Genomic DNA, 57,671 nt, shown 5'->3' with positions numbered 1-57,671 from the left:
GTAACGCGCCGCGTTGACCACCATATTCACCGCCGCACGCTTGATAGAGAGCGGATGCACATTGACCAGCACCTCACCTTCGAGCAAATCGGTTTCAATCTCACGCTCGTAGCCACTTTCTGCCGCAACCACTTCGCCGAGAATCGAGTTGAGATCGCACACTTCCGTCTGCATCTCCTGCCCGGTGCGCAGATAATCAATAAACTGCTCGATGATCGCGTTGCTCTCCTCGATATCTTTATTAATCGATTCTGCAAGGTACGCATCTTCACTGCTCATCATTTCCGTGGCGAGACGAATACGGGTCAGAGGCGTGCGCAAATCATGACTTACGCCGGCCATCAGCAGGGTTCTGTCGTCGGCCAACTGCTTGACGCCAGAGGCCATCTGATTAAACGCCCGCGTCACCGAACGCACTTCCGACGCGCCATATTCGCGCAGCGGCGGCGGAATAATCCCCTTTCCGACCTGCAACGCGGCGTGTTCCAACTCGACAAGGGGTCGATTCTGAATACGGATAAACAGCCACGCGCCGCCGATAGCCAGCAGCATAATCGCGAGCGTATAGCGGAATAGTGGCGAGAAATCGCCCTGATGAATTTCAGTCAGCGGCACGCGCACCCAGATGTCAGGCGACAACCAGGTTTTGAGCCAAACGACAGGAGTATTTTTATTTACTTCGACGCGAACGTCAGTCGGACCGCCAAGTTGCTGAGCCATTTGCTGGCTCAGAAACTCGTAGTGCTGCGCCCAGCGTAACCCACTCTCTTCGGCAGCAGAGTTTGTATACAGCGAAATGCCCAGCTCTCGGTAAATCTCGCGGCGAAACGCCGGCGGCACTTCCAGCAGCGTGCCATCTTCGAGCTGCAGCTTGTCGGTCATCAGCATACGGACTTCGTAGGCCAACACCTTATTGAACTGCTGCAAACTCGGCAAAATGGCAAAATTCAGCACTACCAGATACGTCGTCACCAGGCTGACAAACAGCAGGGTGACGATTAACAGCAAAGTACGGGCAAAGGAGCTACGCGGTGAGAAGCGTATTTTCCTCATGCCTTACTGCCGTCCGGCACAAATACGTAGCCCAGGCCCCAAACGGTCTGGATATAACGCGGATGCGCCGGATCTTCTTCTACCATGCGGCGAAGACGCGAAATCTGCACGTCGATGGAACGTTCCATCGCGCTGTACTCACGGCCACGGGCCAGATTCATCAGCTTGTCACGGGACAGCGGCTCACGCGGATGGCTCACCAGCGCTTTTAATACCGCAAACTCGCCGCTGGTCAATGGCATAGGCTCGTCTTCACGGAACATTTCGCGCGTCCCGAGATTCAGTTTGAATTTACCAAACGAAATCACGGCTTCTTCTTGCGAAGGCGCACCCGGCAGCTCGTTCGCCTGACGACGCAGCACGGCGCGGATACGGGCCAGCAGCTCACGCGGGTTGAACGGCTTGGGAATGTAGTCATCGGCGCCAATTTCGAGGCCAACAATACGGTCAACTTCTTCACCCTTGGCGGTCACCATAATGATCGGCATAGGGTTGCTTTGGCTACGCAGGCGGCGGCAGATAGACAAACCGTCTTCGCCCGGCAGCATCAGGTCGAGCACCATCAAATGAAAGGATTCACGCGTTAATAAACGATCCATTTGTTCAGCATTGGCAACGCTTCGTACCTGGAAGCCCTGCTCGGTCAGATAGCGTTCTAAAAGTGCGCGCAGGCGCATATCGTCATCAACTACCAGAATCTTGTGATTCTCTTGCATTTTATTACTCCCAAAGGCGCTAATACCCGAAGCCTGTATTGTAAAAAAGCTACGGCTAACGGACAGCTTTTAATGGTATATATTCTAGTCGAAATTGTAACAATGCTTATGCTTTGCCCAATTTATCAATAATTTTTAGCTAATTCACGCGATCTTACAGCAAAAGCTACGCCCTTTTTGGGTCTGTTCATATCTTTATGCTTTTTACATTTTTTTGGGAGATGTTTTCCAGAATCCGAAAAGCCTCCAAATCGGCTATTCCTTGAGGATGTGGGCTGAGTTATTCTCCCCCTCAAGCACTACTTTAGAGATAAAACGAACAAACTGATGAAAACTAGGCTGATAACGCGCGAAGGCTACCTGAAACTTAAACAGGAACTCGATTTTCTCTGGCGGGAAGAACGCCCCGAGGTCACCAAAAAAGTGACGTGGGCGGCAAGCCTCGGCGATCGCAGTGAAAACGCCGATTATCAATATAATAAAAAGCGTCTGCGCGAGATTGACCGTCGGGTCCGCTATCTCACTAAATGCATGGAAGAGCTGCGCATTGTCGATTACTCGCCCCAGCAGAACGGCAAGGTGTTTTTCGGCGCGCAGGTAGAGATTGAAAACGAAGAGGGCCAAACGCTGAGCTTTCGCATTGTGGGCTATGACGAAATTTTTGGCCGTAAGGATTACATCTCCATTGATTCGCCGATGGCGCGCGCCTTATTAAAGAAAGAAGTCGGTGACAGCGCTATCGTCAACACGCCGGTCGGTGACGCCGTGTGGTACATCAACGAGATTTTCTATCCTGCTGCCGAATAACTAGCCTGCCGCCGAGTAGCTTCCATCAATCTCAAAACGCCAGTCTCGGCATGCAGATGACTGGCATTTTCAGCGCTCAAAACGTATAACTGTCCCCCTGTTTTCATCTAAAAATTCTCTATAACTATGAATGATCAACTGAGCCGCATCATCGCAACAGAATTGCAGGTTCGTCCGGAGCAGGTTGCATCGGTCGTCCGCTTACTGGATGAAGGGAATACCGTGCCGTTTATCGCGCGGTATCGTAAGGAAGTCACCGGCGGGTTGGATGATACCCAACTGCGTCAGTTGGACACTCGTCTTGGTTATCTGCGTGAACTCGAAGATCGCCGCCAGACTATCCTCAAATCCATTGAGGAACAGGGCAAGCTGAGCGATGACTTGGCCAAGGCCATTACCGGCACGTTAAGCAAGACTGAACTGGAAGACCTTTATCTTCCCTTCAAACCCAAGCGCCGCACGCGCGGGCAAATCGCGATTGAAGCGGGCCTCGAGCCGCTGGCCGACCTGCTGTGGCAAGACGCGTCGCAGGTTCCCGAGCAGGCCGCTGCCGCTTTCGTCGATGCTGAAAAAGGCATTAATGACATCAAAGGCGCACTCGACGGCGCACGTTATATTCTGATGGAACGTTTTGCCGAAGACGCGACGCTGCTGGCGAAAGTGCGCGACTATCTGTGGAAAAACGCGCACCTGACTTCGCGTATGGTCGAAGGCAAAGAGCAGGATGGCGCGAAATTCCGCGACTATTTCGATCATCACGAACCGATTTCGCAGGTGCCTTCGCACCGCGCGCTGGCGATGTTCCGTGGCCGTAACGAAGGCGTCTTGCAGCTGGCACTGAATGCCGATCCGCAAACCGACGAGCCGCCGCGCGAGAGCTACGCCGAGCAGATTATCATCGACCATCTGGGCCTTAAGCTTAACAACGCGCCTGCCGACGTTTGGCGTCGCGCCGTGGTTAACTGGACCTGGCGCATCAAAGTGCTGATGCACCTCGAAATCGAGCTGATGAGCACCGTGCGCGAACGCGCCGAAGAAGAAGCGATCAACGTATTTGCGCGCAACATGCACGACCTGCTAATGGCCGCACCGGCCGGTATGCGCGCCACAATGGGCCTCGATCCGGGCCTGCGTACCGGCGTAAAAGTTGCCGTGGTGGATAACACCGGCAAGCTGGTCGGCATCGACACCGTTTATCCGCACACCGGACAGGCGGCGAAAGCGGCGCAACAGGTCGCTGCGCTGTGCATCAAGCACAACGTCGAGCTGGTGGCTATCGGCAACGGCACGGCATCACGCGAGACCGAACGCTTCTTTATCGAGCTGCAAAAACAGTTCCCGCAGGTTACCGCGCAGAAAGTGATTGTCAGCGAAGCGGGCGCGTCCGTCTATTCAGCCTCCGAGCTGGCGGCGCTGGAATTCCCTGACCTCGATGTCTCGATTCGTGGCGCGGTCTCTATCGCCCGTCGCTTGCAGGATCCTTTGGCCGAGCTGGTAAAAATCGACCCGAAATCTATCGGTGTCGGCCAGTATCAGCACGACGTCAGCCAAAGCCAGCTGGCGAAAAAGCTCGACGCCGTAGTCGAAGACTGTGTGAACGCCGTGGGTGTCGATTTGAATACCGCGTCGGTGCCGTTGCTGACGCGCGTGGCCGGTTTGACCCGCATGATGGCGCAGAACATCGTTAACTGGCGCGACGAAAACGGCCAGTTCCGCAATCGCGAACAGCTGCTGAAAGTGAGCCGTCTCGGCCCGAAAGCCTTTGAGCAGTGTGCGGGCTTCCTGCGCATCAATCACGGCGATAACCCGCTCGACGCTTCAACAGTTCACCCGGAAACCTATCCGGTGGTGCAGCGCATTCTGGCCGCGACCGAGCTGGCGTTGAAAGAGCTGATGGGCGATTCCAACGTGCTGCGCGGCTTAAAAGTCAGCGAGTTTGCCGACGAACGCTTTGGCGTGCCGACCGTCACCGACATTATTAAAGCGCTGGAAAAACCGGGCCACGATCCGCGTCCGGAATTCAAAACCGCGACCTTTGCGGAAGGCGTTGAAACCATGAACGACCTGACGGCAGGCATGGTGCTCGAAGGCACGGTCACCAATGTCACCAACTTTGGGGCGTTCGTGGATATCGGCGTGCATCAGGACGGTCTCGTGCATATCTCTTCACTCGCCAACAAGTTTGTCGAAGATCCACACACCGTGGTGAAGACCGGCGATATCGTGAAGGTCAAAGTGATGGAAGTTGACCTTCAGCGTAAACGTATCGCGCTGACCATGCGTCTCGACGAGCAGCCGGGCGAAGGTCCTGCGCGCCGCAACAATGGCGGTAGTGGCTCAACGAGCAGCAACTCGGCCGCACCGACAGCGGGCAAAGGTCGCGAAGCACCAAAGCGCAACGCACCTCCGGCTTCGGGTCGCGGTAATAGCAGCGCAGGAAACAACGCGATGGCCGACGCCCTCGCCGCCGCCTTCGGTAAAAAGAAATAAATCCACCAAGAACTATCCATACCGCCCTTAAACAGGCGGTATTTTTTTCCTTAAAAACCTGATTTTTTCCTGATTACGCCTGCGAATCTGTGCCAGATCAATAAATCTCCTCTCATGCAGCCTAGGATAGTCACCCATCGAAACTATCCAAAAAACACAAACCGAACGCGATGACTTGCCGGGAATGATTATTATTAGTCTTATTATTCAATGGATTAATTAAACTTCTTTTAACATCAAGTTAGCCGTTCGCCATGAGCGAGGGGATCATCATGCAGTTTCTAACTCGGCGTTGTTATAAAATCATCGGCTTCTCCAGCAATATCAGCCCGTCTTACCGGCAAAAACTGCTGTCACTCGGCATGCTTCCCGGCGCGGTTTTCAACGTACTGCGCGTCGCACCGCTGGGCGATCCTCTGCAAATCGAAACCCGTCGTACTCATCTCGTGTTGCGTAAAAAAGATCTGCAACTGCTGAACGTCGAGCTGCAAGCCGTGCAAACATCATGAGTACGTTAGCCATTAAAAACGTACTAAAGCCCATCACGCTTGGACTTATCGGCAATCCCAATTCCGGAAAAACGACCCTCTTCAATCAGTTAACGGGCGCACAGCAACGCGTCGGCAACTGGGCGGGTGTGACGGTCGAGCGCAAAGAAGGCGCTTTTGTGACCCCGCATCATCAGGTGCGGCTGGTCGATCTGCCCGGGACTTATTCACTCACTACGGTTTCCAGCCAGACCTCGCTCGACGAGCAAATTGCCTGCGGCTACATTCTTGGGGGCGAGGCCGATCTACTGATTAACGTCATCGACGCCTCCAACCTCGAGCGCAATCTTTATCTGACTCTGCAACTACTGGAGCTAGGCGTGCCCTGCATCGTGGCGCTTAACATGCTCGACATCGCCGCCTCGCAGCGCATTACTGTCGATATTGCCGAGCTTGGCAGGCGTCTTGGTTGCCCGGTGATTGCGCTGGTCGCCTCGCGGGCGAAAGGTCTTGAAGCACTGAAAGCCGCCATCGACAGCCTTCCCGAGCCGGTTCCGCTGCAACGAATTAACTATCCACCCGCGCTGATGCACGCGATGGTCCAGCTCGCCGAAGCCATGCCGTTCACGCTTACCAAATCACGCCGCGATTGGTTGGCGATTCAGATGCTTGAAGGCGATATTTTTAGCGCCACCTATGCCGGAAAGGCCAACGATTTGCTGGCAGAAGTCCGCGAAAAGTTGCTCGCCGACGCGCTTATCGACCCGCCGCTGGCGATTGCCAACGCGCGTTACGTCGCCATTACCGCGCTGTGCGACGAGGTCAGCAATTCGCAACACGGCTCGCCACACGGGCTGACGCAACGGCTGGACAGCATCATTCTCAATCGCTTTCTCGGCGTGCCGATTTTCCTGCTGGTGATGTATCTCATGTTCGTGCTGGCGATAAACGTTGGTGGCGCGCTAAAGCCGCTGTTTGAAATCGGCTCGACAACGATTTTTGTCGAGGGTATTCAATGGATTGGCGCTCTGCTTCATTTTCCGGTCTGGCTTACGCTATTTTTGGCGCAGGGCGTGGGCGGCGGAATAGGCACGGTGATGCCATTAATTCCGCAAATCGGCATGATGTATCTGTTTCTCTCCTTTCTCGAAGACTCCGGATACATGGCGCGCGCCGCTTTTGTGATGGACCGTCTGATGCAAACGCTGGGGCTGCCCGGAAAATCCTTTGTGCCGCTGATTGTCGGCTTTGGCTGTAACGTGCCGTCGATTATGGGCGCGCGAACGCTCGATGCGCCGCGTGAAAGGCTCATTACCGTGATGATGGCGCCCTTTATGTCCTGCGGCGCGCGGCTGGCGATTTTTGCCGTATTTTCTGCCGCGTTTTTCGGCCAGCACGGCGCGAGCCTGGTTTTTTCTCTTTATTTACTCGGAATTGTGGTGGCGGTGCTGACCGGATTAGTGATGAAACACACCGTCATGCGCGGTGAGGCTTCACCCTTTATTATGGAGCTGCCGGTTTATCACCTTCCCCAGTGCAAAACGCTGCTGCTGCAAACCTGGCAGCGGCTGAAAGGTTTTATTCTGCGGGCGGGCCGCGTAATAGTGATCGCCTGCGTATTTATTGGCGCGCTGAATAGCTTTACGTTTCAAGGTAATGTCGCAGATAACATCAACGATTCGGCGCTCGCCAGCGTCAGTAAAATCCTCACGCCTCTGCTTACGCCGATGGGCGTGCATGCCGATAACTGGCAGGCCACGGTCGGGCTGGTCACGGGCGCGATGGCAAAAGAGGTGGTCATCGGAACATTAAATACGCTTTATACCGCCGAACAGATGAAGGCTGAACCTTTTAACGCCGAAAACTATCATCCGCTGCGTGCCCTGCGCGACGCGGTAGTTGAAACGCGCGACAGCCTGCTCGACACCTTTAGCCTCCGTGTGCTGGCTAATCCTATCGAAGCCAGCAAGGGCAACGGCGACATGGCGGTCAGCGCACTCGGCGTAATGAGTGCAAAATTTGGCACCGCCGTTTCGGCCTACAGCTACCTGATTTTTGTGCTGCTTTATGTGCCGTGCGTCTCCGTAATGGGCGCGATCGCCCGCGAAACCAGCCGTCGCTGGATGGCGTTTTCGATTATTTGGGGTCTCAACGTCGCGTATTCATTGGCGACGCTGTTTTATCAAATCGCCACGCTGGCCCATCATCCGCAGCAAAGTCTGTCGATTATTTCGGCGGTTATCGGCGTTAACGCGCTGATCTTTATCGGCCTTCGCTGTTCTCGTCGTCGCGTGGATTCCATGCAGATTCAGCCTGCGCCGCCAAGCGGATGTAAAGGATGTGGCGTGACCAAGAAATGCGGCATGCAGTAAAGATTTTCAGCAGGACTAAACAAAAAGGGTAACCCGGCAGGTTACCCTTAACGTAAAGCAGCAAAATGTATCAACACGTCAGACGATTATTTGAAGGCTTCTGCCGTCGCGCTGATTTTGTTGTCATTGTTGGCTTCGATCACCACGTAATACTTCCCGCCCTTCTCTTCCACCAGCTTGTTGATGGCGCGTTTGGCATCCATCGGCGCGGTTTGCTCGTTGGAAATAGAGACAGTGCCCAGGCTGGTATAGTTGTTTTTCTGCGCTTCTTCACGACTAATTTCTTTAGCCGCCATCGCACCCGCAGAGAAAGTACTCAACAACACAGCCGCAACAACCAGTTTTTTGTAGTTCATGACATTACCTCTTTTATGGGTGATTTTTGTTAAAGCAGTCAAGATAGCTAACGTCGGATCGTCTGCGTCGGTAGTGAACGTCCTGCTCAAATACCGCAATTTTTTCCAGAGACGCAAACCCTCAACCGAGCCTGATAAGGCGGCTAATCGGTCTTCTGACGTTATCTCATTGAGTATTAATCACTCTTGGGAATTATCCATTAAAGAGGTCGGAACCCGCTACTTAACCTGAGATCTGTGAAGTAGCGCATTCTTTTAACTGCACCTTCATGCTCTTACATCAAATTTTGTTCGCGCAGAAAATCATTTATCAGCGTGCAAAACGCATCAGGATGAGAGATGAAAGGCGCGTGCGACGCTTTTGGAATGATAGCTGAGCGCGATTGCGGCCACCGTTCGTCGAGCAGCGGCGCGATTTTACGCGGCACCAAACCGTCGAGCGCGCCGTAAATGCGCAGAAACGGCAGCGTCAGGCTTTGCATCTGCGCGGTAATATCCTGATGATTAAGGATATCCAGCCCGCTGCTTAATACCTCAACCGGCGGAATTGGCAAATCCAGCACCATCGATTTCAACATCCGCGCGTCTTGACGGGCGCTTTCGCTGCCCAGCGTTTGCAGCGCCAGAAAACGCTCGACGGTGCGTTGAAAATCTTCACTCAGCTGATGCTGGAACCCTTGCAACACGTCAGGACGAATCCCCGGCCAGCTGTCGTGCGCGGCAAAACACGGCGACGAAGCCACGGTAATCAGCGCGTCAACGCGATCCGGCGCACTTAGCGCGGCCTGACTGGCAACCAATCCGCCAAGCGACCAGCCGATCCACACGGCGCTTTGCGGCGCCTGCGCCAAGACGGCGTCGGTCATCTGCTGCAAAGAGAGCGCGCCAAAATCCTGACTGCGGCCATAACCGGGCAGGTCTATCAGGTGCAGGCGAAAATGCGGCGTCCATCGCTCGACAATGTAACGCCACACCTCGGCGTTCAGTCCCCATCCGTGAAGCAGCACAATATCGCGCGAGCCTTCACCTAAAGTCTGCCAGTAGAGGCGGTTCATCGTGTAGTGTCCCTTTTAGTGATTTTTTCTGTATATAAAGGAGCTGCGCTTTGTTGTCACAATCCGCGTATCAACGGCCCGCATTATGTTAACCATAGCGAGCCGCTGCTGGCTATGTCAGCAGGCGTTAAATATTGCTCGTCATGGATTATGCAGCCTGTGTGTGAGCCATCTTGCGCCGATTCCGCCCTGCTGCCCGCGCTGCGGCTTGCCCAGCGATTCGACCCGATTACCCTGCGGACGCTGTCTCCATCAACCGCCGCCCTGGCAGGCGCTGGTGTTTGCCGGCACGTATCAGCCGCCGCTCAGCGATTTACTGCTGCGCCTCAAATTCTCTTCCTCACCCGACCTTGCCGAGCCTTTGGCGCGCTTGCTGCTGCTGCGCTGGCAGCAACGTTATCGCGAGGGAAGCATCGTCAAACCGCAAATTGTGCTTTCGGTGCCGCTGCATCTAAAACGTTATCGCCTGCGCGGCTACAATCAGGCCGAACTGCTGGCGCGTCCGCTGGCGCGCTGGCTTGGCTGCCACTATCTTCCTTTTGCACTGGAAAAAACCCGCGCTACGCCGCCGCAGCAACAGCTTTCGGAATCGTTTAGGAAACGCAATCTGCGCCACGCCTTTCGCTGCACTCAGACGTTGAAAGGTAAACATATTGCGCTGATCGACGACGTGGTCACCACCGGCAGCACAATTAGCGAAGTCAGTAAGATGCTGATTAAAAAGGATATTGCCTCGTTACAGATTTGGTGTATTTGCCGCACCTTGTAGTCAGTCTGTTAAAGGGCGTATTATGAACAACTGGAGAAGTCAACTATTGAGCCAATGCCATGATCATTATTACCGATGCTGCCCAAGAGCACTTTGCTAAACTTTTGGCAAATCAGGAAGCAGGCACCCAGATCCGCGTATTTGTGATTAACCCAGGTACGCCGACTGCGGAATGCGGTGTTTCATATTGCCCACCGGATGCTGTGGAATCCACAGACACCGAGCTGAAATTCGAGAAGCTTTCGGCGTTTATCGATGAGCTGAGCGCGCCTTATCTGCACGAAGCAGAGATAGACTTCGTGACCGATCAACTCGGTTCACAGCTGACGCTGAAAGCGCCAAACGCCAAAATGCGTAAAGTCTCTGACGATGCGCCATTGATGGAACGCGTTGAATATCTGTTGCAGGCGCAGATTAACCCGCAGCTTGCCAGCCACGGCGGCCGCGTGTCACTGATGGAAATCACCGACGACGGACTGGCTATTTTGCAGTTCGGCGGCGGTTGTAACGGTTGTTCAATGATTGATGTCACCTTGAAAGACGGCATCGAGAAAGAGCTGCTGGCCGCGTTCCCTGAATTAACAGGCGTGCGTGACCTGACCGAGCACCAGCGCGGCGAACACTCGTTCTATTAATTTTTACGCTGCGTTAATCTGTTTGTTAGATTAATCATCGCCTTAGCCACTGCGCCGTCCCGTCGGCACAGTGGCTTTGTTATCTATTTACCTTCTGTTTTCGCGTTATTCCCCGCCTGCGAGTTACGCTCTGCCTGCAAGTTATTCTCTGCCTTCAAGTTATCCGCTACCCTCGGGCTGCACGCCTTTCTGCGTTTATCCAAATCCGCCAGCAAAGTATCAATCCTTTTATCGGCAAACATCGTTTCGAGCGTTTCACTCAGCTTGCGTCGCCAATTAGGGTATTCCGTATCGGTGCCCGGCACGTTGACCGGCGTATTCATGTCCAGCCAATCTTCCGGCTGAAGCCCCAATAAGGCGCTGGCGCTGTCGGCGAGATAACGTTGCAGTCCAAGATTAAGCGTCGGATTCATTGCCAAGTTGTCGGCCTGCTTGGGAAAATCTTTTGGCACGCAGTGATGACGATGCAGCGCGTCGAGCAGCGCCTGACGGGTTTTCGCCCGATCGTCTTCCAGATTAGCCAGCACTTTCGCGTCGGGATAAATCCCCAGCGTCTCGCCGAGCCGGAGGTCGTCACCTTGCCAATAGCCGCGCAGCGTCGGTAAATCGTGCGTTGTGATGGTGGCCATCGCCTGCTCGACGTAGTCCTGAGGCGCAACAAAAAGCCGCTTTTTATCGTGCTCGAAATAGAGCACCTTGTAAGAATAAACGCCGCTGTCTTGCAGGCTGGCGACAATCTCTTTCGGCACGATCCCTAAATCTTCGCCAATTACCATGCACTGATGACGATGACTTTCCAGCGCCAGCACGGCGAGCAGGTCATCCAGCGGATAGCTCACGTACGCGCCCTTGTCGGCTTTCTGCGATTTTGGGATCCACCACAGGCGCAGCAAACTCATGACGTGATCGATACGCAGCGCGCCGCAGCTGCTCATATTTGCGCGCAGCATGTCGATAAACGGCTGATAAGCCTTGGCTTTCATGACGTTCGGGTCCATCGGCGGCAGGCCCCAGTTTTGCCCCTGCGGCCCGAGCTTGTCCGGCGGAGCGCCAACGGTCGCGCCGAGGCAATAGAGCCCGCGATTACACCAGGTTTCTGCGCCGCCTTCCGCCACGCCCACCGCTAAATCGCGATACAAACCAATGGGCATATCGAGCGCGAGGCTGGCCTGATAACACTCGGCAAACTGCTCGTGCGCCAACCATTGCAACCATAAATAAAAATCGACTTCAGAGGCGTACTGCTCGCAAAACTCTGCAACTTCATGGCTTTGCGGATCCTGATACGCCTCCGGCCACGCGGGCCAGCCCCACTGATCGGGCGCGGATCGGCTGAAATAGACGTGTAGCGCGTCGAAAATGGCCTGCTGTTTCAAGCTTTCGCCGCCCAGCAAGGCAAAGCTGCGGAAATCGCGTTTACGCTGGCTGGCGGGCGGCACCTGTCGAAAGGTTTGCCACGCCAGCTCGAGCGCGGTCAGCTTAAGCGCCATTACCTGCTCGTAACTGACATAATCCAGCCCGCGCGCCGCTTCAAGCGCCTGTTTTGTCTCAGGTAAATTCCACCAGCGCTGCGCCTCGTCGCTTTGCTGAAACTCTTCCACGGCGTTAACGTCAATGTAAGTCACATTTAACCAACGACGCGACGACGGGCTGTAAGGGCTGGCGCTTTGCGGATTGGCCGGATACAACGCGTGGATCGGATTAAGCCCGACAAACGCCCCGCCGCGTTCGCCGAGCTCCTTAACCATCTGTTTTAAATCACCAAAATCGCCTACGCCCCAATTGCTTTCGGATCGCAGCGTGTAAAGCTGCACGCAGGCGCCCCACAGCTTTTGATTATCTAACAACGCATCAGGCTCGTAACAGCGCGCCGGAGCGATAATGACCCGACAGCCCCAGCTTTTTTGCTGCCATGACAACGTTAGATGGTGATAACCCAAAGCCAACTCTTTGCCGAGCAGCAAAGGCTGGCCAAACAGCCCTTTGCCTTCCAGAATATCGCCGTTTTCCAGCGCCAGCTGCCAGTCGAAATCACCTTCACCGCGCGGATTCAAGGTTAGCGGTTTGCCCGCAATAAACACTTTTACCGGCGGCAGCGGCCCTGGGTCCGGCTCGTCGTCGGCGCGGCCCATCGCTTCCAGCAGCGCCTGCTGGGTTTCGGGTGAAACCTGTTGCTCTTCGTCTTCCATATTAATGAAGCGGCTTGAAATTCCGGCCCGCTTTGCTGCCTGTTCGAGTTGCTCGCCCTGCATGCCTGCTCCTTAACGCGTCGCCTGCCAAATGCGTTGTTGATAATCACGAATCGAACGGTCAGAACTGAACATGCCGACGCGTGCGGTATTAAGCAATGTACGACGGGTCCATTCGTCGCGATCGCGATAAAGCGTGTCGATTTCCTGCTGCGCGGCGCAATATTCGGCGAAATCGGCGAACACTAGATAAGGATCGCCGCCGTCCAGCAGGCTGTTGAGCAGCGGCGCAAAGGCGGTTTTATCGCCGTTACTGTAAAATCCGCTGCTCAGCTCGTCGATCACGGCCTTGAGCTTTTTATCCTTTTTCAGCCACGCTTTCGGCTTGTAGCCTTTCTTTTGCAACGCTTTTACCTGATCCACGGTATTGCCGAAAATAAAGATGTTCTCTTCGCCGACCTGCTCGGCAATTTCAACGTTCGCGCCGTCGAGCGTGCCCACGGTCAGCGCGCCGTTAAGCGCCAGCTTCATGTTGCCCGTGCCCGACGCCTCTTTACCGGCCATGGAAATCTGCTCTGAAACGTCCGCCGCCGGGATCATCATTTCAGCGACGGAGATGCGATAATCAGGAATGAACACCACTTTTAGACGATCGCCCACCACGGGATCATTGTTGATCTTCTCCGCTACCTGATTGATCGCATAGATAATATTTTTCGCCAAATAGTAGCCCGGCGCGGCTTTTGCCCCGAACAGGAACACGCGCGGCACGATATCCAGCTTTGGGTTGGCGCGGATCTGCTGATAAAGATAAACGATGTGCAGCAGATTAAGATGCTGGCGTTTGTACTCGTGCAGGCGTTTGATCATCACGTCGAAAATAGCGTTGGGATTCAGCGTGATGCCTAATTCTTGATGCACGTATTCGGCCAGCCGCGATTTATTTCTGTGTTTAATGTGCCGATAGCGGGTGCACAATTCCTTGTCATCAATTTTTGCCTCGAGCCCTTTCAGCGCATCGAGATCGGTAACCCATTCGGTTTGCAGCGTTTCATCGATCAGGGTAGAAAGCTCGGGATTACACTGTTTCAGCCAGCGCCTTGGCGTAATGCCGTTGGTCACGTTGTGGAATTTTTCCGGCCACAGCGCGTAATATTCGGGGAACAAGTCTTTGATAACCAAGTCAGAATGCAACGCTGCTACGCCATTAACCGCAAAACCCGCCACCACGCAGAGGTTCGCCATTCTGACCTGCTGGTCATAATGCACCGCCAGCTTGGCCCACACGGCTTCATCGCCGGGCCAGCGCTTATCCACCAACTTTTTGAAGTTGGCATTAATCTGTTTGATGATGGCAAAATGGCGCGGCAACAGGCTGCGCACCAGCTTTTCGTCCCAGGCTTCGAGCGCTTCGGGCATCAGCGTGTGGTTGGTGTAGGCGAAAGTGCGGCTGGTGATGTGCCACGCGTCGTCCCAGCTGAGCTGGTGTTCATCGAGTAAAATACGCAGCATTTCGGGAATGCCGATGGTCGGATGCGTGTCGTTAAGCTGGATAACTTCGTAATCGGGCAGCTCGCGAATATGGCGGCCCAAAAAATGGTGACGACGTAAAATATCGGCAATCGAGCAGGCGCACTGGAAATATTGCTGCATCAGGCGCAGGCGCTTGCCGGCTTCATGATTATCGTTCGGATAGAGCACCTTAGTCAGCTTGGCGGCATCAATGCCCTGCTGTTCGGCCTGCAAAAATTTGCCGTCGTTGAATTTCTCGAGATCAAACGGGTGAACGTGGGTCGCCTCCCACAGTCGTAGCGGCTGGGAAACGCCGTTACGATAGCCGATGACCGGCAAATCCCACGCCTCGCCGCGCAGCGAAAATTCTGCTTTCCAATAGCTTTTGCCATCGTCATCTTTAACGATTTTCCCGCCAATGCCGACATTAACCGCCAGCGCGCTGTTGTGGCGAAACCACGGATAGTGCGCGCGATGCCAGTCATCCGGCGCTTCGTGCTGCTTGCCGTTGACAAAACTCTGGCGAAATAGCCCGTATTGATAGTTCAGCCCGTAGCCAATCGCGGGTTGGCCGACTGAGGCCATCGAATCGAGATAGCAGGCCGCAAGCCGCCCTAAACCGCCGTTACCGAGCGCCGGATCGATCTCTTCTTCGAGCAAATCGGCGAGGTTGAGGTCAAACTGTTGCAGCGTTTCGGCGACCTGATCGTACCAGCCTAAGTTAATCAGGTTATTGCCGGTCAGGCGCCCTACCAGAAACTCCATTGAAATATAGTTAACGTGTCTTTTCACTTTACCCCTGCCTTTACCGCTGTCGGGGCGCGGCGGCAGCTGTTCGGCAACGGCGGCACTGACGGCGTGCCACCACTGGTGTCGGGTCATATCCTCTGCTGCGGTGAGTCCAAATGCTTGCCACTGGCGGGTCAAAGCCGCCAAAAAACTGTCCTGTTTAAACGTCTGTTTTGGCATAGGGCTATCGCTTTCCTTAGAGTGAAAGTGATTCGAACGCCAAGCGTAACCGGGCGGTTCCAATCGAGTGAGATTGATTCATGGGTGGGAATGTCTCTCTGACACTTATCTTTAACACTTATATATATAAACCCAATATGGCAAAATTGCTCACCGGTTGAGCAGCTAAAAATCCCGCCCGCGCCTTGGTTTAAGCGAATTTAAATCATTAATTGGGTACACTGGCGAACGTGGCTATTAAGATAAATTCATTGAGATTAACTGACGCAGCGCGTCACGAAGAGGCAAAGCAGCATGGAACAGTTTGAAGCAATCAGCGTTGAGCAGGCCCACAATCGCCTGAAAGAAGGTCAGGGCGTGATGGTAGACATTCGCGATATTCAGAGCTTTAACAATGCCCATGCTCCCGGCGCTTTCCATTTAAGCAATGACAGCATCGGCACTTTTATGCAGCAAACGGCTTCAACCACGCCGGTCATGGTGATGTGCTATCACGGCATCAGCAGCCGCAATGCCGCGCAGTATTTGCTGACGCAGGGCTTTGAGGCGGTTTACAGCGTTGACGGCGGCTTTGAAGCCTGGTCGAAGAGTTTCCCGCAGGATGTGGAAGCCTGAAACCCAATCCTATGAATTTCCTGTAAAAATAGCAGAATATGGGATCCGCAGAACGTGCTTTTTGCAAAACATAAGAGCCGATAGAACACTATGATAAGAATTGTCAGCCTGTCCAATCCTCGCATTGCGCAGGCTTTTGTCGATTACATGGCTACGCTCGGGGTCACGCTACAGGTGAAACTCGAAGGACAGGAAGTCCAACTCTGGCTGGCAGATGAGTCGAAGCTGGACAAGGTCGAGCCCGAGCTGACCCTGTTTCTGAAAGATCCACTGCACGCGCGCTATCTGGCCGCGAGCTGGCACACCGGCAACACGCAGTCCACGCTGAAATACGAGCACTATTCCTACTGGCAGCGCATTCGCAGTCAGGCGGGGCCGCTGACCATGGCGGTGATGATTATCTGCATCGCGGTTTATCTGGTGCAGCAGATTTATGGCGACCAAACGGTCATGGGCTGGCTGGCGTGGCCGGCCGACAGCAGCCAGTTTATCGAGCTGTGGCGCTGGTTTACGCCGTCGTTCCTGCATTTTTCAATCCTGCACATTCTGTTTAACCTGATGTGGTGGTGGTATCTCGGCGGGCCGGTCGAAAAGCGTCTCGGCAGCGGCAAGCTGTTTACTATCGCGCTGATTTCCGCGCTGCTCAGCGGCTGGGGACAGTCTATTTTCAGCGGCATCTATTTTGGCGGCCTGTCGGGCGTGGTGTATGCGCTGATGGGTTACGTCTGGCTAACGGGCGAGCTGAAACCCGATCGCGGACTTTCGCTGCCGCGCGGTTTGATGGTTTTTGCCCTCGTTTGGCTGGTATTGGGCTACTTTAATGTGATGGGGCTCGCTATTGCCAACGCTGCGCATGTTTTCGGGCTGGTCGTCGGCCTTATCATGGCCTTTTGCGATACGCGCACGTCGCGCACGGAACGCCGTTAGGGGATTTGGGTGAAACAAACACAACGTCATGATGCCATTGTAGAATTAGTGCGTCAGCAGAGCTATGTCAGTACCGAAGAGTTGGTCGAGCATTTTGCCGTTAGTCCGCAGACGATTCGTCGCGACCTTAACGATCTGGCCGAGCAGAACAAGATTCATCGCCATCACGGCGGTGCTGCGCTGCCTTCCAGTTCGGTGAATGCTGCTTATAATGACCGCAAAATTATGTGGTCAGATCAAAAGGCGCGTATCGCCGCCCGCGTGGCCGAGCAAATTCCAGACGGCTCGACGCTGTTTATCGATATCGGCACCACGCCCGAAGCCGTGGCGCACGCGCTACTCAATCACCGCGACCTGCGAATTGTGACCAACAATCTCAACGTTGCGACGCTGCTTTCGCCTAAAGAAGATTTCCGTCTTTTATTGGCCGGCGGCGAAGTGCGCAGCCGCGACGGCGGAATTATGGGCGAAGCCACGCTCGACTTTATTTCGCAGTTCCGTCTGGATTACGGCATTTTGGGCATCAGCGGCATTGATATGGACGGCTCGCTGCTGGAGTTTGATTATCACGAAGCACGCATCAAACGCGCGATTATTGATAATTCGCGCAACGTGATGCTGGTTACCGACCATTCAAAATTTGGCCGTAACGCGATGGTTAACTTAGGAAATATGAGTCTGATCGACTACATGTTTACCGACCAGCAGCCGCCCGAAAGCGTCATGGCACTAATTCAGAAATACGAAGTCCAGCTCGAGCTCTGCTAGTTTTCTTAAGCCTCCTTCTTATACCTGCCTTGAAAAACCGGAAAACGAGCGCTGTTTTCCGGTTTCTTTTGTCTCTTTCTTCCCGCCTTTCCCTCCTCAAAACGCGCAATAACGAAAAATAGGTGCAAAAATTGCGCTTTAGCACCCTTCGTCTGCGTTAAATCTGGGTAAAAATGTTACCTCCATCACGCATGAATGTTTTTATTTGGTTAACTCTTGGCTTGTTTGTGGGTTTTCGATTACAATCATGAGCGAAAACGAACATTAAAGAGCTATTACGAACATCTGGAGGAAGATGACGTGGAAACCAAAGACTTGATCGTAATTGGTGGCGGTATTAACGGCACCGGTATCGCTGCCGATGCGGCTGGCCGTGGGCTGTCCGTTCTGCTGCTTGAAGCGCAAGACTTGGCCTGCGCGACCTCTTCGGCCAGTTCAAAACTGATCCACGGTGGCCTGCGCTATCTGGAACACTACGAATTCCGCCTGGTCAGTGAGGCGCTGGCTGAACGTGAAGTGCTGCTGAAACTGGCCCCGCACATTGCCTTCCCGATGCGTTTCCGCCTGCCGCACCAGTCACACCTGCGTCCGGCGTGGATGATCCGCACCGGCCTGTTCCTTTACGACCATTTGGGCAAGCGCACCAGCCTGCCAGCCAGTAAAAGCCTTAAGTTTGGCGAGAATTCGGCACTGAAACCTGAAATCAAGCGCGGTTTCGAATATTCCGACTGCTGGGTCGACGATGCGCGTTTAGTGGTACTTAACGCACAAGAAGTCGAAGAGCGCGGTGGCGAAGTGCGCACCCGAACTCGCGTAACGCGTGCATGGCGTGAAAACGGCTTGTGGACTGTCGAAGCGCAGGAAGTCGATACCGGCAAAATCTTTACCTTCCGCGCCAAAGGCCTGGTTAACGCCGCCGGTCCGTGGGTAAAAGATTTCTTCGATAACGGCCTGAAACTGAAATCACCGTACGGCATTCGCCTGATTAAAGGCAGCCACATTGTGGTGCCACGCGTTCACTCTGAGCCGCAATCTTATATTCTGCAAAACGAAGATAATCGTATCGTCTTCGTGATCCCGTGGATGGACGAGTTTTCCATTATCGGCACCACCGACGTGGAATATAAGGGCGACCCGAAAAACGTTAAAATTGATGACGCCGAAACTCAGTATCTGCTGAACATTTACAACAGCTACTTCAAGAAGCAGCTGACCAGCGAAGATATTGTCTGGACCTATTCCGGCGTGCGTCCGCTGTGTGATGACGAATCGGATTCCGCGCAGAAAATTACCCGCGATTACACGCTCGACGTGCATGACGATCAGGGCAAAGCGCCGCTGCTTTCAATTTTCGGCGGCAAGCTGACCACCTATCGCAAGCTGGCCGAGCACGCGCTTGAGAAGCTGTCGAAATACTATCCGAACGCGGGTCCGGCATGGACCAAAAACGGCGTGCTGCCGGGCGGTGATTTCAAAGGCGATCGCGATACTTACGCCGCCGATCTGTGCCGTCGTTACAGCTGGTTGCCAGAAGCTCAGGCCCGTCGCTATGCTCGCACTTACGGCAGTCACTCGGAGCTGATTTTGTCCGGTGCTACCAGCCTGCAATCGCTGGGCGAACATTTTGGCCACAACTTCTATGAAGCCGAGCTGCGTTATCTGGTTGAAAAAGAGTGGGTTGTCGAGCTGGATGATGCAATCTGGCGTCGTACCAAGCTGGGCATGTGGTTGACCAAGCCGGAGCAGGCGCGCGTAGCAGAATGGTTGAAAGAACACAGGCAGGAACGTAAAGGGCTCTCTTTGGCGTCTTAAGTTTCCATTTATGCGAGCCGCAGACAAATAAGCCGTTTCGGTAATCTAACCTCTCCCATCCGTGGGGGAGGTTTTTTTGCTTTCAATTAAAGCGCGATTTCATCTCTCTCAATTACAGCTTTATCGGCTTGATATTCCAGATTTTTTCCGCGTACTCACTGATGGTTCGGTCAGACGAGAAATACCCCATGCCGGCGATATTCAGCAATGCACGGCGCGCCCACTCTTCCGGCTGCTGATACAGCGCGTCGACCTTGTCCTGCGTGTCGACATAGCTGCGATAGTCCGCCAGCAGCTGATAGTGATCGCCGAGATTGACTAGGCTATCAAACAGATTACTGTAACGCTTTGGATCTTCAGGACTAAAAGTGCCGGTAGCAATCTGCGTTAGCGCTTTGTGCAACTCGGGATCGTTATCGTAATACTCGCGCGGGTTATAACCTTTCTTACGCAGCGCTTCGACTTCCGGCGTGGTGTTGCCGAAAATAAAGATATTCTCTTCGCCCACGTGCTCCAGCATCTCGACGTTTGCGCCGTCCAGCGTGCCGATAGTCAGCGCGCCGTTGAGTGCAAACTTCATGTTACTGGTGCCCGACGCTTCCGTTCCCGCCAGCGAAATCTGCTCGGAAAGATCGGCCGCCGGAATAATCAGCTGCGCCAGACTGACGCTGTAATTTGGAATAAACACCACTTTCAGCTTGTGCTGCATGCGCGGATCGTTGTTGATCACCGTCGCCACGTCGTTGATCAAGTGAATGATCTGCTTGGCGGCGTAGTAGGCTGAAGCGGCTTTACCGGCGAAAATCACCGTGCGCGGCACCACGTTGGCATCCGGATCGTCAATGATTCGGTTATAACGCGTGATCACGTGCAGCACGTTCATGAGCTGACGTTTATATTCGTGAATACGTTTGATCTGCACGTCGAACAAACTGTGCGGATCGAGCACGATATTCAGCTTTTCGGCGACGTACGCGGCCAGACGCTTTTTGTTTTCGTACTTGGCTTTTTGCAGCGCCTTCAGGAAGCTCGGATAATCCATGTCCTGCTTCAGCTCGGAAAGCTGGCTGAGATCGGTGCGCCACGTGTGGCCGATGGCGTCATCCAGCAAGGCGGCCAGCGGTTTGTTGGCCAGGCCGAGCCAGCGACGCGGCGTCACGCCGTTGGTCATGTTCAGGAAGCGATCCGGATAGATTTTGGCGAAATCGGCAAACAGCGATTGCACCATCAAATCAGAGTGCAGCGCCGACACGCCGTTAACTTTATGGCTGGCAATCACCGCCAGCCACGCCATCCGCACCTTGCGACCGTTTTGCTCATCGACAATCGACACGCGGGATTTCAGCGCGTCATCGCCCGGGAACGCCTCTTCCACGTGATTGAGGAAGTGTTCGTTAATCTCGAAGATGATCTGCAAATGACGCGGCAACAGCTTGCCGAGCATGTCGACCGGCCAGGTTTCCAGCGCCTCGGTCATCAGCGTGTGGTTGGTGTAGGAGAAGACGCGGCTGACCGTGTCCCACGCCGACAGCCAGCTGATTTTATGCTCGTCAATCAGCATGCGCATCAGCTCCGGAATCGACAGCACGGGGTGCGTGTCATTCAGGTGGATGGAGATTTTGTCGGCGAGATTATCAAAGGTTTTATGGGTGTTGTAGTGGCGGACCAGAATGTCCTGCACCGTCGCCGAAACCAGAAAATATTCCTGACGCAGGCGCAGTTCGCGGCCCGAGTAGGTCGAGTCATCGGGATAGAGCACCCGCGAGACGTTTTCGGAATGGTTTTTGTCTTCCACGGCGGCAAAATAATCGCCCTGATTAAACTTGCCGAGATTGATTTCGTTACTGGCCTGCGCGCCCCACAGCCGCAGCGTGTTGGTGGCATCGGTATCAAAGCCCGGAATCACCTGATCATAAGCGACCGCGACGATTTCCTCCGTCTCGAGCCAGCGCGTTTTCGAGCCTTCGTGCTGCAAACGGCCGCCAAAACGCACCTTGTAACGGGCGTTGTAACGCTGGAATTCCCACGGGTTGCCATATTCGAGCCAGTAATCCGGCGATTCGCGCTGCTCGCCGTTAACGATTTTCTGCGCAAACATGCCGTATTCGTAACGAATGCCGTAACCGCGCCCCGGCAGCGCCAGCGTCGCCAGCGAATCGAGGAAGCAGGCCGCCAGACGACCTAAACCGCCGTTGCCTAAACCCGGGTCATTCTCTTCACCAATCAACTCTTCGAGATCCAGCCCCATTTCGTCGAGCGCCTGCTTGATATCGTCATAGATACCCATGGAAAGCAGCGCGTTCGATAACGTGCGGCCAATCAGAAACTCCATCGACAGGTAGTAAACCTGCCGCACATCCTGCGACAGCTGGGCGCGATTGGAACGCAGCCAGCGCTCCACCATACGATCGCGTACTGCAAAAAGCGTGGCGTTCAGCCAGTCGTGCTGGTTGGCAACGGAAGGATCCTTCCCAAGTATAAACATCAGCTTATAAGCAATAGAGTGCTTAAGCGCCTCGACACTTACGGTCGGCGAGGTGTAGTTAATAGGTAAAGTCATAGCGTTACGTTCCCAATTCAGTGTGTGGTTCAGAGACGTTGGTACAGACTTTGATACGCCTGAGCGGCCACTTTCCAGCTAAAGTCGATGCCCATGGCATGCTGCTGCACGTGTTTCCAATGTTTCGGACGTGTCCACAACACAAAGGCTCGACGAATCGCTCCGCCCAGTGCTTTTCCGGTACTGTCTTCAAACACAAACCCGCTGGCCGTGCCGTCGGCCAGATTTTCCAGCGAACAGTCGGTGACGGAATCCGCCAGTCCGCCCGTGCGACGCACCAGCGGCAGCGTGCCGTATTTCAACCCGTACAATTGGGTTAACCCGCACGGCTCGAAACGGCTTGGCACCATAATAACGTCGGCACCGGCAATGATGCGGTGCGAGAACGCTTCGTGATAACCCAGCTGCACGCCGACCTGTCCCGGATGTTCCGCCGCGACGGCCAAAAATGCCTGCTGCAACACGGCATCACCGGCACCAAGCACGGCGAGTTGTCCGCCCTGCTCCAGCAATTCCGGCAAGCCTTCGAGCACTAAATCCAGCCCCTTTTGACTGGTCAAACGGCTCACCACCGCGAACACCAGCCGCGAGCTGTCAACGTCCAGCCCCATCGCGCGCTGCAAATAGGTCTTGTTGATCGTTTTGGCGCGCAGGTCTTCTGCACTGTAACGCGCAGAGAGCAGCACGTCGTTGCTCGGCTCCCAAATCGCCTCGTCGACGCCGTTCAAAATCCCGGTCAGCTTGCCCTGACTCTGGCGCTCGAGCAGCAGCGACTCCATGCCGTAACCAAACGCGGGCTGGGTAATCTCTTTGGCGTAGGTCGGGCTGACGGTGGTCACGTGATCGGAATAGAACAGGCCCGCCTTGAGGAAGGAAATTTGCCCGTAAAACTCCAGCCCGCGCATCTGGAAGAACTCCGGCGGAATTTGCAGCTCTTGCAAATGCTGCGCATAAAACAGCCCCTGGAACGCCAGATTGTGGACGGTAAACACCGTTTTCGCCGGACGTCCGCGCGCCACGATGTAAGCCGACGCCAACCCGGCATGCCAGTCGTGCGAATGCACCACTTCGGGACGCCAGAAGCCGTCCAGCCCGCAGGCCAGCTCGCAGGCAATCCAGCCCAGCAGCGCGAATCGCAGATGGTTATCTACGTAAGCGTTGGAGGACTGGTCGTGATACGGGCTACCCGGTCGGTCATAAAGGTCTGGCGTATCGATAACGTAGATCCCGACGCCATCAAACAGCGCGTAACGGAGATCGACATGGCCGGCAAACGTGTCCAGCGACGCCACAAGCTGCGTCTCTCCGAGGCCTTTTTTGACGTCGGGGAAACCCGGGATAAGGACGCGAACGTCATCACCTTCGGCAATTTGCGCAGCGGGCAGCGCACCGGCCACATCGGCCAGACCGCCCGTTTTCAACAGAGGAAACAGCTCGGAACAAACGTGTAAAACCTGCATTCTCGCTCCTGAATTTTCATCGCGCTAAACGCCTCGAATGGCGCGAACTGAAATAAGTTAAAAACTCCATCGGGTGTCCGGCTTTATAATTTCGCCAGCATACTGCGGGTCACTAAAACGACGCCGCTTTCCGATCGATAAAAACGCTTGCTGTCTTCCTCTGCATTCTCTCCAATCACCATGCCTTCGGGGATGTGGCAAGCTCTGTCTATCACGCAGCGACGCAAACGGCAGGAACGGCCGACATTGACATCAGGTAATAGGATGCTTGAGTCGATATTGCAAAATGAATTAATGCGCACGCGCGGAAATAGCACCGAATGCACCACCACGGACCCCGAAACAATACAGCCGCCCGACACCAGCGAGTTCATGGTCATGCCATGACTTCCGGATCGGTCCTGCACAAACTTGGCAGGCGGCAGCGGCTCCATGTGGGTCCGAATCGGCCAGTTGGTGTCGTACATATCTAACTCTGGCGTCACCGAAGCCAGATCCAGATTGGCGCGCCAGTAAGCGTCTATCGTGCCGACGTCGCGCCAGTAAGGTGTCAACTCGCTGTTCGACGTGACGCAGGAGAGTTGGAACGGATGCGCCCACGCCACGCCCTGTCGCGTAATTTCGGGGATCAGATCCTTGCCGAAATCGTGACTGGAGGTTTCGTCGGCCATATCGGCTTCAAGTAACTTGAAGAGATACTCCGCATTGAAAATATAGACCCCCATGCTCGCCATTGCCTTATCGGGTTGGCCCGGAATGCACGGCGGATCCTTGGGTTTTTCTAAAAACGATTTAATCTGGTAGTCGGCGGTAATGTCGATCACCCCGAATTCCGTCGCTTCGGCGATCGGCACTTCAAGGCAGGCCACCGTACACTCGCCGCCCTTTTCGACGTGGTCGATCAGCATGCGCGAGTAATCCATCTTGTAGATGTGATCGCCGGCCAGAATCACCACATATTCCGCGTTGTAACGGCGAATAATGTCGAGATTCTGGTACACCGCGTCGGCGGTGCCCTTGTACCAATTTTCGGTGGTCATGCGCTGCTGGGCGGGCAGCAGGTCGACAAATTCATTCATCTCTTCATTGAGAAACGACCAGCCGCGCTGGATGTGCTGCACCAGCGTGTGCGACTGATACTGGGTTATCACGCCGATCCGGCGGATCCCCGAGTTAAGACAGTTTGATAACGCAAAATCGATAATGCGAAACTTGCCGCCAAAATGAACAGCGGGTTTGGCACGGGTATTGGTCAGATCTTTTAAACGTGATCCTCTCCCCCCGGCCAGGATCAGCGCTACCGATTTGAGAGGCAATTGCCTCGCCAACATCATACGGTCATTAAATTCTAACGTAGCCATAGCTGAATCCTTCCTGATGCCCTGCTAACCTTGGGTCAATACGCAGAGCGTTTTTGCCGTCACTCGCCAAGACGAGCCTTCCCTGACGTTTTGCTGTTCATTGTCAAAAGGCGCAACACACTGCCAGCGGCCCTCTGGTAATGCCATTTCAACGTCATTCAGAGATGAATTGACCACCAATAACCAGCGATCGGATAAACGAATTTGCAGGCATTGCTGCCCGCACAGCTCCCAGTTTTTTTTATTCATCGGCTCGCCCGAGCCGTCCAGCCATTGCACTGCTTCTGACGTTTCCGACCACCATGTATCGCTAATCAAGGCCGGAATTTTCCTGCGTAATGCTGACAGCGCGGCAACATACTCGATAAGCTCCGCGTCGGCCTGCTGCCAGTCGAGCCAGGTGATGGCGTTATCCTGACAGTAGGCGTTGTTGTTGCCCTGCTGCGAGTGACCCAATTCGTCACCGGCCAGCAGCATGGGCGTGCCCTGCGACAAAAACAGCGTGGCGAGCAGCGCGCGCTGGCTAAGACGGCGCTGTTTCGCTACGGCGTCGGAGACGTTCAATCCCTCTTCGCCATGATTCTGGCTGTAATTGTTGTCGTGCCCGTCGTGATTGTGTTCGCCGTTGGCAAAATTGTGTTTGCGACTAAAGCTGAGCAGGTCGCGCAGCGTAAAGCCGTCGTGCGCCGTCAGCATATTAATGGCGGCGGACGGTAGGCGACCGTCGTGCTGGAAGATATCGGAGGAGGCCGCGAAACGTCGCGCAAAGCCGCCGAGCGACAGGTCGCCGAGCAGCCAGAATTTGCGCATGTCATCGCGCCAGCGATCGCTCCATTCGGCAAACGGCGCGGGGAAATTCCCGACCTGATAGCCGTTTTCGCCGATGTCCCAAGGTTCGGCGATTAGCTTGCACTTGCTTAATAAAGCGTCGGCTTTAATGGCGCGGAAAAGCGGCGCATCGGCGTCAAACGTCGGCGTGCGGCCTAACAAGGTGCCGAGATCAAAACGGAAACCGTCAACGTGGAAGGTCTCGACCCAATAACGCAGGCTGGCGATCGTCCAGTCGATAATCTCCTGATCCACCAGCCGCATCGCATTGCCGCAGCCGGTCATATTGTTGTCGCTGCCGTCGTCGTTGAGCCAATACCAACCGCGATTATCGAGACCGCGCAGCGACACGGTGGGCCCTTCAACGTCCAGCTCGGCGGTGTGGTTAAACACCACGTCGAGCAGCACTTCAATGCCCGCCTGATGCAGCGCTTTAATCGCGGTCTTGAACTCAGTCGCGGCGCTGACGCCGTCGATTTCGCTGGCGTAGCTCGGCTCCAATGCCCACGGCGCGAGCACGTTATAGCCCCAATAATTGCTCAGGCCGAGCTTCTGCAAGCGCGGCTCGTCGGCGTGGTGCTGCACGGGCAGCAGCTCCAGCGCCGTGATGCCGAGCTTCTTTAAGTAGGCGATCATCGCCGGATGGCCGAGCGCGGCGTAGGTGCCGCGGATCTCTTCGGGAATATCAGGATGCAGCTGGGTCAGTCCGCGCACGTGCGCTTCGTAAATCACCGTTTCGCCCCACGGGATCTGCGGCGACACGTCGCCCTGCCAGCTAAATTCTTCGTGCGTCACGATAGATTTCGGCACGGCGGGCGCGCTGTCACGTGGGTCAGGCTGATTAATACCGCCGTTTAAACGCGGATCGTTACGCAGCTGGCCTTCAAGCGCGCGCGCGCTCGGGTCAATCAGCAGTTTCTGCGGATTAAATCGCAAACCTTTGGCAGGATTGAATTTTCCGTGCGCGCGGAAGCCGTAACGCTGGCCGACCTTGCCGCCCGGCAGATAGCCGTGCCACAGATTGCCGGTGCGCGCTGGCAGCGGATAACGCTTTTCGTTGCCCAACGCGTCAAACAGGCACAGCTCAATTTTTTCAGCACTGGACGAAAACAGGCAGAAATTGACGCCCTTTCCGTCAAAACTCGCGCCAAATGGCAGGGGTTTACCGTGCTGAAGTGTGGTCATCACCAATCCTCCCGTCGCAGATAAATCGTGGCCAGCGGCGGAATGACCAGCGAAATCGAGTGCTCGCGATGATGGCTTGGCTGCGCCTCGGTTTGCACTTCGCCCTGATTACCCGTGTTACTGCCGCAATAATATTGCGAATCGGTATTGAGGATTTCCTGATAACGGCCCGGGCGGTCAACGCCAATGCGATAACCGTGGCGCGGCACCGGCGTAAAGTTACTGACCACCACCACTTCATTGCCGTGATCGTCGCGACGCACAAACGCCAGAATCGAATTTTCGTGGTCATCGACCACCAGCCATTCGAAACCGCGCGGATTGTAGTCCAGCTCGTAAAGCGCAGACTGCTCGCGATAACAGTGATTCAGGTCGCGAACGACGTGCTGCACGCCGCGATGCCAGCCAGACGGGTCATCCAGCAGGTGCCAGTCGAGGCTGGCATTAAAGTTCCACTCGCGGCCCTGAGCGAATTCGCAGCCCATAAACAGCAGTTTTTTGCCCGGATGCGCCCACATAAAGCCGTAATAGGCGCGCAGGTTGGCAAACTTCTGCCACGCGTCGCCGGGCATTTTGTCGATCAGCGATCCTTTGCCGTGCACCACTTCATCGTGCGAAAGCGGCAGCATAAAGTTTTCGGTGTAGGCGTACGCCATGCCGAAGGTCAGCAAATTATGGTGATATTTACGATGCACCGGATCCAGCTGCATGTAGCGCAGCGTGTCGTTCATCCAGCCCATATTCCACTTGTAATGGAAGCCGAGCCCGTTGGCTTCGGGCGGCAGGGTGACGCCCGGATAATCCGTCGACTCTTCGGCGATGGTCACGGCGACGCCCAGCTCGCGGCCAATTGTCTGGTTGGTGTAGCTCAGGAAGGCGATGGCTTCGAGATTTTCGCGGCCGCCGTAGTGATTCGGGATCCACTCGCCGTGTTTGCGGCTGTAATCGCGGTAAATCATCGAGGCGACGGCGTCAACGCGCAGGCCGTCGATGCCATAACGTTCAATCCAATAAAAACCGTTGCCCGCCAAATAGTTACGCACTTCATGGCGGCCATAGTTGTAAATCAGCGTGTTCCAGTCCTGATGATATCCTTCGCGCGGATCGGCATATTCGTACAGCGCGGTGCCGTCGAATTCGGCCAGGCCGTGGGAATCGCTCGGGAAATGGCCCGGCACCCAGTCGAGGATCACGTTTAAACCGGCCTCGTGGGCGGCGTCGACAAAGGCTTTGAATTCAGGCGGTGAGCCGAAGCGGCGGGTTGGCGCGTACATGCCGAGTGGCTGATAGCCCCAGCTGCCGTCGAACGGGTGTTCGTTAATCGGCATTAATTCAATGTGGGTGAAGCCCATCCATTTCACGTAGGAAACCAGCTGTTCCGCCAGCTCGCCGTAGCTGAGCCAGAAGTTATCGTCGGTATGGCGACGCCACGAGCCGAGATGCACCTCGTAAACAGAAACCGGCTGACTCATGCCGTTGGCTTTTTTGCGTTCTGGAGAAAATTCGACGGGCGCGGGCAGAGGGCGAATCACCGACGCGGTATCAGGACGCATCTGCGCCTCAAAGGCGTAAGGATCGGCGCGCAGGCCCAGATTGCCGTGACAGTCGATGATTTCGAATTTGTAGAGCTGGCCCTCTTTCACGGCGGGGATAAACAGTTCCCAAATGCCGTTTTCACGACGCAGGCGCATCGGATGGCGGCGGCCGTCCCAGAAGTTAAACTCACCGACCACCGAGACGCGAATCGCGTTGGGCGCCCAAACGGCAAAGCTGACCCCTTCTACGCCGTCGAGCGTAATCGGATGCGCGCCGAGTTTTTCATACGGCCGCAGGTGCGTGCCTTCCGACAGCAGCCAGACATCCAGCTCTTGCAGCAAAGTGCCGAAACGGTAAGGGTCATCAATAATATAAGTGTCATCGCCCCAGCAAACTTCCAGCTGGTAGCGGAAAAATTTTCTGCGGCGGCCCATCAGGCCAACAAAAACTCCGCGATCGTCATAGCGACGCAGTTCCGCAACCCGGCTCTGCTTCTGGGTATCAATGACCCAAACTTGTGAAGCATCCGGTAAAAGAGCACGAACCTCCAATCCTGCGCCTACCTGATGCATCCCCAAAAACGAAAAGGGGTCAGCATAGCGGCCAGAGATAATTTGGTTAATAACGTGCTGGTCGGGAAGTACTGGCATGGTGTTTCATCCTGTGATTAATTCATCAACAAAACCAATAGCGATCATTGTGTCGGCTCGATCGTGTTTTCCTTTAACGTCGTGTTTCATCCTGAAAATAAGCCCATTTGCCAGATTATTTGCCACACGTCTGTCACAGTTCAGTGACGTAAAGCCCGCGAAGAATCCCCTTCTCCTTAATATGCTCAGTTTCCAGCAACATTGTCTGCCTTCGTTCACAACTTTTAAAAAAACAGACAAATGCCATACTCAAATTCCTAATCAGCTTCTACTAAGCATAGCCAAAGCTTTCCATCTGCAACGCATGAATTTCAACATATTTTTATCAAAAATATCACACTGCAAAATGCCTAAAAAACAGTCAAAAACGTAACCCTCGGCCAATAAAAAAGGGATACCCTTGGGCATCCCTTTTCGCAGTGCGGACTCAACGTCTTAAAACGTTAAAAGCGGCAATTGAATACGAGCACTACAGCAGAATACGCAGCATGCGGCGCAGCGGCTCGGCGGCGCCCCACAGCAGCTGGTCGCCCACGGTGAAGGCCGACAGATACTCAGGCCCCATGTTCAGTTTACGCAAACGACCCACCGGCGTGTTCAGCGTGCCGGTAACGGCGGCTGGCGTCAGTTCGCGCATAGAAAGCTCGCGGTCGTTCGGGATTACGCGAACCCAATCGTTGTGCGTCGCCAGAATCTGTTCGATTTCTGGAATCGACACGTCTTTTTTCAGTTTCAGCGTAAACGCCTGGCTGTGGCAACGCAGCGCGCCGATGCGCACGCAGAGGCCATCAACCGGAATAACGTTGGAGGTGCGCAGAATTTTGTTGGTTTCCGCCTGACCTTTCCACTCTTCTTTGGTCTGGCCGTTGTCCAGCTGCTTGTCGATCCATGGGATCAGACCGCCCGCCAATGGCACGCCGAAGTTGTCGGTTGGCAAAGTGCCGCTGCGGGTCAGCTCGGTGACCTTGCGCTCGATGTCCAGAATCGCGGACGCCGGATTTTGCAGCTCTTTCGCCACGGAATTGTGCAGCATGCCCATTTGAGTCAGCAGCTCGCGCATGTGACGCGCACCGCCGCCGGACGCCGCCTGATAGGTCGCGACTGAAGCCCATTCAACCAGGTCGTGGGCGAACAGGCCGCCGAGCGACATCAGCATCAGGCTGACGGTACAGTTTCCGCCAACGAACGTTTTAATGCCTTTATCGATGCCTTCCTGAATCACGGCCTTGTTAACCGGATCGAGGATGATGATCGCGTCATCTTTCATGCGCAGCGAAGAAGCGGCATCAATCCAGTAGCCCTGCCAGCCCGTGGCGCGCAGCTTTGGATAGATTTCATTGGTATAATCCCCGCCCTGACAGGTGATAATGATATCCAGCGCGGAAAGCGCGTCGATATCAAAGGCGTCTTGCAGCGTGCCCTGATGACCGGCAAAAACCGGTGACGGCTGGCCGAGCTGCGAGGTAGAGAAGAATACCGGACGGATAGCGTCGAAATCGCGCTCTTCTGCCATGCGTTGCATAAGCACAGAACCGACCATACCGCGCCAACCGATGAAACCTACATTTTTCATAATTACTGTCCTGCCCTGAGGGTAATAACTGCATTTATTGCGCGTTTGCACCTTTTTGGCTCAATTTTGCCTGTTTTAACAGGAAAACTGCCGCCTGCTGCCCCGTTAGCGCGCGAGTGTATACCTTACAAAATGTACGCTGGGTGGCAAGTGAATTTATTCGATACCAAAGGCTTTGTTAGCAGCGCTGCTTATATTGACGGAAAAAAGAAACACCAAAAGCCTCCTTATTACGCCGCTATACGCCGCTGCATAATAAAGGAGGCTTTGATGTAAAACGAGGAGCCTAACCTATTCCAGATAGAACACCGGTTTCAGCTCCTGACTTACCGGACTGTTGTCGGCATTGGAGGGCATCAGTTCAGACATCGACGCCCACCAGCGCTGGCAAATTTCAGTTTGCGCCACGGCGTCCCAGCGCTGTTGCGACTCAATCTCCACCACGGCGAACAGCAGATTCCGTTCGGCATCCAGAAAAATGCTGTAGTGATGCGCGCCGTGCGCTTTTAAGGTCTGCTCCAGCTCGGGCCAAATCGGCGCATGACGCCGCGCGTACTCTTCGTGCGCGTGCGGATGCACCTGCATCACAAAGGCTTTACGCAACATGTCGCTTGTCCAGATGCAGCGCCTCAGGCCACGGCGTGACGCCAAAACGCTTGCCGAGCGCGATAAGCTCCTGCGTTGAAATCGTCTGTTTCATGCCGCCCATCGAGATGACTTTCACCAGCACTTCCGACGATTTTTCGGCGGTATCGATCAGGCCAAAGGTTTCATCCAGCGTGGGTCCCGCGCCAAAAATTCCGTGGAACGGCCACAGCACGATACTGTGCGATTTCATCTGTTCGGCAGTTTTCTCGCCGATACCGTCGGTGCCCGGCACCATCCACGGCACAATGCCAACGCCGTCCGGGAACACCACCAGACATTCGGTGCTGCCTTCCCACAGCTGGCGGGTAAAGCTTGCAGCGTCGAGTTCGAGCACGTAACTCAGGGCGATAAAGTTAGTGGCGTGGCAGTGCATAATCACGCGATCGCTGCCGTTGGTCAGCTGTTTTCGCACACAGTGAGACTGGAAATGCGACGCCAGCTCGGAGGTCGGCACGCCGCCGTTCACTAATCCCCAATGAATCTGAGACGACAGCCCGTCCGCGCTGACTTTTAACAACACCAGGCTGTCGGCCGGATCCAGCTGCACGTTGCGGAAAAACTTGCCTGAGCCAGTCACCAGAAACCAGCAGTTTGCCAGCGCGGTCGCGGGCTGCGTCAGCTCGATGCGGCGCGGCTCGGCGTCAAAATCGGCCTTGAACGGTGCGACTTCCTCTTCCAGCAGCCGCAGGCTGATATTACCGCCGTTACGTTCGTCCCAGCCTTTCAGCCACATGTCGCTGGTGGCTTTCACCATTCCCTGCACAAACCACGAAGAAAGAATGCTTTGCATGATAAATCCTTAACGTTGACGGAGTATTTGTTGTTCGTAACGGCGCACGTCGGTGATCCAGCCCGCATCGGCAGGCACGTCGTTGCGCAGGCAATAGGTTTCCCACACGGCCTGCCACGGCAGCGATTTTTGCTCTTCGAGCAGCGCCAGACGCAGCGTGTAATCGCCCTCGTTTTCGGCTTGGCGCAACTGGTCGATAGGTTCGAGCAGCGCGCGCAGCAGCGCTTTTTTGGCGTTGCGCGTGCCGATCACCCACGCGGCGATGCGATTGATCGAGGCGTCGAAGAAATCGAGGCCGATGTGGACTTTGTCGAACAGCTGATTGCGCACGATTTCAGTGGCGATGGCCTGCGTTTCGTCGTCAAGAATCACCACGTGATCGCTGTCCCAACGCACCGGACGGCTGACGTGCAGCAGCAGGCGCGGCACGTAAAGCATGGCGGTGGAGATTTTGTCGGAAATCACTTCGGTCGGATGGAAGTGTCCGGCGTCCAGCGTCAGCGCGGTTTGGCGACTGGCGGCATAGCCCAGGCAAAATTCGTTGGAGCCGACGGTGTAGCTTTCCGCGCCGATGCCGAACAGTTTGCTTTCAACGGAATCGATGTGCTGCGACGGGTCAAGTTTCTCTTTGATTATCTCATCCAGCGAATTCATCAAACGCTGGCGCGGGCCGAAACGGTCGACGGTGAGGTCTTTCATGCCGTCCGGCACCCAGATATTCATCACCGACGGCGTGCCAAGCTGCTCGCCGAATGAAGCAGAGACTTTGCGGCTAGCCTTGCAGTGCTCAATCCAGAACTGGCGAATTTCGGCGCTCTGGCTCGACAGCGTAAAGCCGTCGGCGCTGTGTTCGTGCGAGAAACAGGTCGGGTTGAAATCCAGCCCAATCTGCTCTTTCTTCGCCCATTCCACCCAGTTACTAAAGTGTTTCGGCGCGATATCGGTGCGTTCGACGGGCGCGTCGCTCTCAAGATAAATCGCGTGCAGATTCAAACGCTTGGGTCCCGGAATCAGCGACATTGCCTTGTCGAGATCGGCGCGCAGCTCCACAGCATTGGTGGCGCGGCCCGGATAATTTCCCGTGGCCTGAATACCGCCGGTCAGCGCGCCCTGCGGGTTTTCAAAACCGCGCACGTCATCGCCCTGCCAGCAGTGCATCGAGATGGGTAAGGTGTCGAGTTTTGACAGCGCGGCCTCTACGTCAACGCCCACGGCGGCAAAACGTTGTTTAGCCAGTTCAAAGGCCTGATCGATGAGCTTGGTCATAAGCAAAATTCCTTATTAGGTTGGCTAAGCGCCTGAAAACGCGGCCAATGGGCGGCGAAGACGCTGTCGGAATGGGGTTCAATACGATTTAACGGGAACTGTTCGGCGACCAGCTTGCGGAAGGCGCTGACGTCTTTGACTTCGCCCAACGCAATCAGCTGACAGCCGATATTGCCCAGCGTCGAGGCTTCAATCGGCCCGGCAATCACCGGCAGATTGCAGGCATTGGCGCAGAGCTGATTAAGAAACTGGTTTTGACAGCCGCCGCCCACAATGTGCAGCTGGGTAAAAGCTTTGCCGCGCACGGTCGCCAACTCTTCAAGCACCTGCCGATAAAGCAGCGCCAGACTGTCGAAGATGCAGCGCGCCAGCTCGGCGGCGTTGTGCGGCTGAGGCATGGCGTTTTCGACGCAGGCGTTTTGAATTTCCCGCACCATGCTCGACGGATTAATAAAACGATCGTCATTCGGATTGATCAGCCAGCGGCAGGCGCTTTGCTGCGCGGCGTCGTCGATGAGTTGACACAGGTCGTCGATGTGCAGCTCTTCGCAAACGCGCTGTAACAGCCACAGGCCCATAATATTTTTCAGCACTCGATAACGGCCTTCTGCGCCGCCTTCGTTGGTGATATTGGCCTCAAGCGCGGCGCGATTGTTAAAAGGCGTCAAACTTTCGAAGCCCATTAACGACCAGGTGCCGGAGGAGAGATAGGCCGCGTCGGCGTCGGCCAGCGGCGTGCCCAAAACTGCACTGGCGGTATCGTGGGTCGCGACGGCAATCACCGGCACGCCCTGACCCTGCGCATTCATCCACTCACCAATTTTATGGCCGGGCTGTGACGGGCGACCCAACCACGCGGCCTTCGCGCCCGCCCAGTGCAGCAGTTTGCTGTCCCATTCGCCGCTTTCGATATTCAGCATCTGGGTGGTGGACGCGTTGGTATATTCCCAGCACAGCTGGCCGGTGAGGCGATAATGCAGGTAATCCGGGATTTGCAGCAGGTGAGCAATATTGTCGACCAGCTCGGGCTGATTGCGGGTCAGCGCGCGCAGCTGATAAAGCGTGTTGAAGGGCAAAAACTGGATACCGGTTTGCTTGTAAATGGCTTCACGACTCAGCTCGGCGTGCGCCTTGGCCATCACACCGTGAGTGCGCCGGTCGCGATAAGAGACAGCGGGTGCCAAACGCCTGCCGTCGGCATCCAGTAACACAAAATCGACGCCCCAGGTATCGATGCCGAGGCTGTCCAGCCTAATACCTTCGTCATCCAGCTGCTGTAAACCGGCGCGAATGGCCTGCTCCAGCGCGTCAACATCCCAGCATTCATGTTCATCAACTGTCACCAGAGAGTTAGTGAAACGGCTGACTTCGCGCAGGGTCAGCACGCCTTGCGCAAGGTCGGAACAGGCCAGCATGACGCGGCCGCTGGAGGCACCGAGATCAATGGCCACGCTATAGCGAAGCGTGTTGGAGGGGCTGGCCGTCGTAGAGTGGCGAAACGTCATGGATTTCTTCCCGGCTGAATGAATGACTCCAGTCTAAAATCCGCCAGATTTGCCGCCTTTTCGTCACTGCCAGCGCAAAATGCCTGTTGGCAACGGTACAAAGATAGCCTTGAAGCAGCTCACACTTTTTTCTTTTGCTCTCACTCGAACAAGCTGTGACGCTCTCCGCATTTCTGAATCATTTCTTATTCTTTCTTGAAAAATGCCGCCACCAAGGTGATTTCATGGTCAAAAATTCAAGGTAAAGTTGCGCGGGCATTATTACCATCGGTTACGGACTTATTAATGAGGTGTTAAAAATGACCCTACTGCACAGCGTTGATTTTTTCCCGCCCGGTGGTTTTTCAATTGCCGTTGAACCGCGCGCGCCGCAGAGCGCCTTTCCCGAACATCATCATGATTTTCATGAAATTGTGCTGGTGGAACAGGGCAGCGGCATTCACGTTTTCAATGGTCAACCGCAAACGCTTTGCGGCGGCTGCGTCTGTTTTGTTCGCGATCACGATCGCCATTTATATGAGCAAACCGATAATTTGCATTTAACCAACGTGCTGTATCGCGGACCCGACGCTTTCCGTTTCCTTTCCGGATTACGCAATTTACTGCCGCAGGAAACCGACGGCAACTACCCGTCGCTGTGGCGGATTAACAATAAGGTGATGGCGCAGGCCAAATCGCTGATTGACCAATTACCGCGCCGCACGGAAGATTTTTCGCTGGAACAGCAGGCCGAGCAGGAACTGCGTTTTATGCAGCTTTTGGTGTTGCTGCGACAGGGCCGCAGCACGCAGGACGACAGCAATCAGGAAAGCCGTTTACGTCATCTGCTTGATTGGCTAAACGAACATTACAGCGAAGAGATTGATTGGGATGAAGTGGCGAGCCATTTTTCGCTGTCGCTGCGCACGCTGCATCGCCAGTTGAAACAGCAAACCGGCAGCACGCCGCAGCGTTATCTTAACCGGCTGCGCCTGCTGCAATCGCGGCACTTATTGCGCCACAGCGACATGCGCGTCACGGACATCGCTTTTCAGTGCGGTTTCGGCGACAGCAATCATTTTTCGACGCTGTTCAAGCGTGAGTTTGGCTATGCGCCGCGCAACGTTCGTCAACATATGAACTAACTCGAGGCCCTATGACTCTTCATCAGCCAACCGTTCGCCCACCCGCTCTTCGTCTGCCAAAAGCCGACTACTTACCTTCAGACCTGATGCCGGTAGCGGTCGCCGATCGCGCGCCGCAGCCCTCCTTCCCTGCGCACACCCATGAATTCTGCGAAATCGTGATTGTCTGGCGCGGCAACGGGCTGCACGTGCTCAACGATCGGCCGTGGCTGGTGACCTGTGGCGATATTTTTTATATCCGCGCGACCGATTGTCACAGTTACGATGCCGTCAACGATTTGGTGCTCGACAACATTATTTACTGTCCGGAACGGTTTAAACTCGGATTGGACTGGTCGGAAATGCTGCCACGCGACGAGGGCGACAGCCCGACGCACTGGCGGCTGACCACGCGCGGTATGGCGCTGGCGCGAGGCGTGATTTTGCAGCTGGTGCAGGAGAGTCGCAAAACTGACGTGCTGTCGTTGCAACTTACCGAGGCGCTGTTTCTGCAATTGGCGCTGATTCTGAAACGCCATCGCTACGCCGCCGATAAAGCTTACGCCCTGCCGGAAGGCGAACAGCTGGATTTATTGATGTCGGCGATTCAGGCGGACGTCGGCAAACACTTCTGTCTCGGCGTTTTTTGCCAGCAAAATGGCCTGTCGGAACGCGGATTAAAGCAGCTTTTTCGCCAGCAAACCGGGATGAGCATCGGCCACTATTTGCGCCAGTTGCAGCTGTGTCAGGCGAAGCATTTGCTACGCAGCAGCGATCGCCTGATAGGAGACGTTGCTGCGTCCTGTGGCTTTGACGACAGCAACTATTTTTCCGTGGTGTTTACGCGCGAAACCGGCATGACGCCCAGCGCGTTGCGTCAGCAATTCAGGACGCCATCCCCAAACCTACAATATTTGCCGCCATCACGATGACCAGACAGCCCACGCTCAACACACCGATTGGGCGCTGACCGACGTTTTTCCACTCCTTCATAATCAGCCCGACCAGCCCGCCACACAGCACGTAGAAACTCATGTGCAGCATCCAGCTGATAAAATCATACTGCGCCGGAATTTTGGCGTGGCCCCAGGCATAAAAGAAGAATTGCAGATACCACATGGTGCCGCCGAGCAGCGCAAAGCAGACGTTGGCCAGCAGCAGCGGTTTTGCCACCGAGAAATCGGCTTTGACCGACAGCTCTTTTTTGGTCGCCAGACGAATAAAGCAGTAGGCCAGATTGACGATGGCTCCGCCGCCCATAATCACCACGTAGCTTGGCAGCGCGACATAAAGCGGGTCGATACCCAGCGCGGCGGCGGCTTCGTGCATTGGCTTGGCGGCGTCCATCGCGAACGACATCCCGGCAGAGAAAATGCCGCACAGCACCGCCAGAATCAGCCCTTTCTTCAGGTTAAATTCCTGCGCGGTGACGCCCATCGCCCGCTCTTTCAATAATCCTGCTCGCGAGACAATCGCCACGCCGATCAGCGCGACAAACACGCCCAGCAAGGTTAAACGACCGCCTTCGGAGCTAAACAATTCGACAAAACGACCTTGCAGCAGCGGCGTCATTAAGGTGCCGACCACCAGCGTGACACCAATCGCAATCCCGATGCCCATCGACATGCCGAGATAGCGCATAGTTAAACCGTAATTAATGTTACCGATGCCCCACATCGCGCCAAACAGGAAAACCGGCAGCAGCGTGGAGAGACTGAACGAGCTGTAATAGGACCAGAAATTGGGCAGCAAGATGGCGCTGACCGCCCACGGCAAGATTAACCACGACATTACCCCGCCTACCGACCACATAGTTTCCCATGACCAGTTGCGTACTTTCTTAAAGGGCGCGTAGAAACAAGCCGCACTAGTGGCACCGATAAAGTGCCACATGATGCCTAACAGGATTGCGTTATTCATTTTTAATTATTCCTTCGTAGGGTTGAGGCGAACAGGAAATAAGCGGCTTCCTGCATACGAAGGAGTCTAAGGATTTGTCACCGCGCACAACCTCTGTATGGTTGCCCACCGTACAATAAAGGTGGCGAAATTAACGAGATTTCACCGACAGTGATCACAAATTCTCTTTCTGCCCTTTTTTGACCGTTTTCCCCTTAATCCGCGCCCCATCGGGCCAAATTACGCATTTGTAGGGTCGGTTCAGCCAATTTTCCCGTTTTTGCCACCCTGCCCGTTTCTGTGGCAATAACGAAAAGGTTACGGGACGAAATCTGCGGCATGTTGTCGGCATATTGAAAAAATAAAAACCCGCTATCAATGGAGATTCCGCCCATGACGACGATTATTCAGCAGCGCATGTATATCGACGGCCAGTTTGTAGAAAACCGCAGTGATAAATGGATTGAAGTGATTAATCCGGCCACCGAGCAGGTCATTTCGCGGATACCGGAAGGCAGCGCCGAAGACGCCAGCCGTGCGATTGATGCCGCCCACGCCGCGCAGGATGGCTGGGAAGCGTTACCGGCGGTGGAACGCGGCGTGTGGCTGCACAAAATTGCGGCGGGAATTCGCCAGCGCGAGGCCGAAATTACCGACACCATTATTGCCGAGGGCGGCAAGACGCGCGGATTGGCGCAAACCGAGGTGCTGTTTACCGCCGATTATCTCGATTATGTCGCCGAATGGGCGCGTCGTTATGAGGGTGAAATTGTGCAGAGCGATCGCCCGAACGAAAATATCTTAGTGTTCAAAAAAGCTATCGGCGTAACTACCGGTATTCTGCCGTGGAATTTCCCGTTCTTCCTGATCGCCCGTAAAGCCGCGCCCGCGCTGCTTACCGGCAACACGATTGTGATCAAACCAAGTGAGCTGACGCCGAATAACGCGATTATCTTTGCCGAAATCGTTGACGAGATTGGCCTGCCGAAAGGCGTGTTCAATCTGGTGACGGGCACGGGGCCGGTGGTTGGACACGAACTGGCGGCCAATCCGAAGGTCGGCATGGTCAGCCTGACGGGCAGCGTTAACGCGGGGATTCAGACTATGATCGCGGCGGCGCAAAACGTGACAAAAGTGTCGCTGGAGTTGGGCGGCAAGGCACCGGCTATCGTGATGAACGACGCGGATCTTGATTTGGCGGTCAAAGCCATCGTCAGTTCACGCATCATCAATACCGGACAAGTGTGTAACTGCGCCGAGCGTTTATACGTGCAGGAAGGCGTTTACGATGAGTTTATCACCCGACTGAGCCAGGCCTTCGAGCAGGTAAAATTTGGCGATACGGCGCAAAATAGCGAGCTGGATATGGGGCCGCTGATCAGCGCCGACGCGCTGCAACGTGTTGAAGATAAAGTCGCCGAAGCCGTGCAACAGGGCGCGAAAGTGCTGCTGGGCGGCAAACGCGCGGGCAACAAAGGCTTCTTCTTCCAGCCGACAATTTTGACCGACGTGCGTCAAAACATGGATATCATGCAGCACGAGATTTTTGGCCCCGTTCTGCCGGTCACGACGTTTAAAACGCTGGATGAGGTGATTGCGCTGGCGAACGACAGCGAATATGGCCTAACGTCGGCGATCTACACGCAAAATATCAATACCGCGATGACCGCATTGAAGAAGCTCAAGTTTGGCGAGACCTATGTCAATCGTGAAAACTTTGAGGCGATGCAGGGCTTCCACGCGGGCTGGCGCAAGTCGGGAATTGGCGGCGCGGACGGGCGTCACGGGCTGGAAGAGTATTTACAGACTCACGTCGCCTACCTTCAGTATCAGTAAAGCTCGCTATAAATAAGGCTAATAATAAAAGGTAAGTGTTAACAAATAATCGAAAATAGCACGGGTTTTCAGGGCGATAAGTGATTGCGCGCTGGAGCGACCAGACCCTATGATGTCAACGGCGGGGCGACAGACGTTGCGCCGCCGTTGACACTCAATCACAAGGAATTTGCCATGAAGACCCCAGCTCTCCTCGCCGCATTCGTGGCACTCACTTTGACCGGCTGCGCAGCTACGCATCCCGCGCCACAGGCTCCTTTCCCGCCGAAAGCCGTCGAAGTTGCTGCCACGCCAGCGCCCGCGCTTACCTGTAAAACCGGCAATCTCATGACGCAAACTACGCTCTATTTTGGCCTCAGCCGACATAATGCCGCGCCGGTCAGCGCCAGCCAGTGGCAGAGTTTCGTCGACAAAGAGGTGACGCCGCGTTTCAAAGATGGGCTGAGCGTGTTTGACGCCAAGGGGCAATGGCTGAGAAGCGAGGGGGTGGTGATCAAGGAAAACAGCAAAGCGTTGCTACTGATTCATGCCGACAACGCCGACGCGCAGAAGAAAATCCATGAAATCCGCGAACTCTACAAACAGCGCTTCCAGCAGGATTCCGTCATGCAGGTAGATAACCCGGCGTGCGTGGATTTTTAAACGAAATAAGTTTAAAAGTTATTTAAAGCCGGTGGATATTCCTGACGAGCGTGCAAAACGCTAAGAACGGTTATTCGATCGGCGCTTACGCCATATATCAAAATATAATTAGGATGAGCGACTATTTCTCTCGTACCAGGCACCCTTCCCGCTCTAAAGATATAAGGGTGTTCTGCTGTCGGTAATATCGCTTCTTCAATCAGGTTTCTTATGTGACGGGCTGCAAAGGGATTTTCATCTGAAATATATTTGATGATATTAACTAAATCGCTCCGTGCGGGTTGGCTCCATATAATTTGCAGCATCAATAGGTTTTTCGCATCCCCATTTCAGCTTGCGCAATTATGGCATCCATCTCGGCCATAACGTCATCATGTGCAACACCGGGACGTGAATCGTCAATGGCGGCCTGCACTTTTGCTCTAAACCAACGGTCATAACTACTGGCTTGTTCTTCTGTTTCAAATTCTGAAACGATAGGGGAAAGTAATGCGCCCATGTGAAACTCCTTTCTGCTGAACTTTTAACCAGTATAACGCCTTGTATCATTCATACCAAGCTCAAATAAAAGCCCGGCGCAGTGGCCGGGCTTGTGTTGATGCATAGTTTAACTTGCGAAATTTAAGTCACAGCTTAAGCGAACAATTCTACAACACTAAGCCCGCGAAGGCGGCGGAGAGTAGGCTGACGAGCGTGGAGCCGTAGACCAGTTTCAAGGCGTAGCGCGACACCACGTTGCCCTGACTTTCGTTCAAGCCTTTGATGGCGCCCGCAACGATGCCTATCGAAGCAAAGTTAGCGAAAGAGACCAAAAATACGGAAAGAATTCCCAGCCCGCGCGGCGACAGTTCGGTTGCAATTTGCTTCAGATCAATCATCGCCACAAACTCGTTGGTCACTAACTTGGTGGCCATGATGCTGGCGGCTTTCAGCGCGTCAGGCGCAGGAATGCCAATCAGCCAGGCAAACGGATAAAATACGTAACCCAAAATCTGCTGGAAGCTGATGCCAAAAATCGCCGTAAACAGCGCATTCACGGCAGCAATAAGGGCGATAAAACCAATCAGCATCGCCATGATAATCACCGCCACTTTAAAGCCCGCCAGAATATATTCGCCCAGCATTTCAAAGAAACTTTGGTCTTCGTGGAGCTTGTCGAGCTTGATATCCGGCTCATCACCGATTGGCGTCGGGTTGATTATCGACAGGATAATAAAGGTGCTAAACATATTGAGGATTAGCGCGGCGACCACGTATTTCGGTTCAATCATCGTCATGTAAGCGCCAACGATCGATAGGGAAACGGTCGACATTGCGGCAGCGGCCATCGAATAAAGACGACGCGGTGAAATCTCCGCCAACACGCCTTTATAGGCGATGAAGTTTTCCGACTGTCCGAGAATCAGCGTACTCACCGCGTTAAAGGATTCCAGCTTGCCCATGCCGTTAATTTTCGACAGCAAAGTGCCGACAATACGGATTAGCAGCGGCAAAATGCGCAGGTGCTGCAAAATACCGATTAAAGCCGAGATAAAGATAATCGGGCACAGCACGCCGAGGAAGATAAACGCCAGACCGGCCTTGCTCATGCCGCCGAACACGAAGTCAGAACCTTGCGCGGCGTAGGTCAGCAGGTTTTCGAAGAATCCAGAGACTGCCGTCACCATCGCCAATCCGCTTGAAGCATGCAGGAAAAACCACGCCAGCAGGCCTTCAATCACGATTAGCTGCAGGATGACGCGAGGACGGATTTTTTTGCGATCGTTACTGAAAATGAACGCGAGAAAGAAGATGACGACGAGAGCCAGTATAAAGTGCAAAACGGAGGGCATAGAAGGTTATCCAGCAGCCAAAATTATTTGGCCGTATTGGGCCACACTTTTCAGACTGTTTCACCTTTCTTGCGCATTTATTTACGTTAAGTGGGAGGAAATGAAAGCAAAGCGTTGAGGGGTGATAAACAGGCCAAGGTCAGCAAACCTAGGCTACTTTATTGAAAAGAAGAGACTTCTGACAAGAAGCGATTCTAGGTCAATTTAGTTTACCAAATTCGCTGATACCTGCACCTTTTGAGTCAAACAACTATAACCAGTCGAGAACAGACCCACTCCCTGCTGGAGGAAAAGTCAGTTTAATCGACTTTTTCTTCATCATGATTGCCAGCTTTTTTTTGTCTTCAAATAATTTATCAATTTGAGTATTAACGTAATCAGAATGACTATATATCGGCTTGAGGTTTTTAGTCACTTTTGCGTTTTCTTTCATGCTATCACCTTAATTAAATAAATTATTAAATTAATTTAATATATCTGCATATATTTTAATGAATCCTTCTTGATAATCAATATATGTTGGCTTTATTTGCGTGGTGCCTTGAAGAAGCACTTCCATTTGTCCTTGACTTCGGTGAGGTAACCTCAAGGCATCCGGCATTAAGAAATTTAAACTTTCTTTCCTATTGGTTAACTCAAATACAACAGGTATGTGAGGGTTATCTATTTCAATGTCAGTATTTTCCAACCAACGTACATATGAAAGTATAGCAAAACATAACGCTATACTTTCACTTAAAGAGGTAGAAATAAACCCTGATAAATCTTTTTTTTGTCCATTCGTTATAGCGGCGCGAAAATCATTAAGCTGCGTTTTTGATAAAGTTGCGCCTCTATACAAACGCTGTCCTACTTGTAAATTTACTTTTTGGCCTATAACATAAAATGCATCTTGAATTCCTTTAACCCACGCCGTCCCCTTTTTATTTTGCGTTTCCGTTAAAGCGATTCCACTACTGATTCCATTAATAATTTGGTAGGGCTTTAGTCCATCGACCATACTACTTTTATGCGCTGTTTGATAAACACTGACCGACTCCTTAAGCTTTCCTGAAATTAGTAATCCATATGAATCATTTAGAAAATTTTGTTTCGACTTTTCATCACAACATAGGCGAATGTGATCTAGCTTATGCGAACTCGCAATACACCCTAAAATTGTCTGGATAGTAGATAAATATCCCGCACCATCCTCTATTTCAGAATTAAATTCATTAAGATTTTCTATAAACCTTTTAAATGAAAAGATAATCGTTTTAAGAGCCGTATGCTGGTGTATTAATTCATTCTTATAATCAATAATCATTGCCTGACATCTCAGTGAAGATACAACCGGTGCATATTCATTCATAGAACCTATTCAGTCAAGATATTAATATCTATTATCTCGCTAAGAGTAACCATATAAATAAACTCAACTTAATATCATGATTATTATATTAATGAGACGTGTAAAGGCTTCTGTTATTAACGGTGATTATAGAAGTTATAGATAGAGGAAATAAAAGGCAGCGCCTTACCCAAAATTCAGGCAAGGCGCTGTAGAGGTATTAGACGAAATTCGCCAGAATTAAGCAGCCGACCAGACCCGATACGGAAATGATGGTTTCCAATACCGACCACGAACGCAGCGTTTCGCCGATAGTCAGATTGAAATACTCTTTAAACAGCCAGAAGCCCGGATCGTTAACGTGCGAGAAAATCACGCTGCCCGAACCGACGGCGATAACCATCAACTCAGGGCTTGCGCCGGTCGTTGCAATCAGCGGCGCGGCAATACCGCCCGCCGTAATCGCCGCGACAGTCGCGGAGCCCAGCGCCAAACGCAGAGATGCCGCGATGGTCCAGGCCAGCAGAATTGGCGAAAGCGTGCTGCCCTGCATCAGGCTGGCGATATATTTGTCCACGCCGCTGTCGACCAGCACCTGCTTGAACGCACCGCCACCGCCGATAATCAGCAGCATCATGGCAATAATTTTAATCGAATCGGTGATGGTGCCCATCACTTCATCCATCGTGCGACCACGATTTAAACCAAAGGTGAAGATAGCAATCAGCACCGCAATCAGCGTGGCCATTACCGGATCACCAAAAAACTCGGCGTAAGAAAGAATCGGGTGGCCTTTCGGCACGATCATTTCGGTAATCGCGCGGAACGCCATCAGAATAACCGGCACCAGCGAAGTCGCAACGCTCACGCCAAAACCAGGCATTTCAGCTTCGGTAAAGACTTTCGGGTTGTACAAACCTTGTGGAACCGGCTTGTCGATACCTTTCAGAAAACGGGCAAATACTGGACCAGCAAGAATCACCGTTGGAATACCCAGAATTGCGCCGTAAAGCAGCGTTTTGCCCATGTTCGCATGGAAAATAAGCGCGATAGCCGTCGGGCCAGGGTGTGGAGGCAAGAAGCCGTGAGTGACCGACAACGCCGCCGCCATTGGTACGCCAACATACAGCAGCGGCAAACGCGCGGCAGACGCCACGGAAAATACCAGCGGCAGCATCAGCACGAAACCGACTTCATAGAACAGCGCGAAGCCGACAATAAAGCCGGTGACCACCAGCGCCCACTGAATATATTTGACGCCAAACTTGTCGATAAGCGTGGTCGCGATGCGCTGGGCACCGCCGCAGTCGGCCAGCAGTTTACCTAGCATGGCACCGAAGCCCATGATTAGGGCCAGACTGCCCAACGTGCCGCCCACGCCATTTTTAATTGAAGTAATGACTTTATCTATTGGCATTCCCTGCATCACGCCAACTGCCAGCGCGACGAGGATTAACGCGATAAAACCGTTTAATTTGAATCGGATCATAAGTAGCAGCAGCAGTGCGACGCCGACTGCAACGATGGCTAATGGCATAACTTTTCCCCTTCCGCCCTTCTCTGTCCTGCCAAACCTTAACGCCCTTCCATGACGGCCAAGGCATCGCAGTGAAGATAACAGTGCGCGAGTGATATTTTTTTGTAAGTTTGCGTGTTCAGCACCTGCCGAATTGCAAGACAGCGCTAAAATTTATACATAATCCTTTGTGATATTAGTCACACCTCCATTTGTTACCGGTATCATGATACCGGTAACATGCTAATATAAGTAATGACCCGCTCGGGTAAATTCTAAATATGGGACAGAGATCAAACTTATGGCAGGACAAAGCATCATTTTGATGGGTGTATCTGGCAGCGGTAAAACCACCGTCGGCGCAGCCGTAGCACAAGCGATTCATGCTAAATTTATCGACGGCGACGATCTGCATCCTCGCGCCAATATTCAGAAAATGGCCAGCGGACAGCCGTTAAATGACGACGATCGCGCGCCCTGGCTGGAACGTTTAAGTGATGCGGCTTACAGTCTCAAGCACAAAAACGAAACCGGCCTGATCGTTTGCTCGGCGTTGAAACGTCGCTATCGCGATGCGCTGCGCAAGGGCAACGAGGGGATAATCTTTCTCTATCTGAAAGGCAGCGAAGAGGTGATTTTGCAGCGTTTGAAAGCGCGTGCCGGACATTTCTTCTCGCCGGACATGCTGAAAAGTCAGTTTGCCGCGCTGGAAGAGCCGGGTGAAGATGAGCCGGACGTGGTGCGGGTCAATATTGATCATCAGCTGGGTGGCGTAGTGAAACGCTGCGTGACGGCGCTGGAAAACGCGCACGTCATTACGTTGGCTACCGAAACGCAGATCTGATTTCGACGGACGGCAGAGGCAGGCGTTAAATACGCTTAAATACTGCCGCCCGATGAAATGGTAAAGCCGACGTCGACCATTCTTGGCACCACCTCTTCTCCGCGCAGTCGCGCCAGTAAACGCTCGGCGGTAATTTGGCCCATGCGTTCACGCGGCGTTAACACGCTGGCAAGCTTCGGCTCCATGGCCTGACCCATATTGTGGCCGTGGAAGCCGGCTATCGCCATCTGGTTCGGGATGTGCAATCCCTGTCGCAGACATTCGAAAAACGCCCCCGCCGCCAGGTCATCGTTGGTGCAAAAAATACTGTCTATCTGCGGATAATCGCGCTGCGCCTGCTTCAATAGCTCGGCTCCGGCGGTATAACTCGACGATCGCGTGGTCATCACGCTGTAAGGCTCAAGCCCCGACTCGCGCATCGCCCGCTCATAACCCTGCTGTTTGATAAGCGTTCGTTCATCTTGACGCGCGCCGAAATAGACCACGTGACGATGGCCGTGGGCGATAATCTGCTGGGTCATTTGACGCGCTGCTTCAAAGTTATTAAAGCCGACGGCTAAATCGACGCAGGGCGACACGCAGTCCATCATTTCGACCACGGGAATGCCGGCCACTTCAATCATCTTCAAGGTGCGAGCAGAGTGCGTGCGCTCAGAAAGGATCAGGCCATCGATATTATAGGAAAGCAGTGAGGTCAGACGCTGCTCTTCACGCTCGGCGCTGTATCCGTAGTGGGCGAGCATGGTTTGATAGCCATGAATATCCGTCACGCTTTCAATACCGCGCAGCACTTCGGCAAATACCTGATTGGTTAACGACGGCAGCAGCACGCCGATGGCGCGACTTTTGGCATTGGAAAGAATATCGGGAGCACGATTGGGAATGTATCCGAGTTCGTCCAGCGCGGCGGCAATCTTCTCCTGCAATTGCAGAGAAACCTGTTCGGGGTTACGCAAATAACGGCTGACCGTCATTTTGGTTACACCTACCCGATCGGCGACGTCCTGAAGCACTGGCCTTTTTTTCTTCATTTTCAATGAACTGGGATAGAGGGAACAGGGAGGAATTTTAGCAAGAAATGACACACTTTGGGACAAAAAAAAAGCCAGCACCCGGCTGGCTAAAATAATACTGGAAGCAATGTGAGCAATGTCGTGCTTTCCAGGGACCCGTTTGACTATGGTGAATAGCCACCCCCGGAACGCATGACAATAATAATCATTATCATTCGCACTTGTAAAGGCTTTTTTTGCTCAATGATTAAATTGCCAAAATGAAATAGACTGATAAATTAAGAGGTTATTAGCTAAATCTAGGCAAGGAGCGGTAGATGTCCCAGATTGTCATTCGTCATGTCGAGCCAGCAGATTATGAGCAATTACATCAGCTTTATAGTCAGGAACAGGTATTTAGCGATACGTTACAGCTCCCTTATCCGGCTTCGGGGACGTGGCAAAAGCGCCTCGAAGTGCCTCAAGCGGGCACTTATAATCTAGTAGCCTGTTTTGGAGAACGCGTTGTGGGCCAAATAACGCTGCATGTTAATCCAACGATGCGACGTCGTCATACCGCCAGTTTTGGCCTAGGTGTGCATTCCGATTTTCAGGGTCAGGGAATAGGCAGCAAACTGCTCGCTGCCGTGCTTGATATGTGCGACAACTGGCTTGGCATTAGTCGGGTGGAGCTGACGGTATTTATTGATAATCACGCCGCGATTGCGCTGTATAATAAATTCGATTTTGTGGTGGAAGGAACCTCGGAAGCTTATGCCTTACGTAACGGGAAATTGGTTTCTATTCATCACATGGGCAGAGTTCTGACCTAAAAGTTACCTTCCCCTTTTCATTTTTGACACTTGCCGAAAAGGGGAAATTTTCACCTTTCCTTAAGCCCCTGCTCTTTTCTTACCAACCGCAGAATCAGCGCTGCGCTTAAAATGACGGCGAAGGCAGCGGCGAGATAGATTGACGAGATCCCGGCGTGCGCAATCAGCAGTCCTGCCAGCGGTCCGGTGATCCCTAGCGACAGGTCCATAAATGCGGTGTAAGTCGCTAGCGCACTGCCCTGATTTTCTTGCGGTAATCGCTTCACTGCGACCACTCCCAGCGCCGGAAATACCAGTGAGAAACCTGCGCCGGTCAACATCGCGCCTGTCAACGCAAGTAGCGGCTCGGGGGCGACCCACACCAGCAGCAGGCCGAGGGCTTCAAAAAGGAAGCAAATCAGGGCCACCTTTTGGCCGCCAAATCGATTGATTACGTTAGGGAACAGCAGCCGCATAGCAACAAATGCCGAGCTGAATAACGTTAAGGCAAACGCGCCGCCGCTCCAGCTTTTTGCTTCATAAAAAAGCGTGATAAAGGTGGCGATTACCCCAAAACCCGAGGTCGCCAGTCCTAACACCACGCCGTAGGGCAAAATTTTGCCCAATACCTGCCGAAACGGAATGACGTTGCTCGATTTGCGCTGTACGCCTTCCTTACTTATCGCCAGCAGAATTGCCGCCAGCGCAATGGCCATGATGACCGCCGCCAGTAATCCTAAACCGCCAAGGCGAAATATCCATACCCCGAGCGGCGCGCCCACGGCCATCGCGCCGTAAGTCATGACGCCGCTCCACGAGATAACTTTACCGATATGCAACGAGCCAACGCGTCCGATCCCCCACAGCGTGGAGCCGGTACCGGCAAAGCTTTGGCCAACGCCTAGCACCAATCTTCCGATGCACAGCAGCGCCAGACTCATGACAGGTGACTCCATTTTCCAGAGCGCCAAAAGATAAAATACGCCGCTTAAAAAACAGCCGGAAAGCCCCATCAATACCACTCTTTTGGCACCTAACAGATCGGCGTAGCGCCCTGCGTGGGGGCGGCTCAGCAACGTGGCAAAATATTGCATGCTAATAACGACGCCAGCCCAGAAGGCGCTGAAGCCTAAATTGCCATGGACATAGCTCGGCAAGACCGCCAACGGCAAGCCTATCGTGAGATAGTTTGCGAAATTGAAGATCATGATACTCAAAATTTGCAGATTAACGTTGAGCGCCTGAGCCGTATTGGTTGAAGAGGACGACATGAAGATAAAAAATCTCTATTAAATTCAAGACAGTTTGCACCTAATGCTGTTGGCAAACCCCTGATAGCCACCTGATGAGCATAGATTATTTGTATATCGTTAAGCCAATATCGAGCCATTAAAGATGACAGTTGGTAAGTTTGCACTACAGGTTGTTAAAGCTCCATTAAGTTAATCCAAAACCTTGACGGTTTATTAGTTAAATTTTCAAAACCATTATTAATAATAAATGTTAATTACGCCGTTAAATATATTTATCACCTAAGAAAGTTAATTATTTATAATAAACAGCCTCCTTATTTTAAAGAATTAAATAGCCAAGCCCGCATTGTTGCGCGACATCACAAATAACTCATAAAGTTCAAATATAGTTTTTTATCATTGTGATTTGCCAGTACCGTGAAACTCCTTTCGGGATTCAAATTACTATTATAATTCAATTAATTAAAACAAGGACTTTATGATGAAGCGCAAATATTTAGCGGTGCTGGTTTCTGCACTCTTAGTCAGTAATGTAGCGAATGCTGTAGAAATATATAATAAAGATTCAAATCAATTGGATTTATACGGAAAAGTCGTCGGATTAAATTATATTTCAAACAATGGCGCGGAACACGGCGACAAATCTTATGCGCGTTTGGGCTTTAAAGGCGCGACCCAGATGAAGGGTCCACTAAGCGGTTATGGCCAGTGGGAATATAATCTTAAAACCAGCACCCCTGAATCTGCGCCCTCGGGCAACGCCACGCGCTTAGCATTTGCTGGTTTGAGATATGCCGATATTGGTAGCTTTGATTATGGCCGCAATTTCGGCGTGCTGTATGACGTAGAGGCCTGGACCGATGTTAATCCAGAATTTGGTGGTGACAGCTGGGCTAAAACCGACAACTTCATGACCGGTCGCGCCAACAATCTCGCCACTTTCCGCACCAACGATCTTTTTGGCATGGTAAGAGACTTAAAAGTTGCGCTGCAGTATCAGGGTAAAAATGAAGGCGATATCAAAAATAAAGACCGCGCCAACGCAACAGAAAATGGCGATGGCTGGGGCGTCTCTTCTTCTTACGATCTCGGTAACGGGGTAAGTATCGCGGCGGCCTATGCAAAATCTGACCGTACTGACGCACAGTCTGCTGATAAGAATGGCCAGTTCGCCGATGCCTGGACCACGGGTGTAAAATTCGATGCTAATAGTCTTTATCTTGCCGCGATGTATGCTGAAACGCGCAATATGACGCCGTATGGCAATAAGCAGTTTGCCAATAAAACGCAAAACATCGAGCTGGTTGCGCAATATCAGTTTACTAACAACCTGCGTCCTTCAATCTCTTATGTCCAGTCAACCGGTAAGTCATTAAACAAAGTCGCTGATACCACCACTGACGCGAATAGCTTTAATGGCGGCCAGCATGCATTGGTTAAATACGTTGAAGTGGGTACCAGCTACTTCTTCAATAAAAACATGTATACCTACATTGATTACAAGATCAATTTACTGAAGAAAGATAACTACACCCGCCTGGCAAACGTTAATACCGACAATGTGCTTGGCTTAGGTCTGGTTTATCAATTCTAATTAGGTTTCCTGTAACTATTATCGCTATAGCATTTTATATAAACAAAAATACCGAACCTTCTTTTTGAAGCGTTCGGTATTTTTTTATGCCGTATTCTATGTTGATAAGCTTTACAGGATAACTTTTACGCACTGACTTTTTATAAAGTAATGCTAATCCAGTTACTCTGCTAATTTATTCAACCTGGATTTCAATGACGACTCCATTCTTTTGAACTCAAGCGCGTATTCATAAAAGATTTCACCCGCCTGAGTCAGGCTAAAAGGGCGCGTTCTGATAATCAGCTTTTCTCCCATCGTTCTTTCGAGCGAGCTTACACGTATAGACAGCGCGGAAGTGGTGATATTCAAGATCTTGGCGGCTTTATCAAAATTTCCATTATCGATGATAGCCAGAAACCCATTAATACTTTTAGGTTCTAAAAACATGTTAACTCCTTGTTAGTTTTTTTAGGGTTGAGATCATTTATCAAGACTTTACCTTGTTTAATTGTTTGTAATACGACATATAGGGATCATAAAAAAACAAGTTATCTCAATAGCTCAACGACAAATAAATCTGGCACAGCATTCATCTGGTCCCGAAATATTCTAGCAACCCTTAGATAACAGATTCACTTCACTTGCTTACTGGTAATAATGAAATTGCCACAAATAAGTTTAAAACAATAGCAAATTTCGCTTAAAATTCTTAAAACGAATAAATAAAAACCAGAAAAACGATTAACGACAAAATTAATTAAAAATTAAGAAAGCATTTATCAACTTGATATTCATTAATAAATCATTATTAATGAAAAGAAAACATAAAAATTTCATATGTTATGAGCAAAAAAAACCTGAGCAGCATGAAACCTACTCAGGGCCGAGGGCACAACTTTAATTTAAGAGGCTATTTTTTCTATTTTTTCTTTTAAACTTTTTTCGAGCTCGCGAAGTTTCATTGCATGATGATAAATAATTTCCCCTGTTTCGGTCAGCGCTAAGGGACGACTGCGAATCAACAGCTTATCCCCCACTACCCGCTCCAAAGTGCTGACTCTTATCGATAACGCGGAGGTGGTAATGCCTAGCATTTTAGCCGCCAGCGCAAAATTGCCATGCTCTATAATGGCAAGAAAGCCATTAATTCCTTTTGGTTCGATGACCATCATTAATCCTTTTACTAACATTTCCTTGGAGAAATATCTCAAGATAATATAGGTCGCATGAAACCATAGATATTTTGTATATCTTCAGAGCCTATTCACCATGAGAACGAGATAAAGCAAAATTAAAAAAAGTGGCTAATCCAGCCCGTACAAATAATAAGGCAAGCAGGTGAAACTTAAGCTATATAATATCGCAATGAAGTGTGATCTTTAATTTGAAAAAGATAAAATCAGACAGTTTGCATTTTTTTCGGGGCCGTTAATACGCGAAAAAGTAAAACGGAAGCATCCTCCGCACCGGGCAGAGGATGGAATTTAATATATACGTACCGCCAACGTTATTCTTTCGGCACCAGCCAGTTTTTCAATAATCGTGTCACCTGCGGCATCCAGAAAAATACCACTAGCGCGACTACGCTGGCATCGTTGAGCAAGTGTCCCCATAGCGTTCCCTTGGCGATCGGCAGTAAATGGCCCCAAAACCACGGAACAAAATTGGTCGACGGGAAAATAACCGCCAGCGTAACCAGATACTGTTTCCACTTGGCCGGCGAACGACCCTTTTTAGTTTCCGGTGTAAACCAGAACGCCGCGCCCGGGCGAATTTCAAGATGATCGCCGCGATCCTCGCGATCGCCATGATCCAGCAGACCGCTGACTTTATCGACCAGCGCCTTGCGATCGGGCGAGTTAATCCAGGCGTAAAGGTTATCCAGACTGTCGAAGCGAATCAGAATAGTGTACGACGTTTCCCCCGCGTTCGGACGGATGACATTCACACCGAGATGCCCGGCGTAACTGGCAGCAACCGGCATAATTTCATCGAGCCACGTCTCATAATCCTGCATTTTTCCAGGCAGTGGACGATGAGTTATGACCAACGTGACGTGATTTTTTTGAGCTGAATAGTCCACGTTATTTTCCTTTATTGAGAGGCGCGGTTATCTCGGCGTGATTTTTAAACAGAAGGCAAAGTGATATTGAAACAATAGGCAAAATGGCGGCTTACTGATAGCTTAAAGTTTTTACTATGTTGTTGAGTTTTTTTAGGGAATTCGCCCATGAAATTAAGCCTTGAAGCCCTGCTGATCCTTGATGCGCTTGAACGCCACGGCTCTTTTGCAGCCGCAGCGGCCACTTTATTTAAAACGCCGTCCGCGCTGAGTTACACCATTCAGAAAATGGAAAGCGATTTAAACATCAAGCTGCTCGATAGGTCAGGGCATCGCGCCACCTTTACCAGCACCGGCAAACTGATGCTGGATAAAGGTCGAGTATTGCTTCAGGCGGTCAGCGAATTAGAGCAGGAAGCGCAATATGTAGAAAGCGGATGGGAAAGCAAACTTACGCTGGCGCTCGATGCCTCCGTGCCGCTCTCCCTGATTGCCCCACTTATTGAGCAGTTTTATCAACAGCATCAGCACACGCAGCTGCATTTCACCCACGAAGTGCTGGCGGGAACGTGGGAAGCGCTGCTGTTCCAGCGTGCCGATATTATTATTGGCGCGGTGCGCGAGCCAGCGACCCGTGGCGGCATCGCCTGTTTCCCGCTGGGTTTACTGGATTACGTGTTTGCCATTTCGCCGCAGCATCCGCTCGCCAGCCTTGAAGAGCCTATCGATCGCGAAAAAGTGCGCCAGTATCGCGCCGTGGTGATCCAGGACTCATCCATTCACGCCAGCGGCGCCGATTTACGCATTCTGGATCGGCAGAAAATCCTTACCGTGCATGATTTTAAAGGGAAGTTGACGGCGCAGGCGGCCGCGCTGGGGTGTGGATATCTGCCGCGCTATCTTGCTGAACCTTATCTGCAATCGGGCGAACTGGTCGAAAAAGTGCTGGATGCCGAATGTCATCAAGACATGGCTTATCTCGCGTGGAACGAAAATGCCAGCGGTAATGCCGCAAAATGGTGGATTGAACAGCTGAAAGATTTTAGCGGTTTTAACGAGATTTACAGCCGTCCTAAATAAACGCTTCATACCCCAATTGTGAATTAATTGAAAAGGTTTCAAAGGTTGTCGGTTCGTTGATTGACAGCGCCACCGGGGACACTACATTAGAAAGGAACCGTATTGTGTATGCTGGAAATGTAATGAAATTGACTGTCCTGATGATAAGTTTGCTATTGCTGACCGGCTGCGGCACTGGCGCGGCGGGATCGCTTTTTAAAATTATTCCCGCCAGCAACAATGTTTGCCCTCATGGCAACGACGTTTTTACCAACCAATGCAACAGTTAGTGATTAAACGGCTCTTCACGGGCCAGTATTTTATCGATGATTTTCAACACCCCTTCCTCATTATTGGACACGGTTGAATAGCTCGCTGCTTGTTTGGCAGCGGGCATGGCGTTTGCCATTGCGAAACCAAATCCGGCCTGTTTCAGCATTTCGACATCATTGCCGCCGTCGCCAAACGTCACGACTTCACTGTCTTCGATACCCCAAATTTCTTGCAACATCCGCAAGCCGTTGGCTTTGTGACGACCCGGAATAATCAGGTCTGCCGAGCCGTGGCCGCTTGAGACGGAGGTAATAATGTGCCCTAAAGCCTCATCGAGAGAGGTCATAAAGCCGGATAAATGCGCATCGTCGATATTGGTGGCGAATTTGAAAATCTGATCGTCGATTTGATCGTAACTGTCGATTTTTTTCAGGCGGTGATAGTAGTTCTTCATTTTCTGATAAAACACATCGGGCTGTGACGCCAGAATATAGGCGCTGTCTCGGCCGCAAATCACGGTATTTAGACCGGGCGTGGCATCGATGAATTCCAAGATTTTGGCGACCGATGCGGCGCTCAGTTCCGCCACGGAAAAATCTTTACCCTCGTTGACGATGTAGGCGCCATTTTCGGCGACGAAGGCGATTTCGGACTCAATTTCAGGATAGAAGGATTTTAGCTGGTAGTACTGATTGCCGCTGGCGACCACGAATTTGATCCCCTGCTGCTTTAACTGCTGGTATTGCGACAGGAATTTCTCTTTATTGTACTTTTTGTTGTCGTCCAGAAAGGTCCCGTCCATGTCTACTGCAATGAGTTTTACCGTCATAAGTCCCTCGCATTACGTTCAAAATGTAACCTTCATCATAGGAGTTATCGGTTAAGGTTTAAAGAAAAAGACCAGCACCTTGCGGATACTGGTCGCGAAAAGAGTGAAAACAGAGGATTAACGCGTGAATTCACGCCTGATATTAAAATCTAGAAAACTTGATAGTAAAATTTATAAAATCAGAAGCCGTAGCGGATGGCATCTTTACTCTTTTGCATCAGCCCGTCGATTTTATCCGAATAAAGCTCCAGCCCCTTTCCGTCGCCAGCCTGCGAGCATTCGCGGCGTTTGGCGTTGTAGGCCTTCATTAATTGCGCCTGAGCAAATCCAGGCTTGCCATAACACGCCATGCTTTGTTCCCAACAGGCGATAGCGGTATCGGTATCTTGTTGTTCAGCATAACTTTTACCCAACTCGTTAAGCGCTTTTGCACACTCTGCGGGTGCCAGGTTTTGGGCAAGAATAGCGTCGATTTCAGTTGTCATGTCAGCCTCCGTGGAACCTAGTGGAAGAAGTTAAGTAAATGACCAAATACCAGCCCGACGCTTATTACGTCCGAGTCACTGAAGGTCACGTTTGATAAACCAAATTTACCGAGCAGCGGCAGCAACAGCGCGGGCAGCAGGGTAATAAACAGGCCGTGGAAGATACCGCCGATAATCGCCCCACGACGCCCCCCTACCGCGTTACCAAAGATACCGGCGGTGCCGCCTGCAAAGAAGTTGGTCAACATGCCGGGCAGAATCATCGCCAGCCCAATAGTCGGGAACAGGAACATGCCGATGATGGAGCCAATCGTCGTCGAAATGAAGCCAATAATCACGGCATTCGGGGCGTAAGGGAACAGAACCGGGCAGTCCAGCGCCGGAATGGCATTTGGCACGATACGCAGCGCGATACCACGGAACGCCGGCACGATTTCTGCCAACAGCAGGCGCACACCGGCCAGCAAGACATAAACACCGACCACGAACTGTATGGCTTGCAGGAAGGCGTAAACCATATAGTTAACATTATTGGATAAAGGCGCGATCACCTCTGGGCCCGCCACCGCCGCCGGAATCAGGTAGATAGGGATCATCACTACCATCATCGACAGATAGGTATCTTGCAGGAAGGAAAACGCCTGCGGCAGTTCGAAATCTTCAGTGCTCTTGCTGACGTCGCCGGTGACTTTCGCCACGCCCGCCTGAATGATATAGCCGATGGTGCAGAAGTGACCGAGCGCAATATCATCGGAACCCGTGATTTTACGCACGATAGGCTGGGCCAGAACCGGCATGCCCACCGCCATCACACCGGCAATGACGCCGCCAATCAGAATTAATTCGGTACCGCGCAGGCCGCCCATATATCCGATGACCGAGCAGACGGTTGCCATCCACAGCGAAGCCTGACCTGTAAGAAAGATATATTTAAAGCGGGTAAAGCGCGCAATCAGGATATTAACGATAAACGCCAATACCATAATTAATGCCGTTTCGCGCCCCAACGTTTGTTGGGCAATACCGGCAATTGACCCAACGTCGGTAACAATACCGCGCATGTTGAAACCCTTTTGGAATATCTCACCCAAAAAGGTCAGCGTATTAACAATAATGGCCGCGCCTGAGAGTAATACTAAAAAACCTAACAGCGTTTTTAGCGTGCCTGTAATAACTTGGCCGGGGCTTTTCTTAAGAGCAATCAGCCCGATCATAGCAATCAGGGAAATTAAAATTGACGCCTGGCCCAGTACGTCGTTAACAATAAAGTGAAGGAAAGACATAGTAAGTCCCCTGTAGAGTTCACGGTGATCGAGCTATTGGGTAAGATGTTTATATTATTTTTTTGCGATCTGCTTTTATTAATTTTACTGTGAAATAATTAACTTGGCGTACTGGCCATGAGTCCCATCTCTTGCAAAACAGGGGTGATCTTTTCTTTAATTTCGTTCTTGTCGACAAGGCGCTTTAAATAAATAATTTTGGCCGTGACGTTATAGTGCGCAAACTGCGACCTGAAATTTTCACCGGTAAAAATGATATCGGCACGCGTTGAGGTGGCGCTGGAGATATCACAATGAGACAGATCGGCATCAATACCTAAATCTTTTAACGCTGCTTCAATACTCATTTCACAGGCAAAGCTGCTGCCGAGACCTGCACCGCAAACCGCTAGAATCGATAACTTTTTCATGCGTTTTCCTTAGGATAGAAGAGAGAGCGTGAGTGTAAGATAAAGCGCGATATAAAACGTTAATAGTCTTTGATAGCCTGTAGTACAGCCTCCTTGCTTCGGCATCCTCTTAATTTCTCTACCACGTCGTCGTCACAAAACAGGTGTGAAAGGCTGGCTATCATCTCGATGTGTGAATTACTGTCGATAGCCGCCAATGCGAAGACGATATAAACCGGATCGTTATCTTCGCTGTGAAATTCCACGCCGTTATTAACAATGACCAGCGATAATGCCGTGCGAATTACGCCTTCTTCGGGTCTGGCATGCGGCATGGCAATGCCTTCGCCGAGCACATAATAAGGACCAATTTCCCGGTGCATATCATATATTGCCTGAAGATAACGAGGTTCGACGGCCCCTGCTTCTATTAACGGTTGCACAGCCAATGCGACAGCACTTTGCCAATCGGCTGTCTGCTCAACAATATTAATATTACTTTCATTGATCCAGTCGGTTAACATAATGCCTCTTCATTCGCTATTTCGGTTAATTCAAAATCGTTTCGTCTAATACAAAACTATTTTGGTTAAGACAAAAGCAAAAAATAAAATAATAAACAGGGCGTTATCTCAGTATCATGGTTAATGATTATTAAAAATGTGATCTATGCTGGTAAATTATTGGCAATCCAATTTTTAATTGAATTAATATCCGCCGGACTTTCCTGATTGGAATAATAAACCGGGCCCAATTCCATT

At 52.5% G+C, this 57,671-nt stretch carries 53 protein-coding genes (2 of these 53 only partly in view); 19 read left to right on the top strand and 34 right to left on the bottom strand.

From position 1 onward, the window contains the following. Window positions 1-1,053, bottom strand: the 5' portion of a protein-coding gene (gene envZ / locus SC206_RS09055) for a two-component system sensor histidine kinase EnvZ (protein ID WP_332736338.1). It extends 309 nt beyond the left edge of the window; 1,053 of the gene's 1,362 nt are visible here — the first part of the coding sequence; the start codon lies at window positions 1,051-1,053; the stop codon falls past the left edge of the window. After that, window positions 1,050-1,769, bottom strand: a complete 720-nt coding sequence (gene ompR, locus SC206_RS09050) for an osmolarity response regulator transcription factor OmpR (RefSeq protein WP_009635740.1) — start codon at window positions 1,767-1,769, stop codon at window positions 1,050-1,052. The genes envZ and ompR overlap by 4 nt, the downstream gene beginning before the upstream one ends. A gap of 327 nt (window positions 1,770-2,096) precedes the next feature. Here ompR and greB point away from each other — a divergent pair, with 327 nt between their 5' ends. From greB to feoB, 4 genes are all read left to right on the top strand, one after another. Next, window positions 2,097-2,576 carry a transcription elongation factor GreB gene (gene greB, locus SC206_RS09045; protein ID WP_332736331.1) on the top strand — a complete coding sequence of 160 codons (480 nt, stop codon included), beginning with the start codon at window positions 2,097-2,099 and terminating at the stop codon, window positions 2,574-2,576. A 126-nt stretch (window positions 2,577-2,702) separates the two neighbouring features. Next, entirely contained in the window at window positions 2,703-5,066 is a 2,364-nt protein-coding gene (locus tag SC206_RS09040; protein ID WP_332736329.1) for a Tex family protein, read from the top strand. Between the two features lie 272 nt (window positions 5,067-5,338). Next, complete coding sequence (gene feoA, locus SC206_RS09035) at window positions 5,339-5,575, top strand: ferrous iron transporter A (RefSeq protein WP_332736327.1); 237 nt, start codon at window positions 5,339-5,341, stop codon at window positions 5,573-5,575. Then, window positions 5,572-7,926: a Fe(2+) transporter permease subunit FeoB gene (feoB, locus tag SC206_RS09030; protein ID WP_332736325.1), complete on the top strand. Its 2,355-nt coding sequence runs from the start codon at window positions 5,572-5,574 to the stop codon at window positions 7,924-7,926. Before feoA ends, feoB begins: the two co-directional genes overlap by 4 nt. Window positions 7,927-8,012: 86 nt before the next feature. Here feoB and SC206_RS09025 read toward each other — a convergent pair whose 3' ends face one another. Next, window positions 8,013-8,282 carry a YdgH/BhsA/McbA-like domain containing protein gene (locus tag SC206_RS09025; RefSeq protein WP_332736323.1) on the bottom strand — a complete coding sequence of 90 codons (270 nt, stop codon included), beginning with the start codon at window positions 8,280-8,282 and terminating at the stop codon, window positions 8,013-8,015. A 275-nt stretch (window positions 8,283-8,557) separates the two neighbouring features. Beyond that, window positions 8,558-9,337, bottom strand: a complete 780-nt coding sequence (gene bioH, locus SC206_RS09020; RefSeq protein WP_332736321.1) for a pimeloyl-ACP methyl ester esterase BioH — start codon at window positions 9,335-9,337, stop codon at window positions 8,558-8,560. Window positions 9,338-9,422: 85 nt separating this feature from the next. Between bioH and gntX the strand changes: the two genes are divergently transcribed. Both gntX and nfuA read left to right on the top strand, forming a co-directional pair. Further along, window positions 9,423-10,106: a DNA utilization protein GntX gene (gene gntX, locus SC206_RS09015; RefSeq protein WP_332736319.1), complete on the top strand. Its 684-nt coding sequence runs from the start codon at window positions 9,423-9,425 to the stop codon at window positions 10,104-10,106. A 59-nt stretch (window positions 10,107-10,165) separates the two neighbouring features. Next, window positions 10,166-10,741 carry a Fe-S biogenesis protein NfuA gene (nfuA, locus tag SC206_RS09010; protein ID WP_332736317.1) on the top strand — a complete coding sequence of 192 codons (576 nt, stop codon included), beginning with the start codon at window positions 10,166-10,168 and terminating at the stop codon, window positions 10,739-10,741. An 83-nt stretch (window positions 10,742-10,824) separates the two neighbouring features. Here the strand turns inward: nfuA and malQ are convergent, their stop codons facing one another. After that, window positions 10,825-12,993 (bottom strand): 4-alpha-glucanotransferase, encoded by a 2,169-nt coding sequence (gene malQ, locus SC206_RS09005; protein ID WP_332736315.1) that lies wholly within the window; start codon window positions 12,991-12,993, stop codon window positions 10,825-10,827. A gap of 9 nt (window positions 12,994-13,002) precedes the next feature. Continuing rightward, the gene (gene malP / locus SC206_RS09000; RefSeq protein ID WP_332736313.1) at window positions 13,003-15,411 is read right to left on the bottom strand and encodes a maltodextrin phosphorylase; all 2,409 of its coding nucleotides are present in this window, start codon (window positions 15,409-15,411) and stop codon (window positions 13,003-13,005) included. A 294-nt stretch (window positions 15,412-15,705) separates the two neighbouring features. Here malP and glpE point away from each other — a divergent pair, with 294 nt between their 5' ends. The 4 genes from glpE (at window position 15,706) to glpD (ending at window position 19,533) form a co-directional block, all read left to right on the top strand. Beyond that, a complete protein-coding gene (glpE, locus tag SC206_RS08995) occupies window positions 15,706-16,026 on the top strand; it encodes a thiosulfate sulfurtransferase GlpE (protein WP_332736310.1) in 321 nt (106 codons plus the stop codon). A 90-nt stretch (window positions 16,027-16,116) separates the two neighbouring features. Next, window positions 16,117-16,953: a rhomboid family intramembrane serine protease GlpG gene (gene glpG / locus SC206_RS08990; protein ID WP_332736308.1), complete on the top strand. Its 837-nt coding sequence runs from the start codon at window positions 16,117-16,119 to the stop codon at window positions 16,951-16,953. 9 nt (window positions 16,954-16,962) lie between these two features. Continuing rightward, window positions 16,963-17,721, top strand: a complete 759-nt coding sequence (locus tag SC206_RS08985; RefSeq protein ID WP_332736306.1) for a DeoR/GlpR family transcriptional regulator — start codon at window positions 16,963-16,965, stop codon at window positions 17,719-17,721. Between the two features lie 300 nt (window positions 17,722-18,021). Beyond that, window positions 18,022-19,533 (top strand): glycerol-3-phosphate dehydrogenase, encoded by a 1,512-nt coding sequence (glpD, locus tag SC206_RS08980; protein ID WP_332736304.1) that lies wholly within the window; start codon window positions 18,022-18,024, stop codon window positions 19,531-19,533. Between the two features lie 112 nt (window positions 19,534-19,645). Here the strand turns inward: glpD and glgP are convergent, their stop codons facing one another. The 10 genes from glgP to rhaB all read right to left on the bottom strand — a co-directional run bounded on the left by glgP (window position 19,646) and on the right by rhaB (window position 34,895). Further along, window positions 19,646-22,093: a glycogen phosphorylase gene (glgP, locus tag SC206_RS08975; RefSeq protein ID WP_332736302.1), complete on the bottom strand. Its 2,448-nt coding sequence runs from the start codon at window positions 22,091-22,093 to the stop codon at window positions 19,646-19,648. 29 nt (window positions 22,094-22,122) lie between these two features. Continuing rightward, window positions 22,123-23,553: a glycogen synthase GlgA gene (glgA, locus tag SC206_RS08970; protein WP_332736300.1), complete on the bottom strand. Its 1,431-nt coding sequence runs from the start codon at window positions 23,551-23,553 to the stop codon at window positions 22,123-22,125. An 83-nt stretch (window positions 23,554-23,636) separates the two neighbouring features. Further along, entirely contained in the window at window positions 23,637-24,914 is a 1,278-nt protein-coding gene (gene glgC / locus SC206_RS08965; RefSeq protein ID WP_332736298.1) for a glucose-1-phosphate adenylyltransferase, read from the bottom strand. A gap of 24 nt (window positions 24,915-24,938) precedes the next feature. Further along, on the bottom strand, window positions 24,939-26,927 hold the full coding sequence (glgX, locus tag SC206_RS08960; protein WP_332736396.1) for a glycogen debranching protein GlgX: 1,989 nt from the start codon (window positions 26,925-26,927) through the stop codon (window positions 24,939-24,941). Then, window positions 26,927-29,113: a 1,4-alpha-glucan branching enzyme gene (gene glgB / locus SC206_RS08955; RefSeq protein ID WP_332736297.1), complete on the bottom strand. Its 2,187-nt coding sequence runs from the start codon at window positions 29,111-29,113 to the stop codon at window positions 26,927-26,929. Before glgB ends, glgX begins: the two co-directional genes overlap by 1 nt. A gap of 469 nt (window positions 29,114-29,582) precedes the next feature. Continuing rightward, window positions 29,583-30,686, bottom strand: coding sequence for an aspartate-semialdehyde dehydrogenase (gene asd / locus SC206_RS08950; RefSeq protein WP_332736296.1), 1,104 nt, complete (start codon window positions 30,684-30,686; stop codon window positions 29,583-29,585). A gap of 291 nt (window positions 30,687-30,977) precedes the next feature. After that, entirely contained in the window at window positions 30,978-31,292 is a 315-nt protein-coding gene (gene rhaM, locus SC206_RS08945; RefSeq protein ID WP_332736295.1) for an L-rhamnose mutarotase, read from the bottom strand. Further along, window positions 31,282-32,124, bottom strand: a complete 843-nt coding sequence (rhaD, locus tag SC206_RS08940; protein ID WP_332736294.1) for a rhamnulose-1-phosphate aldolase — start codon at window positions 32,122-32,124, stop codon at window positions 31,282-31,284. Before rhaD ends, rhaM begins: the two co-directional genes overlap by 11 nt. Window positions 32,125-32,133: 9 nt before the next feature. Continuing rightward, a complete protein-coding gene (locus tag SC206_RS08935) occupies window positions 32,134-33,390 on the bottom strand; it encodes an L-rhamnose isomerase (protein ID WP_332736292.1) in 1,257 nt (418 codons plus the stop codon). Beyond that, window positions 33,387-34,895: a rhamnulokinase gene (rhaB, locus tag SC206_RS08930; RefSeq protein WP_332736290.1), complete on the bottom strand. Its 1,509-nt coding sequence runs from the start codon at window positions 34,893-34,895 to the stop codon at window positions 33,387-33,389. Before rhaB ends, SC206_RS08935 begins: the two co-directional genes overlap by 4 nt. 299 nt (window positions 34,896-35,194) lie before the next feature. On the opposite strand from rhaB, the gene rhaS reads away from it, so the two are divergent. After that, window positions 35,195-36,019 carry an HTH-type transcriptional activator RhaS gene (rhaS, locus tag SC206_RS08925; protein ID WP_332736288.1) on the top strand — a complete coding sequence of 275 codons (825 nt, stop codon included), beginning with the start codon at window positions 35,195-35,197 and terminating at the stop codon, window positions 36,017-36,019. 11 nt (window positions 36,020-36,030) lie between these two features. Further along, window positions 36,031-36,930 carry an HTH-type transcriptional activator RhaR gene (gene rhaR / locus SC206_RS08920; protein WP_332736286.1) on the top strand — a complete coding sequence of 300 codons (900 nt, stop codon included), beginning with the start codon at window positions 36,031-36,033 and terminating at the stop codon, window positions 36,928-36,930. Here the strand turns inward: rhaR and rhaT are convergent. Further along, window positions 36,884-37,918, bottom strand: coding sequence for an L-rhamnose/proton symporter RhaT (rhaT, locus tag SC206_RS08915; protein WP_332736284.1), 1,035 nt, complete (start codon window positions 37,916-37,918; stop codon window positions 36,884-36,886). The two genes, rhaR and rhaT, sit on opposite strands and share 47 nt — an antisense overlap. Before the next feature lie 372 nt (window positions 37,919-38,290). Here rhaT and aldA point away from each other — a divergent pair, with 372 nt between their 5' ends. Together aldA and SC206_RS08905 are read left to right on the top strand one after the other, a co-directional pair. Beyond that, entirely contained in the window at window positions 38,291-39,733 is a 1,443-nt protein-coding gene (gene aldA, locus SC206_RS08910; protein WP_332736282.1) for an aldehyde dehydrogenase, read from the top strand. Between the two features lie 174 nt (window positions 39,734-39,907). After that, window positions 39,908-40,375, top strand: coding sequence for a DUF3574 domain-containing protein (locus tag SC206_RS08905; protein WP_332736280.1), 468 nt, complete (start codon window positions 39,908-39,910; stop codon window positions 40,373-40,375). An 11-nt stretch (window positions 40,376-40,386) separates the two neighbouring features. Here the strand turns inward: SC206_RS08905 and SC206_RS08900 are convergent, their stop codons facing one another. The 6 genes from SC206_RS08900 to gntT all read right to left on the bottom strand — a co-directional run bounded on the left by SC206_RS08900 (window position 40,387) and on the right by gntT (window position 45,074). Beyond that, window positions 40,387-40,680: a type II toxin-antitoxin system RelE/ParE family toxin gene (locus SC206_RS08900; protein WP_332736394.1), complete on the bottom strand. Its 294-nt coding sequence runs from the start codon at window positions 40,678-40,680 to the stop codon at window positions 40,387-40,389. Further along, the gene (gene relB, locus SC206_RS08895) at window positions 40,680-40,874 is read right to left on the bottom strand and encodes a type II toxin-antitoxin system RelB family antitoxin (protein WP_332736278.1); all 195 of its coding nucleotides are present in this window, start codon (window positions 40,872-40,874) and stop codon (window positions 40,680-40,682) included. Before relB ends, SC206_RS08900 begins: the two co-directional genes overlap by 1 nt. A gap of 148 nt (window positions 40,875-41,022) precedes the next feature. Beyond that, window positions 41,023-42,207, bottom strand: coding sequence for a NupC/NupG family nucleoside CNT transporter (locus SC206_RS08890; protein WP_332736276.1), 1,185 nt, complete (start codon window positions 42,205-42,207; stop codon window positions 41,023-41,025). Between the two features lie 250 nt (window positions 42,208-42,457). Beyond that, complete coding sequence (locus SC206_RS08885) at window positions 42,458-42,640, bottom strand: hypothetical protein (protein ID WP_332736274.1); 183 nt, start codon at window positions 42,638-42,640, stop codon at window positions 42,458-42,460. Window positions 42,641-42,670: 30 nt separating this feature from the next. After that, entirely contained in the window at window positions 42,671-43,558 is an 888-nt protein-coding gene (locus SC206_RS08880; protein ID WP_332736272.1) for a hypothetical protein, read from the bottom strand. A 199-nt stretch (window positions 43,559-43,757) separates the two neighbouring features. Further along, window positions 43,758-45,074, bottom strand: coding sequence for a gluconate transporter (gene gntT, locus SC206_RS08875; protein ID WP_332736270.1), 1,317 nt, complete (start codon window positions 45,072-45,074; stop codon window positions 43,758-43,760). 280 nt (window positions 45,075-45,354) lie between these two features. On the opposite strand from gntT, the gene SC206_RS08870 reads away from it, so the two are divergent. Beyond that, on the top strand, window positions 45,355-45,897 hold the full coding sequence (locus tag SC206_RS08870) for a gluconokinase (protein WP_332736268.1): 543 nt from the start codon (window positions 45,355-45,357) through the stop codon (window positions 45,895-45,897). A 35-nt stretch (window positions 45,898-45,932) separates the two neighbouring features. On the opposite strand, the gene gntR is transcribed toward SC206_RS08870, so the two are convergent. Beyond that, window positions 45,933-46,928: a gluconate operon transcriptional repressor GntR gene (gntR, locus tag SC206_RS08865; protein ID WP_332736266.1), complete on the bottom strand. Its 996-nt coding sequence runs from the start codon at window positions 46,926-46,928 to the stop codon at window positions 45,933-45,935. A 299-nt stretch (window positions 46,929-47,227) separates the two neighbouring features. On the opposite strand from gntR, the gene SC206_RS08860 reads away from it, so the two are divergent. After that, window positions 47,228-47,722 (top strand): GNAT family N-acetyltransferase, encoded by a 495-nt coding sequence (locus SC206_RS08860; protein ID WP_332736264.1) that lies wholly within the window; start codon window positions 47,228-47,230, stop codon window positions 47,720-47,722. A gap of 50 nt (window positions 47,723-47,772) precedes the next feature. Here SC206_RS08860 and SC206_RS08855 read toward each other — a convergent pair whose 3' ends face one another. Beyond that, window positions 47,773-48,972 carry an MFS transporter gene (locus SC206_RS08855; protein ID WP_332736262.1) on the bottom strand — a complete coding sequence of 400 codons (1,200 nt, stop codon included), beginning with the start codon at window positions 48,970-48,972 and terminating at the stop codon, window positions 47,773-47,775. Between the two features lie 460 nt (window positions 48,973-49,432). On the opposite strand from SC206_RS08855, the gene SC206_RS08850 reads away from it, so the two are divergent. Further along, window positions 49,433-50,548, top strand: a complete 1,116-nt coding sequence (locus SC206_RS08850; protein WP_332736260.1) for a porin — start codon at window positions 49,433-49,435, stop codon at window positions 50,546-50,548. 162 nt (window positions 50,549-50,710) lie between these two features. Here SC206_RS08850 and SC206_RS08845 read toward each other — a convergent pair whose 3' ends face one another. The 3 genes from SC206_RS08845 to SC206_RS08835 form a co-directional block, all read right to left on the bottom strand. After that, window positions 50,711-50,977 (bottom strand): LysR family transcriptional regulator, encoded by a 267-nt coding sequence (locus SC206_RS08845; protein WP_332736258.1) that lies wholly within the window; start codon window positions 50,975-50,977, stop codon window positions 50,711-50,713. Window positions 50,978-51,432: 455 nt separating this feature from the next. Continuing rightward, window positions 51,433-51,702 carry a LysR family transcriptional regulator gene (locus SC206_RS08840; RefSeq protein WP_332736256.1) on the bottom strand — a complete coding sequence of 90 codons (270 nt, stop codon included), beginning with the start codon at window positions 51,700-51,702 and terminating at the stop codon, window positions 51,433-51,435. A 335-nt stretch (window positions 51,703-52,037) separates the two neighbouring features. Continuing rightward, window positions 52,038-52,613 carry an antibiotic biosynthesis monooxygenase gene (locus tag SC206_RS08835; protein WP_332736254.1) on the bottom strand — a complete coding sequence of 192 codons (576 nt, stop codon included), beginning with the start codon at window positions 52,611-52,613 and terminating at the stop codon, window positions 52,038-52,040. 147 nt (window positions 52,614-52,760) lie between these two features. On the opposite strand from SC206_RS08835, the gene SC206_RS08830 reads away from it, so the two are divergent. Both SC206_RS08830 and SC206_RS08825 read left to right on the top strand, forming a co-directional pair. Beyond that, entirely contained in the window at window positions 52,761-53,672 is a 912-nt protein-coding gene (locus tag SC206_RS08830; protein WP_332736251.1) for a LysR family transcriptional regulator, read from the top strand. Between the two features lie 122 nt (window positions 53,673-53,794). Continuing rightward, window positions 53,795-53,941: a hypothetical protein gene (locus SC206_RS08825; RefSeq protein WP_332736249.1), complete on the top strand. Its 147-nt coding sequence runs from the start codon at window positions 53,795-53,797 to the stop codon at window positions 53,939-53,941. Here SC206_RS08825 and SC206_RS08820 read toward each other — a convergent pair. The 6 genes from SC206_RS08820 to SC206_RS08795 form a co-directional block, all read right to left on the bottom strand. Next, window positions 53,938-54,753, bottom strand: a complete 816-nt coding sequence (locus SC206_RS08820) for a Cof-type HAD-IIB family hydrolase (protein ID WP_332736247.1) — start codon at window positions 54,751-54,753, stop codon at window positions 53,938-53,940. The two genes, SC206_RS08825 and SC206_RS08820, sit on opposite strands and share 4 nt — an antisense overlap. A 179-nt stretch (window positions 54,754-54,932) precedes the next feature. Continuing rightward, the gene (locus SC206_RS08815) at window positions 54,933-55,238 is read right to left on the bottom strand and encodes a hypothetical protein (RefSeq protein ID WP_332736245.1); all 306 of its coding nucleotides are present in this window, start codon (window positions 55,236-55,238) and stop codon (window positions 54,933-54,935) included. Window positions 55,239-55,255: 17 nt separating this feature from the next. After that, window positions 55,256-56,521: a PTS sugar transporter subunit IIC gene (locus tag SC206_RS08810; protein ID WP_332736243.1), complete on the bottom strand. Its 1,266-nt coding sequence runs from the start codon at window positions 56,519-56,521 to the stop codon at window positions 55,256-55,258. Between the two features lie 98 nt (window positions 56,522-56,619). After that, window positions 56,620-56,931 (bottom strand): PTS sugar transporter subunit IIB, encoded by a 312-nt coding sequence (locus SC206_RS08805; RefSeq protein WP_332736241.1) that lies wholly within the window; start codon window positions 56,929-56,931, stop codon window positions 56,620-56,622. A gap of 59 nt (window positions 56,932-56,990) precedes the next feature. Continuing rightward, window positions 56,991-57,434, bottom strand: a complete 444-nt coding sequence (locus SC206_RS08800) for a PTS sugar transporter subunit IIA (protein WP_332736239.1) — start codon at window positions 57,432-57,434, stop codon at window positions 56,991-56,993. A 143-nt stretch (window positions 57,435-57,577) separates the two neighbouring features. Next, window positions 57,578-57,671, bottom strand: the 3' portion of a protein-coding gene (locus tag SC206_RS08795; RefSeq protein ID WP_332736237.1) for an AAA family ATPase. 488 nt of this gene lie beyond the right edge of the window; 94 of the gene's 582 nt are visible here — the last part of the coding sequence; its start codon lies beyond the right edge, outside the window — the gene reads right to left on this strand; it ends in the stop codon at window positions 57,578-57,580.

The sequence above is a fragment of the Rouxiella sp. T17 genome, assembly GCF_036663475.1.
Classification (GTDB): Bacteria; Pseudomonadota; Gammaproteobacteria; order Enterobacterales; family Enterobacteriaceae; genus Rouxiella.
Note: the sequence above shows the minus strand (reverse complement) of the source record. Positions and strands in the feature narration are given on the sequence as shown.

Bases quoted from the DNA above. Each gene is read 5' to 3' on its own strand.
- ompR (WP_009635740.1), bottom strand. From the start codon at position 1,769: ATGCAAGAGAATCACAAGATTCTGGTAGTTGATGACGATATGCGCCTG.
- greB (WP_332736331.1), top strand. From the start codon at position 2,097: ATGAAAACTAGGCTGATAACGCGCGAAGGCTACCTGAAACTTAAACAG.
- SC206_RS09040 (WP_332736329.1), top strand. From the start codon at position 2,703: ATGAATGATCAACTGAGCCGCATCATCGCAACAGAATTGCAGGTTCGT.
- feoA (WP_332736327.1), top strand. From the start codon at position 5,339: ATGCAGTTTCTAACTCGGCGTTGTTATAAAATCATCGGCTTCTCCAGC.
- feoB (WP_332736325.1), top strand. From the start codon at position 5,572: ATGAGTACGTTAGCCATTAAAAACGTACTAAAGCCCATCACGCTTGGA.
- SC206_RS09025 (WP_332736323.1), bottom strand. From the start codon at position 8,282: ATGAACTACAAAAAACTGGTTGTTGCGGCTGTGTTGTTGAGTACTTTC.
- bioH (WP_332736321.1), bottom strand. From the start codon at position 9,337: ATGAACCGCCTCTACTGGCAGACTTTAGGTGAAGGCTCGCGCGATATT.
- gntX (WP_332736319.1), top strand. From the start codon at position 9,423: ATGTTAACCATAGCGAGCCGCTGCTGGCTATGTCAGCAGGCGTTAAAT.
- nfuA (WP_332736317.1), top strand. From the start codon at position 10,166: ATGATCATTATTACCGATGCTGCCCAAGAGCACTTTGCTAAACTTTTG.
- malQ (WP_332736315.1), bottom strand. From the start codon at position 12,993: ATGCAGGGCGAGCAACTCGAACAGGCAGCAAAGCGGGCCGGAATTTCA.
- malP (WP_332736313.1), bottom strand. From the start codon at position 15,411: ATGCCAAAACAGACGTTTAAACAGGACAGTTTTTTGGCGGCTTTGACC.
- glpE (WP_332736310.1), top strand. From the start codon at position 15,706: ATGGAACAGTTTGAAGCAATCAGCGTTGAGCAGGCCCACAATCGCCTG.
- glpG (WP_332736308.1), top strand. From the start codon at position 16,117: ATGATAAGAATTGTCAGCCTGTCCAATCCTCGCATTGCGCAGGCTTTT.
- glgP (WP_332736302.1), bottom strand. From the start codon at position 22,093: ATGACTTTACCTATTAACTACACCTCGCCGACCGTAAGTGTCGAGGCG.
- glgA (WP_332736300.1), bottom strand. From the start codon at position 23,553: ATGCAGGTTTTACACGTTTGTTCCGAGCTGTTTCCTCTGTTGAAAACG.
- glgC (WP_332736298.1), bottom strand. From the start codon at position 24,914: ATGGCTACGTTAGAATTTAATGACCGTATGATGTTGGCGAGGCAATTG.
- glgX (WP_332736396.1), bottom strand. From the start codon at position 26,927: ATGACCACACTTCAGCACGGTAAACCCCTGCCATTTGGCGCGAGTTTT.
- glgB (WP_332736297.1), bottom strand. From the start codon at position 29,113: ATGCCAGTACTTCCCGACCAGCACGTTATTAACCAAATTATCTCTGGC.
- asd (WP_332736296.1), bottom strand. From the start codon at position 30,686: ATGAAAAATGTAGGTTTCATCGGTTGGCGCGGTATGGTCGGTTCTGTG.
- rhaM (WP_332736295.1), bottom strand. From the start codon at position 31,292: ATGTTGCGTAAAGCCTTTGTGATGCAGGTGCATCCGCACGCGCACGAA.
- rhaD (WP_332736294.1), bottom strand. From the start codon at position 32,124: ATGCAAAGCATTCTTTCTTCGTGGTTTGTGCAGGGAATGGTGAAAGCC.
- SC206_RS08935 (WP_332736292.1), bottom strand. From the start codon at position 33,390: ATGACCAAGCTCATCGATCAGGCCTTTGAACTGGCTAAACAACGTTTT.
- rhaB (WP_332736290.1), bottom strand. From the start codon at position 34,895: ATGACGTTTCGCCACTCTACGACGGCCAGCCCCTCCAACACGCTTCGC.
- rhaS (WP_332736288.1), top strand. From the start codon at position 35,195: ATGACCCTACTGCACAGCGTTGATTTTTTCCCGCCCGGTGGTTTTTCA.
- rhaR (WP_332736286.1), top strand. From the start codon at position 36,031: ATGACTCTTCATCAGCCAACCGTTCGCCCACCCGCTCTTCGTCTGCCA.
- rhaT (WP_332736284.1), bottom strand. From the start codon at position 37,918: ATGAATAACGCAATCCTGTTAGGCATCATGTGGCACTTTATCGGTGCC.
- aldA (WP_332736282.1), top strand. From the start codon at position 38,291: ATGACGACGATTATTCAGCAGCGCATGTATATCGACGGCCAGTTTGTA.
- SC206_RS08905 (WP_332736280.1), top strand. From the start codon at position 39,908: ATGAAGACCCCAGCTCTCCTCGCCGCATTCGTGGCACTCACTTTGACC.
- SC206_RS08900 (WP_332736394.1), bottom strand. From the start codon at position 40,680: ATGCTGCAAATTATATGGAGCCAACCCGCACGGAGCGATTTAGTTAAT.
- relB (WP_332736278.1), bottom strand. From the start codon at position 40,874: ATGGGCGCATTACTTTCCCCTATCGTTTCAGAATTTGAAACAGAAGAA.
- SC206_RS08890 (WP_332736276.1), bottom strand. From the start codon at position 42,207: ATGCCCTCCGTTTTGCACTTTATACTGGCTCTCGTCGTCATCTTCTTT.
- SC206_RS08885 (WP_332736274.1), bottom strand. From the start codon at position 42,640: ATGAAAGAAAACGCAAAAGTGACTAAAAACCTCAAGCCGATATATAGT.
- SC206_RS08880 (WP_332736272.1), bottom strand. From the start codon at position 43,558: ATGAATGAATATGCACCGGTTGTATCTTCACTGAGATGTCAGGCAATG.
- gntT (WP_332736270.1), bottom strand. From the start codon at position 45,074: ATGCCATTAGCCATCGTTGCAGTCGGCGTCGCACTGCTGCTGCTACTT.
- SC206_RS08870 (WP_332736268.1), top strand. From the start codon at position 45,355: ATGGCAGGACAAAGCATCATTTTGATGGGTGTATCTGGCAGCGGTAAA.
- gntR (WP_332736266.1), bottom strand. From the start codon at position 46,928: ATGAAGAAAAAAAGGCCAGTGCTTCAGGACGTCGCCGATCGGGTAGGT.
- SC206_RS08860 (WP_332736264.1), top strand. From the start codon at position 47,228: ATGTCCCAGATTGTCATTCGTCATGTCGAGCCAGCAGATTATGAGCAA.
- SC206_RS08855 (WP_332736262.1), bottom strand. From the start codon at position 48,972: ATGTCGTCCTCTTCAACCAATACGGCTCAGGCGCTCAACGTTAATCTG.
- SC206_RS08850 (WP_332736260.1), top strand. From the start codon at position 49,433: ATGATGAAGCGCAAATATTTAGCGGTGCTGGTTTCTGCACTCTTAGTC.
- SC206_RS08845 (WP_332736258.1), bottom strand. From the start codon at position 50,977: ATGTTTTTAGAACCTAAAAGTATTAATGGGTTTCTGGCTATCATCGAT.
- SC206_RS08840 (WP_332736256.1), bottom strand. From the start codon at position 51,702: ATGATGGTCATCGAACCAAAAGGAATTAATGGCTTTCTTGCCATTATA.
- SC206_RS08830 (WP_332736251.1), top strand. From the start codon at position 52,761: ATGAAATTAAGCCTTGAAGCCCTGCTGATCCTTGATGCGCTTGAACGC.
- SC206_RS08825 (WP_332736249.1), top strand. From the start codon at position 53,795: ATGAAATTGACTGTCCTGATGATAAGTTTGCTATTGCTGACCGGCTGC.
- SC206_RS08820 (WP_332736247.1), bottom strand. From the start codon at position 54,753: ATGACGGTAAAACTCATTGCAGTAGACATGGACGGGACCTTTCTGGAC.
- SC206_RS08815 (WP_332736245.1), bottom strand. From the start codon at position 55,238: ATGACAACTGAAATCGACGCTATTCTTGCCCAAAACCTGGCACCCGCA.
- SC206_RS08810 (WP_332736243.1), bottom strand. From the start codon at position 56,521: ATGTCTTTCCTTCACTTTATTGTTAACGACGTACTGGGCCAGGCGTCA.
- SC206_RS08805 (WP_332736241.1), bottom strand. From the start codon at position 56,931: ATGAAAAAGTTATCGATTCTAGCGGTTTGCGGTGCAGGTCTCGGCAGC.
- SC206_RS08800 (WP_332736239.1), bottom strand. From the start codon at position 57,434: ATGTTAACCGACTGGATCAATGAAAGTAATATTAATATTGTTGAGCAG.